The sequence below is a fragment of the Lacihabitans sp. CS3-21 genome (genome assembly GCF_024343675.1).
Classification (GTDB): domain Bacteria; phylum Bacteroidota; class Bacteroidia; order Cytophagales; family Spirosomataceae; genus Leadbetterella.
The window spans coordinates 57,672-115,342 of the sequence record NZ_RJUD01000005.1; the positions used below are offsets into that span (position 1 = coordinate 57,672).

The 57,671-nt window shown below is 37.7% G+C and carries 51 protein-coding genes (2 of these 51 cut by a window edge); 22 read left to right on the forward strand and 29 right to left on the reverse strand.

What is annotated here, in order from left to right:
- The 5 genes from EGI24_RS04915 to EGI24_RS04935 all read left to right on the forward strand — a co-directional run.
- Positions 1 to 380: the end of an ATP-binding protein gene (locus tag EGI24_RS04915; protein ID WP_255047238.1), read on the forward strand. 700 nt of this gene lie to the left of the window's left edge; 380 of the gene's 1,080 nt are visible here — the last part of the coding sequence; the start codon falls outside the window, past its left edge; it ends in the stop codon at positions 378 to 380.
- Positions 373 to 1,050: a response regulator gene (locus EGI24_RS04920; RefSeq protein ID WP_255047239.1), complete on the forward strand. Its 678-nt coding sequence runs from the start codon at positions 373 to 375 to the stop codon at positions 1,048 to 1,050. Before EGI24_RS04915 ends, EGI24_RS04920 begins: the two co-directional genes overlap by 8 nt.
- Positions 1,051 to 1,141: 91 nt before the next feature.
- Positions 1,142 to 1,450, forward strand: coding sequence for a hypothetical protein (locus tag EGI24_RS04925; RefSeq protein ID WP_255047240.1), 309 nt, complete (start codon positions 1,142 to 1,144; stop codon positions 1,448 to 1,450).
- A complete protein-coding gene (locus tag EGI24_RS04930; RefSeq protein ID WP_255047241.1) occupies positions 1,443 to 3,383 on the forward strand; it encodes a KUP/HAK/KT family potassium transporter in 1,941 nt (646 codons plus the stop codon). Before EGI24_RS04925 ends, EGI24_RS04930 begins: the two co-directional genes overlap by 8 nt.
- Positions 3,384 to 3,385: 2 nt before the next feature.
- The gene (locus EGI24_RS04935; protein ID WP_255047242.1) at positions 3,386 to 4,453 is read left to right on the forward strand and encodes a porin; all 1,068 of its coding nucleotides are present in this window, start codon (positions 3,386 to 3,388) and stop codon (positions 4,451 to 4,453) included.
- Between the two features lie 12 nt (positions 4,454 to 4,465).
- On the opposite strand, the gene EGI24_RS04940 is transcribed toward EGI24_RS04935, so the two are convergent.
- Complete coding sequence (locus tag EGI24_RS04940; RefSeq protein WP_255047243.1) at positions 4,466 to 5,074, reverse strand: alpha/beta hydrolase; 609 nt, start codon at positions 5,072 to 5,074, stop codon at positions 4,466 to 4,468.
- A 91-nt stretch (positions 5,075 to 5,165) separates the two neighbouring features.
- Between EGI24_RS04940 and EGI24_RS04945 the strand changes: the two genes are divergently transcribed.
- The 8 genes from EGI24_RS04945 (at position 5,166) to EGI24_RS04980 (ending at position 10,257) form a co-directional block, all read left to right on the forward strand.
- On the forward strand, positions 5,166 to 6,008 hold the full coding sequence (locus EGI24_RS04945; RefSeq protein ID WP_255047245.1) for a methylated-DNA--[protein]-cysteine S-methyltransferase: 843 nt from the start codon (positions 5,166 to 5,168) through the stop codon (positions 6,006 to 6,008).
- A gap of 9 nt (positions 6,009 to 6,017) precedes the next feature.
- Positions 6,018 to 6,263 (forward strand): Ada metal-binding domain-containing protein, encoded by a 246-nt coding sequence (locus tag EGI24_RS04950; RefSeq protein ID WP_255047246.1) that lies wholly within the window; start codon positions 6,018 to 6,020, stop codon positions 6,261 to 6,263.
- Positions 6,250 to 6,858 (forward strand): alpha-ketoglutarate-dependent dioxygenase AlkB, encoded by a 609-nt coding sequence (locus EGI24_RS04955; RefSeq protein WP_255047247.1) that lies wholly within the window; start codon positions 6,250 to 6,252, stop codon positions 6,856 to 6,858. Before EGI24_RS04950 ends, EGI24_RS04955 begins: the two co-directional genes overlap by 14 nt.
- A gap of 143 nt (positions 6,859 to 7,001) precedes the next feature.
- A complete protein-coding gene (locus EGI24_RS04960) occupies positions 7,002 to 7,859 on the forward strand; it encodes a YitT family protein (protein WP_255047248.1) in 858 nt (285 codons plus the stop codon).
- A gap of 56 nt (positions 7,860 to 7,915) precedes the next feature.
- Positions 7,916 to 8,239 carry a DUF2185 domain-containing protein gene (locus EGI24_RS04965; RefSeq protein ID WP_255047249.1) on the forward strand — a complete coding sequence of 108 codons (324 nt, stop codon included), beginning with the start codon at positions 7,916 to 7,918 and terminating at the stop codon, positions 8,237 to 8,239.
- A 62-nt stretch (positions 8,240 to 8,301) separates the two neighbouring features.
- Entirely contained in the window at positions 8,302 to 8,745 is a 444-nt protein-coding gene (locus EGI24_RS04970; RefSeq protein WP_255047250.1) for a GyrI-like domain-containing protein, read from the forward strand.
- A 22-nt stretch (positions 8,746 to 8,767) separates the two neighbouring features.
- Complete coding sequence (locus EGI24_RS04975) at positions 8,768 to 9,181, forward strand: DUF6157 family protein (RefSeq protein WP_255047251.1); 414 nt, start codon at positions 8,768 to 8,770, stop codon at positions 9,179 to 9,181.
- 137 nt (positions 9,182 to 9,318) lie between these two features.
- Positions 9,319 to 10,257: a hydrogen peroxide-inducible genes activator gene (locus EGI24_RS04980; RefSeq protein ID WP_255047252.1), complete on the forward strand. Its 939-nt coding sequence runs from the start codon at positions 9,319 to 9,321 to the stop codon at positions 10,255 to 10,257.
- 207 nt (positions 10,258 to 10,464) lie between these two features.
- On the opposite strand, the gene EGI24_RS04985 is transcribed toward EGI24_RS04980, so the two are convergent.
- The 3 genes from EGI24_RS04985 to EGI24_RS04995 all read right to left on the reverse strand — a co-directional run bounded on the left by EGI24_RS04985 (position 10,465) and on the right by EGI24_RS04995 (position 16,181).
- Positions 10,465 to 13,563 carry a VPS10 domain-containing protein gene (locus tag EGI24_RS04985; protein ID WP_255047253.1) on the reverse strand — a complete coding sequence of 1,033 codons (3,099 nt, stop codon included), beginning with the start codon at positions 13,561 to 13,563 and terminating at the stop codon, positions 10,465 to 10,467.
- 62 nt (positions 13,564 to 13,625) lie between these two features.
- The gene (locus EGI24_RS04990; protein WP_255047254.1) at positions 13,626 to 14,375 is read right to left on the reverse strand and encodes an outer membrane lipoprotein-sorting protein; all 750 of its coding nucleotides are present in this window, start codon (positions 14,373 to 14,375) and stop codon (positions 13,626 to 13,628) included.
- Between the two features lie 99 nt (positions 14,376 to 14,474).
- Complete coding sequence (locus EGI24_RS04995) at positions 14,475 to 16,181, reverse strand: alpha/beta hydrolase-fold protein (protein ID WP_255047255.1); 1,707 nt, start codon at positions 16,179 to 16,181, stop codon at positions 14,475 to 14,477.
- A 287-nt stretch (positions 16,182 to 16,468) separates the two neighbouring features.
- Here EGI24_RS04995 and EGI24_RS05000 point away from each other — a divergent pair, with 287 nt between their 5' ends.
- Complete coding sequence (locus EGI24_RS05000) at positions 16,469 to 19,396, forward strand: PVC-type heme-binding CxxCH protein (RefSeq protein ID WP_255047256.1); 2,928 nt, start codon at positions 16,469 to 16,471, stop codon at positions 19,394 to 19,396.
- A complete protein-coding gene (locus EGI24_RS05005) occupies positions 19,393 to 20,613 on the forward strand; it encodes a neutral/alkaline non-lysosomal ceramidase N-terminal domain-containing protein (protein ID WP_255047257.1) in 1,221 nt (406 codons plus the stop codon). Before EGI24_RS05000 ends, EGI24_RS05005 begins: the two co-directional genes overlap by 4 nt.
- A gap of 195 nt (positions 20,614 to 20,808) precedes the next feature.
- Here EGI24_RS05005 and EGI24_RS05010 read toward each other — a convergent pair whose 3' ends face one another.
- Together EGI24_RS05010 and EGI24_RS05015 are read right to left on the reverse strand one after the other, a co-directional pair.
- Complete coding sequence (locus tag EGI24_RS05010; protein WP_255047258.1) at positions 20,809 to 22,095, reverse strand: hypothetical protein; 1,287 nt, start codon at positions 22,093 to 22,095, stop codon at positions 20,809 to 20,811.
- Positions 22,096 to 22,427: 332 nt separating this feature from the next.
- On the reverse strand, positions 22,428 to 22,577 hold the full coding sequence (locus EGI24_RS05015) for a hypothetical protein (RefSeq protein ID WP_255047259.1): 150 nt from the start codon (positions 22,575 to 22,577) through the stop codon (positions 22,428 to 22,430).
- A gap of 446 nt (positions 22,578 to 23,023) precedes the next feature.
- Here EGI24_RS05015 and EGI24_RS05020 point away from each other — a divergent pair, with 446 nt between their 5' ends.
- Complete coding sequence (locus EGI24_RS05020) at positions 23,024 to 24,418, forward strand: arylsulfatase (protein WP_255047260.1); 1,395 nt, start codon at positions 23,024 to 23,026, stop codon at positions 24,416 to 24,418.
- An 86-nt stretch (positions 24,419 to 24,504) separates the two neighbouring features.
- Positions 24,505 to 24,687 carry a hypothetical protein gene (locus tag EGI24_RS05025; RefSeq protein WP_255047261.1) on the forward strand — a complete coding sequence of 61 codons (183 nt, stop codon included), beginning with the start codon at positions 24,505 to 24,507 and terminating at the stop codon, positions 24,685 to 24,687.
- Here EGI24_RS05025 and EGI24_RS05030 read toward each other — a convergent pair whose 3' ends face one another.
- The 14 genes from EGI24_RS05030 to EGI24_RS05095 all read right to left on the reverse strand — a co-directional run bounded on the left by EGI24_RS05030 (position 24,688) and on the right by EGI24_RS05095 (position 39,125).
- Entirely contained in the window at positions 24,688 to 25,653 is a 966-nt protein-coding gene (locus EGI24_RS05030) for a carbohydrate binding family 9 domain-containing protein (protein ID WP_255047262.1), read from the reverse strand.
- A gap of 13 nt (positions 25,654 to 25,666) precedes the next feature.
- A complete protein-coding gene (locus EGI24_RS05035) occupies positions 25,667 to 26,362 on the reverse strand; it encodes a M15 family metallopeptidase (RefSeq protein WP_255047263.1) in 696 nt (231 codons plus the stop codon).
- Positions 26,359 to 27,729: a DUF3526 domain-containing protein gene (locus EGI24_RS05040; RefSeq protein ID WP_255047264.1), complete on the reverse strand. Its 1,371-nt coding sequence runs from the start codon at positions 27,727 to 27,729 to the stop codon at positions 26,359 to 26,361. The genes EGI24_RS05035 and EGI24_RS05040 overlap by 4 nt, the downstream gene beginning before the upstream one ends.
- A 1-nt stretch (position 27,730) precedes the next feature.
- Entirely contained in the window at positions 27,731 to 29,149 is a 1,419-nt protein-coding gene (locus EGI24_RS05045) for a DUF3526 domain-containing protein (protein ID WP_255047265.1), read from the reverse strand.
- Positions 29,150 to 29,153: 4 nt separating this feature from the next.
- Positions 29,154 to 29,849: an ABC transporter ATP-binding protein gene (locus EGI24_RS05050; RefSeq protein ID WP_255047266.1), complete on the reverse strand. Its 696-nt coding sequence runs from the start codon at positions 29,847 to 29,849 to the stop codon at positions 29,154 to 29,156.
- 24 nt (positions 29,850 to 29,873) lie between these two features.
- Positions 29,874 to 30,482, reverse strand: a complete 609-nt coding sequence (locus tag EGI24_RS05055) for a bifunctional 2-polyprenyl-6-hydroxyphenol methylase/3-demethylubiquinol 3-O-methyltransferase UbiG (RefSeq protein ID WP_255047267.1) — start codon at positions 30,480 to 30,482, stop codon at positions 29,874 to 29,876.
- Between the two features lie 7 nt (positions 30,483 to 30,489).
- A complete protein-coding gene (locus EGI24_RS05060; protein WP_255047268.1) occupies positions 30,490 to 30,738 on the reverse strand; it encodes a hypothetical protein in 249 nt (82 codons plus the stop codon).
- 29 nt (positions 30,739 to 30,767) lie between these two features.
- Entirely contained in the window at positions 30,768 to 32,117 is a 1,350-nt protein-coding gene (locus tag EGI24_RS05065; protein WP_255047269.1) for a DUF3526 domain-containing protein, read from the reverse strand.
- A gap of 1 nt (position 32,118) precedes the next feature.
- Entirely contained in the window at positions 32,119 to 33,567 is a 1,449-nt protein-coding gene (locus EGI24_RS05070) for a DUF3526 domain-containing protein (RefSeq protein ID WP_255047270.1), read from the reverse strand.
- Between the two features lie 5 nt (positions 33,568 to 33,572).
- On the reverse strand, positions 33,573 to 34,478 hold the full coding sequence (locus EGI24_RS05075; RefSeq protein WP_255047271.1) for an NAD(P)/FAD-dependent oxidoreductase: 906 nt from the start codon (positions 34,476 to 34,478) through the stop codon (positions 33,573 to 33,575).
- Positions 34,479 to 34,546: 68 nt separating this feature from the next.
- The gene (locus EGI24_RS05080; protein ID WP_255047272.1) at positions 34,547 to 37,033 is read right to left on the reverse strand and encodes a TonB-dependent receptor; all 2,487 of its coding nucleotides are present in this window, start codon (positions 37,031 to 37,033) and stop codon (positions 34,547 to 34,549) included.
- Between the two features lie 22 nt (positions 37,034 to 37,055).
- Entirely contained in the window at positions 37,056 to 38,267 is a 1,212-nt protein-coding gene (locus tag EGI24_RS05085; protein ID WP_255047273.1) for a GTP-binding protein, read from the reverse strand.
- Positions 38,260 to 38,607: a MerC domain-containing protein gene (locus tag EGI24_RS05090; RefSeq protein WP_255047274.1), complete on the reverse strand. Its 348-nt coding sequence runs from the start codon at positions 38,605 to 38,607 to the stop codon at positions 38,260 to 38,262. The genes EGI24_RS05085 and EGI24_RS05090 overlap by 8 nt, the downstream gene beginning before the upstream one ends.
- Before the next feature lie 74 nt (positions 38,608 to 38,681).
- Entirely contained in the window at positions 38,682 to 39,125 is a 444-nt protein-coding gene (locus tag EGI24_RS05095) for a DUF3299 domain-containing protein (RefSeq protein ID WP_255047275.1), read from the reverse strand.
- Positions 39,126 to 39,172: 47 nt separating this feature from the next.
- On the opposite strand from EGI24_RS05095, the gene EGI24_RS05100 reads away from it, so the two are divergent.
- A complete protein-coding gene (locus tag EGI24_RS05100; protein ID WP_255047276.1) occupies positions 39,173 to 39,553 on the forward strand; it encodes a hypothetical protein in 381 nt (126 codons plus the stop codon).
- A gap of 4 nt (positions 39,554 to 39,557) precedes the next feature.
- Here the strand turns inward: EGI24_RS05100 and EGI24_RS05105 are convergent, their stop codons facing one another.
- The 6 genes from EGI24_RS05105 to EGI24_RS05130 all read right to left on the reverse strand — a co-directional run bounded on the left by EGI24_RS05105 (position 39,558) and on the right by EGI24_RS05130 (position 49,045).
- Positions 39,558 to 40,121: a TetR/AcrR family transcriptional regulator gene (locus tag EGI24_RS05105; RefSeq protein WP_255047277.1), complete on the reverse strand. Its 564-nt coding sequence runs from the start codon at positions 40,119 to 40,121 to the stop codon at positions 39,558 to 39,560.
- 7 nt (positions 40,122 to 40,128) lie between these two features.
- Positions 40,129 to 41,235: an MBL fold metallo-hydrolase gene (locus EGI24_RS05110; RefSeq protein ID WP_255047278.1), complete on the reverse strand. Its 1,107-nt coding sequence runs from the start codon at positions 41,233 to 41,235 to the stop codon at positions 40,129 to 40,131.
- A 117-nt stretch (positions 41,236 to 41,352) separates the two neighbouring features.
- Positions 41,353 to 41,817 carry a GNAT family N-acetyltransferase gene (locus tag EGI24_RS05115; RefSeq protein WP_255047279.1) on the reverse strand — a complete coding sequence of 155 codons (465 nt, stop codon included), beginning with the start codon at positions 41,815 to 41,817 and terminating at the stop codon, positions 41,353 to 41,355.
- Between the two features lie 42 nt (positions 41,818 to 41,859).
- Complete coding sequence (locus tag EGI24_RS05120) at positions 41,860 to 42,753, reverse strand: cyclase family protein (RefSeq protein ID WP_255047280.1); 894 nt, start codon at positions 42,751 to 42,753, stop codon at positions 41,860 to 41,862.
- A gap of 176 nt (positions 42,754 to 42,929) precedes the next feature.
- Positions 42,930 to 44,396: a replicative DNA helicase gene (gene dnaB / locus EGI24_RS05125; protein ID WP_255047281.1), complete on the reverse strand. Its 1,467-nt coding sequence runs from the start codon at positions 44,394 to 44,396 to the stop codon at positions 42,930 to 42,932.
- On the reverse strand, positions 44,393 to 49,045 hold the full coding sequence (locus EGI24_RS05130; RefSeq protein ID WP_255047282.1) for a translocation/assembly module TamB domain-containing protein: 4,653 nt from the start codon (positions 49,043 to 49,045) through the stop codon (positions 44,393 to 44,395). Before EGI24_RS05130 ends, dnaB begins: the two co-directional genes overlap by 4 nt.
- A gap of 212 nt (positions 49,046 to 49,257) precedes the next feature.
- Between EGI24_RS05130 and tsaD the strand changes: the two genes are divergently transcribed.
- The 3 genes from tsaD to EGI24_RS05145 all read left to right on the forward strand — a co-directional run bounded on the left by tsaD (position 49,258) and on the right by EGI24_RS05145 (position 53,819).
- Entirely contained in the window at positions 49,258 to 50,268 is a 1,011-nt protein-coding gene (gene tsaD, locus EGI24_RS05135) for a tRNA (adenosine(37)-N6)-threonylcarbamoyltransferase complex transferase subunit TsaD (protein WP_255047283.1), read from the forward strand.
- 249 nt (positions 50,269 to 50,517) lie between these two features.
- Complete coding sequence (locus EGI24_RS05140) at positions 50,518 to 52,716, forward strand: transglycosylase domain-containing protein (protein ID WP_255047284.1); 2,199 nt, start codon at positions 50,518 to 50,520, stop codon at positions 52,714 to 52,716.
- Between the two features lie 110 nt (positions 52,717 to 52,826).
- A complete protein-coding gene (locus EGI24_RS05145) occupies positions 52,827 to 53,819 on the forward strand; it encodes an FAD:protein FMN transferase (RefSeq protein WP_255047285.1) in 993 nt (330 codons plus the stop codon).
- A 38-nt stretch (positions 53,820 to 53,857) separates the two neighbouring features.
- Here EGI24_RS05145 and EGI24_RS05150 read toward each other — a convergent pair whose 3' ends face one another.
- Complete coding sequence (locus EGI24_RS05150) at positions 53,858 to 54,754, reverse strand: hydroxypyruvate isomerase family protein (RefSeq protein ID WP_255047286.1); 897 nt, start codon at positions 54,752 to 54,754, stop codon at positions 53,858 to 53,860.
- 226 nt (positions 54,755 to 54,980) lie between these two features.
- Between EGI24_RS05150 and EGI24_RS05155 the strand changes: the two genes are divergently transcribed.
- On the forward strand, positions 54,981 to 55,688 hold the full coding sequence (locus tag EGI24_RS05155; RefSeq protein WP_255047287.1) for a hemerythrin: 708 nt from the start codon (positions 54,981 to 54,983) through the stop codon (positions 55,686 to 55,688).
- A 51-nt stretch (positions 55,689 to 55,739) separates the two neighbouring features.
- On the opposite strand, the gene EGI24_RS05160 is transcribed toward EGI24_RS05155, so the two are convergent.
- Both EGI24_RS05160 and EGI24_RS05165 read right to left on the reverse strand, forming a co-directional pair.
- Positions 55,740 to 57,050: a vanadium-dependent haloperoxidase gene (locus EGI24_RS05160; protein WP_255047288.1), complete on the reverse strand. Its 1,311-nt coding sequence runs from the start codon at positions 57,048 to 57,050 to the stop codon at positions 55,740 to 55,742.
- A gap of 44 nt (positions 57,051 to 57,094) precedes the next feature.
- On the reverse strand, positions 57,095 to 57,671 hold the 3' portion of the coding sequence (locus tag EGI24_RS05165) for a vanadium-dependent haloperoxidase (protein ID WP_255047289.1). The gene runs 755 nt beyond the window's last position; only the last 577 of its 1,332 coding nucleotides appear in the window; the start codon falls outside the window, past its right edge; its stop codon occupies positions 57,095 to 57,097.

The following is a 57,671-nucleotide window of genomic DNA, read 5'->3' on the forward strand; positions in this document are numbered from 1 at the left end:
AAAAACTCCCACTCTGCAACATCGATACTGGAATAATAGAGCAAGTTGTCTACAATATTTTACAAAATGCGGTCCAATATTCACCTCAAAATAGCCTAATTTTAATAGAGAATGAAATTAAAAACCGAGAACTAAGAATCACTATTCAAGATCAAGGCAACGGTATTTCTGAAGAATTTTTAAAAAAAATATTTGAAAAATTTTACCGTTTGCCTAATTCAAAAGCGGGCGGAATCGGCCTTGGCTTGTCTATAGTAAAAGGATTTTTGGAGGCACACAATGGTTCTATTGTGGCTGAAAATTGTACGCCTCAGGGGTTAAAATTCATCATAAATATTCCGGTGGAGGTTTCATATATCAACAATCTAAAAAATGAATAAAGCAGAAATATTGATCATTGACGACGAACCACAAATAAGAAAATTGCTCGAAATCAATCTGGAAAGTAATAATTATAAGGTATGGCAAGCAGAAAACGCAAAAGAAGGAATTCTTATGGCAGCCAATCATCCACCAGAATTGATTTTGCTGGACTTGGGATTACCAGACAAAAGCGGCCATGAGGTTTTGAAGGAACTCAGAACTTGGTACAATAAATCCATCATAATTCTTTCGGTCATCAACAACGAAAAAGACATAGTACAGGCCTTAGACAATGGAGCCACCGATTATCTCACCAAACCATTCCGCAATGCCGAACTTCTGGCAAGGATTCGCTCAGCCATTCGTAGAAACCAAACCGACAACACAGAAAGTAAAAAAGTTTGCGGCGATTTAGAAATTGATTTTGTTTCCAGAACCGTAAAAAGAAACCAAGAAATACTAAAATTGACCGCAACAGAGTACAATTTATTGCTATTATTTGCCAAGAACGAGGGACGTGTTCTGACACATCAATACATCTTAAAGGAGATTTGGGGCATTGGAGCACAACTTGAAACCCAATATTTGAGGGTATTTGTAGGTACTTTACGCAAAAAAATAGAGCAAAATCAGAACCAACCACTTCATATTATCACCGAAAGTGGCGTTGGGTATCGGTTTGAATAGACCAGCACTTTTCTTTTTATATTTTCTTTATATTCTCATTCATTTCTTTACTTTTTCATGATGCTCTGAGATATTCCTTTGCAGCATGAATTTGAACAAAGAAATTGCTTCTCGACTCATCGTTTTGTTTGAGAGCTGCAACCAACTCAAACTTCTGGCAGAGGAAGCTCCTTCTAATCAGCATCTAAAGCCCTTTGCTGAACAGCTCTATTGTGGTCTAAATGACCTGTTCTTATTTCAAGAGCTTCACAAATTCGCAGCCCCTTTAGAAAAACTTACAGCCAAGGTTATTGAATTTCAAGGCAATATCTCAGCTGAAATTCCCACTTTGGCAAAGGATCAAATTGAAAATATCAAGAAAAATTTAATAGAAATTCAAAATTTAATTGGAAATGAATAAATCAAACATTACAAACAAAGTAACGGCCGCCTCGCTCTTGGTGGCACTAGGCATCATCTATGGTGACATTGGCACGAGTCCGCTATATGTACTCAAAGCCATCATTGGCACGAAAGCTATAACCGAGAATCTTATATTCGGGGGTATCTCTTGTATATTCTGGACCTTGATGATTCAGACCACCATAAAATATATTTGGCTGACTTTACAAGCCGACAATCATGGGGAGGGCGGAATTTTTTCATTATATGCTTTGGTAAAACGTTACGGCAAAAAACTGGTCATTCCCACTATTTTAGGTGCCACGACTCTTCTTGCCGACGGTATCATTACTCCGCCCATCTCAGTAGCTTCAGCAGTAGAGGGTATTCAGAACATTAAAGGATTAGAAAATATCCAAACAGTGCCAATTGTTATGGTTATTTTATCATTTTTGTTCTTTTTCCAACGCTTTGGTACACAGAAGGTTGGCGGTACTTTTGGCCCGATTATGGTGCTTTGGTTTTCTATGCTTTTTGTGTTGGGTTTAAGTCAAATCATGCATTTTCCAAGTGTGCTAAAAGCCTTGAATCCCTATTATGCCTATCAATTATTAACGCAGTATCCCAAAGGTTTTTGGTTATTAGGAGCTGTATTTTTGGCAACAACTGGTGCAGAAGCTCTGTACTCAGACTTGGGACATTGTGGCCGACAAAACATCAGAATTACTTGGTTATTTGTAAAAATTGCCCTCGTGACCAATTATTTGGGCCAATCTGCCTGGGCATTGCATCAAGGCCAAGAGTTTTTAAATGGCCGAAATCCATTCTACGAAATAATGCCTGAGTGGTTCTTGATTCCAGGAATAATTATTGCAACATTGGCCACCATTATTGCCTCACAAGCCCTCATCAGCGGTAGCTATACGCTTATTAGTGAGGCTATTAACCTTAATTTTTGGCCTAGAGTGGCGGTGCGTCAGCCAACAGAAACCAAAGGGCAAATTTACATACCGAGTGTCAATAACCTATTGTGGGTGGGTTGTATTATGATGATTCTTTACTTCCGTTCATCAGAACACATGGAGGCTGCCTATGGATTCTCGATTACTGTAGCCATGATGATGACCACCATACTTTTGAGTTATTTTCTTCTTTACAAAAAACATTGGAACAAGTATCTGGTATTCGGTATTCTGACAATTTTTGCTACTGTGGAAATCTCTTTTTTCATAGCCAATGTATCCAAAATCAAAGAGAGATGGATGTTCCTTTTCTTCGAATTGTTCATATTTATGGTAATGTATGTTTGGTATTATGCCCGAAAAATCAATAATCGATTTACCAAATTTGAGGAATTGGGTAAGCATATCCACCGCCTCAACGAACTCAGTGAAGACGATGCCGTACCCAAATTTGCAACACACCTCATCTATCTCACCAAAGCCGACCGCAGGCACGAAATAGAGGAGAAAATCATTAAGTCTATTTTTTCTAAAAAACCAAAAAGAGCAGATGTCTACTGGTTTGTGCATATTCATCGCACCACCGAGCCTTATACACTTTCTTATAATGTAACCGAACTGCTCGACGACAAAGTCATAAAAGTGAACATCCATGTGGGATTCAGAATTCAACCAAAAACTGAGTTATATTTCAAAAAAATAGTAAGAGAATTGGTGGCAAACAAGGAACTGAACCTCCATATTAGGCCTGACGGTTCTTCAAAGTACAACAGTGAGCCAGATTTTAAATTTGTGGTCATAGAAAAGTTCTTATCTGTGGAAAATGAATTTACTTTGCGAGATGGACTTTTGCTCAACGCTTACTTCAAACTAAAACACCTAGGTCAGAGCGACGAAAAAGCCTTTGGTTTGGATAAAAGCGATGTGATTGTAGAAGATATTCCACTGGTTTATCAGCCGCAAAACAATGTGAATTTATTGAGAGAATAGGTATGAAATTTTGTTTAGGCTTAATGCTTTCATTCTTGGCAAGTGCAGTTTGTGCTCAAAATGATAGTACTAAAATATTGACATTCAGTGGATATGCTGAGTTGTATTATAGCCAAGATTTTGATCAATTTGTAGATGAAGAAAAACCAAACTTCATCTACAATCATAAAAAATTAGGAGCCATAAACATGAATCTGGCATTTATAAAAGCCAACTATTCGACTAAAGGGCTTCGAGGAAACTTTGCTCTAATGGCAGGAAATTATGCCCGATATAATTTGAGCAGCGAACCAGCTTGGGCAAGGATAATTTATGAGGCCAATTTTGGTGTGAGCTTATCCGAAAGTTATAATTTGTGGCTTGATGCTGGAGTTTTACCGTCGCACATCGGTTTTGAAAGTGCCATTGGGGCAGATTGTTGGACCTTAACCAGAAGTTTGCTTGCCGAAAATTCACCGTATTTTGAAAATGGCATCAAACTTTCGTCAGTTTCGAAAAACGAAAAATGGAATACCGCCTTTCTGGTGTTGAATGGTTGGCAAAAAATAAAAATGCCAGAGGGAATAAATAAACCGTCGTTTGGTTTACAGATAAATTTCAAACCCAATTCAAATATCACTTTAAATTACAGTAATTTCCTTGGATCAGATAAACCCGATTCATTGAATTCAGTTAGGATATTTCATAATTTTTTTGCTCAAGTTCAGGCGTCTAAAAATCTCGGATTCATAATGGGTTTTGATTTAGGTTCAGAGAAAAATAAATCTTCAAAGGGAAAAATTTGGTATTCCCCCGTGGTAATTTCAAGGTTAAAAATAAACGAGAAAAACTTCTTTGCGGCCAGAATAGAATATTATTATGACCGCGAAGAAACTATAGTTTCTACAAATACCATGAATGGATTTCAAACTTTTGGTTATTCTTTAAACTATGATTACCAGTTTGCAGAAAAAATGCTTTTCAGAATGGAGGCAAAAAAATATCATTCAAAAGACGCTATATTTCATTCAAGAGAAACTTCCTCCAATCAAAATTTCTCCATCACCACTGCTGTGACTTTAAAATTGTAAATCAATATTTGACTACTCAAACTGCTTCAAAAGCTCTAGTCCAGCAAGCCATTCTCCATAACCACCAGCTACATTGATATGACCAGCTTCGCCGATACAAATGAACTCACTTCCCCAAACATTTGCAAAAAAAAGGGCTCGCTCCTCGGATACCCAAATGTCATTTGAACTTGCTACAACAATACTCTTGAAAGGTAATTTTTCTAAAGGAATCGGCGTAAAGCCATTCATCGGAAAAGTATACACAGGGTTGTCAATATCGCTAGGAGCAACCAGCAATGCACCTTTGATAGTCTTCGGAAAACGTTTGGCCCAATGAGCCACAGCCGTGCAACCCAAACTATGAGCAACCAAAACAACTTCAGAAGGTTTATACGCCGAAATTGCATTTTCAATGTTCAAAATCCAATCTTCACAAGCGGGTTCGTCCCAACTTTTTTGGTTGATTCTGATGAAATTTTCGCCCGAATTCTCAAAGTGTGTTTGCCAATGGTTTTCGTCAGAATTGCCAAGGCCTGGGATAATGAAATAGCTTGTCATTGAAAGATTGTTTATTTTTGAAACAGTATTTTCAGATAAAATGGTTTCTTCTTTTTCAATAATTGAAATACTTGGATACATATCTCAAAATCACATTTCTACAAATCTTAGCAAGAATCGGATTTTTTGAAAAGAAAACTATATCGACATTTGTAACATCAAAATTGACGAAATGGAAACCCAAGACCAACTTAACTATGATAGAATTGCTGAGGCTATAGATTTTATCAAAACCAATTTTAAGACCCAACCGAATCTTGACGAAGTGGCCGAAAAAGTGCATCTGAGCCCTTTCCATTTTCAGAGGTTGTTTAGCGATTGGGCAGGAACAAGCCCGAAAAAGTTTTTGCAATATATAACCGTTGAACACGCCAAGAAACTTCTCAAAGATAATCAAACTTCACTCTTTGAGACGGCTCATGAAACAGGACTTTCTGGCACCAGTCGTTTGCATGATTTGTTTGTAAATATTGAAGGAATGAGCCCAGCAGAGTACAAAAATGGAGGCAAGAACTTGGAAATAAATTTTAGTTTTGCCGAAAGTCCTTTTGGCAATCTCTTGGTGGCATCGACAGCAAAAGGCATCTGTCACATGGCGTTTTATGACCACGAACAAACCGCCTTCGATATACTCAAAGGCCACTTTCCAGCGGCCATTTTCCAAAGAAAGCTAGATATTTTACAACAAAATGCCTTGTTTATTTTTCAAAATGACTGGAGTAAACTCCATCAAATAAAACTGCATTTGAAAGGCACAGACTTTCAGCTCAAAGTCTGGGAAACACTCCTGAAAATTCCCATGGGACAATTGACCACTTATGGGGCAGTAGCACAACATATAGAAAAACCCAATGCCTCACGGGCGGTTGGAACTGCTATTGGTAGCAACCCTGTAGCTTTTTTGATTCCCTGCCATCGAATTATTCAGTCTACAGGAAACTTGGGCGGATATATGTGGGGAAATACACGCAAAACGGCTATTATTGGTTGGGAAAGTGCTAAAATACGAGTTTGAAATTTATAAATGTTAAGCCATTTAGAAATAGGCCCTGAAGATTTACACCAAAAAATCCATCAAAAACGAATTAGTTTGGGTGGAAATTTAAAACTCAAAATCTACGGAAAACTCAATTGCAAATCAGGAAAAAGAATGAAAAAACAGAACAGGGTGTTCTTTAGTTCTGAAGAAGAGGCCATTGAGCATAATTTTAGACCCTGTGGACATTGTATGAAAAGTAAATATAAAACCTGGAAAAATGGACTTGTTTGATTATAAACCCGAAGCATCAAAAAACTGGCTGCCTTATGAAGGAACTGTATATTATTATGGAAAATTGCTGAATCAAGAACAGTCAAACCATTATTTGAAGGCATTGTTAGAAAATATCGAATGGCGGAACGACGAAGCCATTATTTTTGGAAAGAAAATTATCACGAAACGTAAAGTGGCATGGTATGGCGAAAAACCGTTTGAATATACCTATTCCAACACCACCAAGCATGCACTTCTATGGACCAAAGAGCTTTTGGAGCTGAAAGAATTGATAGAGAAGGAAACAGGTGAAACTTTCAATTCATGTCTCCTAAACCTCTACCATACTGGCGATGAAGGCATGGCTTGGCACAGCGATGGCGAAAAAGATCTAAAAAAAGATGGAGCAATAGGTTCGCTGAGTTTTGGAGCAGAACGAAAATTTGCTTTTAAACATAAACAAACCATGGAAAAAGTTGAGCTCATACTCGAACATGGCAGCTTGCTTGTAATGAAAGACACCACGCAAACACATTGGTTGCACAGACTACCGCCTACCAAGCGTGTTTCCACTCCGCGTGTCAATCTCACTTTTAGAACCATTGTGGAGTAAGATTTACTTCAACTTTCTACCTAAACTAATAAACCCAAAACACCCAAAAAACAAGATTTTAATATTTCTGTCGTTGATTTGCTGTGACCAAAGGGAATTTTTATCACTTTAAATTCATTACCTATACACAAGCCAATTAGTAAATGTCAGCATCAAAAAGATTTGTAAAAGATACTATTTTAATCATAGTCGGAATTTTCTCGGCTGCTTTTGGCTTTAAAGGATTTCTGTTAACCAACCATTTTATTGATGGCGGGGCCACAGGTATTTCGTTATTGATTTCGGCATTGACGAAAATTCCACTTTCCTATCTAATCGTAGGTATAAATCTGCCCTTCATCGTATTGGGTCACCGCATAGTGGGTAGGCAATTTGCCATAAAAACAGCTTTAGCCATTTCTGGTTTGGCATTGGTATTGGCTACAGTTACATTTCCGAATATTACGAATGACAATCTCCTAGTGGCCATTTTTGGAGGGTTTTTTCTGGGTGCGGGCATAGGTTTTGCCATTCGAGGAGGAGCGGTCATAGACGGAACGGAGGTTTTGGCCATCTATCTCAGTCGTAAATTCGGCACGACCATTGGAGATGTTATCATCGTTATCAATGTCATGATTTTCGGTGCTGCCGCCTATTTTTTAGGCATTGAAGTCGCCCTTTATTCAATGATTACTTATTTGGCAGCCTCCAAAACCTTAGATTTTATAGTTGAAGGACTGGAAGAATACATCGGCGTAACGGTGGTTTCGGATAAAAATGAGGAAATCAGACAAATGATTATTGACAAAATGGGAAGAGGTGTAACGGTTTACAGTGGCAAAAGTGGCTACGGGAAGCGTGGTGAAATGAAAGAAACTGATATTATTTATACCGTTATAACTCGTTTGGAGCTAAATAAACTCAATTCCGAAATTGAGAGAATTGAACCCAATGCTTTTGTAGTCATGAATAGTGTAAAAGACACAAAGGGAGGACTGATCAAAAAACGCCCTTTGCACTGAAAATTAACCAAATCGAAACATAATTTCAATATCTTTACTTTTCAAAAAACAAATATATGCAAGCAAAAATAGAGGAATTTCAAGACATTATACCCACCGGCGGAACTTGTATGGCTAGTGGAAAAATCACTGAAGAGGGCTTGAAAGTAGGCTTTATGTACCGCGAAGAACCTGAAGATGAGTTTGATACAGGGTGGAGGTTTTACTCGGGTACCGAAGACGATGAATATGTGGAGAACCCAGATAATATATCTATTTATGATGTAAACACGATTGCTAACTACGATCGAGCCATAGTAGCCATGCTCAAAAAACCGATAGGGTCGGAGTGGGAACGTGTGGAAGGAACTAACAGATTTCAGCTGTTGGAGGAAGAATAAAAAGAAGACTGCTGACATAGGGTTGTCAGGCAGTGGTGGTAAACTTGCATAAAAAAACAAATATGCAAAAGATTGACATTCTTGGAATTTCGGTAAGAACGAGTAACAACAACGGAGAAGCTGCAAGGGATATTCCTGCCCTATGGAACAGATTTATTATCGAAGATTTTGCCAGAAAAATTCCAAATAAAGTGGACGAAACTATTTACTGCCTTTATACCGACTACGAAAAAGATCATACTACGCCTTACACCACTATTTTGGGTTGTGCGGTAAGTACACTGGCTGCTATTCCCGAAGGTATGGTTGCTAAATCCATAGAAGTGGCTAATTATCAAAAATATACTGCAAAAGGAAACCTAAACGATGGCATTGTATTCAATGAATGGGTGAAAATCTGGAACAGTGACTTGGATAGAGCTTATACCACCGACTATGAAGTTTATGGAGTAAAGTCAGGAAATAGGGAAAATGCGGAAGTAGATATTTTTATAGCTTTAAAATAGCGTTTTTGGATATAACAAATTTATGAAAGAGCATACCACAAATTATTTTAATACTTTTATTGAAATAGCAGAAGATTGCCCAATCGACCAGGCCGAAATACCGCCATTAAAAGGCGATGCAAAATCTGTGGCTAACCTTCAGTTTGAAATGATCAACAAGAATCCCTACAAATTCAGTTCTGACGATGTGCTATTCCAGGTTTTTGTAGATAGAAAAGAAATTTTGAAGGAGGAAATAGCCACAGCTCGCAAGGCGTTTTTCTCCAAGGGGCAAGCCTGTTTTAGGGCTTCGCCTCTTACCAAACGTTACGCATGGGGTATTCATAGCAACTCAGAAGGCAAAATTGCTTTGATAGCAGCTGGAACTGACGAATACGAAAAACTCATAAATGACCCAAGCTTAAAGAAGTATAAAGCTATGAAGTCAAAAAGGTAAGATTGACTGCTTTTTACTTTCATTAACTGTTGAAATATATTTTCGGGATTGCCTAAAAAATCGTTCCAAAATGCTTTCGATGTTCTTATAATTAAAACATATTTATTTTATTTGTAAATAAGAAATAATTATAAGGCATGACAATCACTCAGTTACAGTATATTCTGGCAGTTGAAAAACACCTCAATTTTGTGGAAGCCGCCGAAGCGTGTAATATCTCCCAGCCTGCACTAAGTATGCAAATAAAAAAGCTAGAGGAGCACCTTAATGTTAAAATTTTTGATCGAAGCCAGTCTCCTGTAATGATTACTCCTGTTGGACAGTTGATATTGGATCAAGCCAAAATAACCTTGAAAGATTTCAACCAAATTTATAATCTTGTTATCAATGAGTTCGATGGTTTGCAAGGTGAAATCAGATTAGGCGTAATCCCCACTGTATCACCCTATTTGCTGCCTTTATTTCTTAAGAACTTTCATGAGCAATATCCACTTTTGCAATTACAAATAGAAGAACTCACCACTGAGAAAATTCTAGAAGGTATTGAAAATGGAACACTCGACTTGGGGATTTTAGCTACACCCTTAGGCAGTATAAAACTTAGAGAAATTCCGTTATTTTATGAAGAATTGATGGCTTATGTTTCTCCCGAAAACGAACTTTTTGAGAAAAAATATATCTTGAGTAACGAGATTGACTTGAATAGCTTATGGCTGTTGGAAGAGGGACATTGTTTAAGAAGCCAAATAGAGAATTTTTGTGAACTAAAACAAAAACAAAACATAATAAGTCAGCTCAATTTCAAGACTGGTAGCCTAGAAACCATTGTTAGGTTGGTTGACAAATACAAAGGCATTACGCTATTGCCTGAGCTTGCAATTTTAGATCTCAATGAAGACCAAAAGCACAAAATTAGACGTTTTGAGGGAGAAAAACCTTTAAGAGAAATAAGTTTGGTGTTGGACAAAAACTACCCGCGTTATGCAGTGGTGGAGGCTTTCAAAAATTCTATCAAACAAAGTCTTCCGACAAACATTCTCACTGCAAAGCCTAAGACTATTTTGAGCTTAAATTAAATCAATTTGTAGTTTAAGTGGTTGTATTTGTCGTTTTGAAGCAGGCTGTTTTTAACTAAAATTCAATTCTGATTATTAAATTGTAACCCGATTTTTTTTATCAACTTTTTGCAATTTGATAAATAGTATTTCATATGGGGCGTATAAAAAAAACACCCCGATCAATTACTCAATCAGGGTGAATTTTATCAAAAAAACAAAATATTCTTAATTCTCTGCTGCTTTGTATTCCTCAAAACTTCTGACTTTCAGTTCAGGCATTTTGGCTTTTAACATTGCAGGTGCCAATTTGTCAAGACTAGCTTTGAAACCTTTCATTTGGCTTTTTGCCGCATTAAGCTTCTCTTCTAAAACTTTCATGCTGGCCAATTGTGCATTGGTTGGGCGTCCTGTATAGCTCAACACTTCACCGTATAGTCCAGAGATTTTCTCTCTCAACTGTGGCTCAGCAGCACCCACGTAGTTGTCGCCTTTTAATACCACCAAAGTTTCTTTTAAGGTTTGCATTTTACCTGCTATGTCTGTTAAAGGAAACTGTTTCTTCAATTTGGCAGTAGTCAATTTTGGAGAGATTGAGTCTATTTTTATCTTGTAAGTGTCAATTTGGTCTACCACATAACCCAATTCTTCACTCATATTGAAGAGCTTCATGGCGGTTTCAAATTGCACTTTGCGGTCCTCAGCCGTATGAATAGACTTTGGATTCGCTATCAAATTCAGATTACTTTCATAGATTTTCGCTCCTTTGGTAACCTTAATTTTGTAGGTGCCAGGCAAAACTGTAGGGCCTTGAAAGCCTCCAAACACCAAGGTTTTTCCTTTGGCCACTTTTGGTGGTTTTAGGCTATAATTCCAATCCACGTAGTTGATTCCTTTTGATTTTCCTGGAGCCAAGTCTGCTATTTTCTTGTCATTTTGGTCGAAAATTTCTAGAGACATTTTGCCAAAAGTATGTCTACTTTTTAAGAAATATACGATTTGAGCCATTGAGCTAGGATTTTCTCCAACAAATTCTCCCATTCGGGAATATCCGCCAAAAGCACCAGATTCAGCCATTTTGGTTGGTTTTGTGGTGAAGAAATGCAGGTCTTTTGCAATAATCTCTTTGGTCAATTGACGTAACGGCGAGATATCATCCACGATGATTACACCACGACCGTGTGTAGCCATTACCAAAGCATCCTCTGTAGGGTGAAGGGCAATCCAGTGTACTGCCACAGGCGGCATATTGTTTTTGAATTGCGACCAATTTTGTCCTCCATCAATGGTTACATATAAACCACCTTCAGTTCCTAAAAACAACAAATTAGGGTTTTTGTAATCTTCTTTGATGTTTCTTGCGAAAGACTTGACATCAGTTGAAACAATGGATTTCCAAGTCTTTCCAGCATCAGTTGTTTTATATACATAAGGTTTAAAATCCCCACTTGTATAACCTGTAAATACCGCATAAGCTGTATTCTTATCAAAACTACTTGGTTCAATAAAATATGCCCAAGTGTTTTTCGGTAGGTTAGGAATATTGGCCGTAACGTTGGTCCATGTTTTTCCGCCATCTTGCGTTAATTGAACGTTTCCATCGTCTGTTCCGATCCAAATGATGTTTTGGTCTAAAGGAGACTCGTTTATGGCAAATATGGTACAGTGATTCTCAGCACCTGAATTGTCCATGCTCAATCCACCCGAATTTTCTTGTTGTTGTTTGGCTGGATCATTGGTGGTCAAATCCGGTGAAATTTTTACCCAAGTTTCTCCTCGATCATCAGATTTGTGTAAAAATTGGCTACCCACGTACAGTCTATCTGGATTGTGCGGACTGGTTGTGATTGGGGTGTTCCAGTTAAATCTAAACTTCGGATCATTGGCTTCAGGAAAAGGCTTAATGGTTTTTGCTGAGTTTTTTTCGAGATTAATTCTCCAAATATTCTCTGCACCTTGCATTTCAGAATACACAATGTTAGGGTCTTTAGGATGAGGAAAAGTACGGAAACCGTCGCCAGCACCTACCGATATCCAATCACGGTTTTCTATGCCACCTGGCTTTGACGATGGTCCTATCCACGAGCCGTTGTCTTGTAAGCCACCATAAACTTTAAATGGCGTTTGATTGTCAACCGCTACTTGGTAAAATTGCGAAATAGGCAAGCCTTTTGACATATCCCAAATACTACCGCCATCATAAGAACGATAAAATCCGCCGTCATCACACAAATAAATCCGGTTGGAATCATGTAAATCAAACCAAAAGTCATGTACATCGGCATGAATTCCGCCTCCAATGTCTTTGAATGTCTTTCCGCCATCTCTACTCAATGAGCCATTGAGGCCAGCTTTGAGTACGATATCAGGGTTTTTCGGGTCAACTACGATTCTTGAGAAATAGAAAGGACGAACCACCAAACCAAAGTCACCATTCGTTCTCTTCCAGCTAGCTCCTGCATCGTCAGATCTGTAAAGACCTTTGTCAGTGTCTTTTTCTGATTCAATTACCGAATAAAGTATATTTGGGTTTGAAGGTGCAGCAGCTATCGCTATCCTACCCAACTTTCCTGCTGGAAATCCATTATGAATTTTGTTCCAAGTTTTGCCACCGTCAGTGGTTTTATACAATGCACTGTTTTCACCGCCAGAGCTAAATGAATAAGCTGTTCTGCGGAATTCCCAAAAAGAAGCATACATAATGCTTGGATTTTTTGGATCCATGACTAAGTCGGAACAGCCTGTGGTAGCATTGATATAAAATACTTTCTCCCATGTTTTCCCTCCGTCACTAGTTTTATAAACTCCACGGTCTTGGCTATCGCTCCACAAAGCTCCCAATACACCCACAAATACTTCGTTTGTATTATTTGGATTGACTTTAATAGAACTTATTCTTTCAGAATTGGCAAGTCCCATGTTGGTCCAGTTTTGGCCACCGTCGGTAGTTTTGTAAATGCCGTCGCCTATAGTTACGGAGTTACGAGTCCAAATTTCTCCAGTACCCACCCATACCACTTGGTCAGGATTTTTAGGGTCCACCGTTATTGCTCCAATAGATTGTGTGTGTTTTTCGAAAATGGGATTGAAAGTAACTCCCCCATCTCCAGTTTTCCAAACACCACCACCCGCTGCACCTACATACAATACTTTGTTGTTGGTAGGGTGACCTTCAATGTCTGTAATACGGCCACTCATCAATGCAGGACCAATGTGTCTGGCTCGCATAGAGCCGAATATTTCGTCGCCTTTTATAGGCAATGCTTCTTGGGCATAAACACCCAAGTTTAAACAGAGTAGAAGACCTAATAATGTAGATATTTTCATAGTATAAGGTATAAAAAAAGCCTCATTTAAGGGTTTAAATGAGGCTAAGTTTGTAATAAATATTAATCTATTGGGAACGCAAATTCTTTGTTGTCGATAGCCACGTTCATTTCAAGTTTTTCCATAGCCATCGTAAAAGCAACTTGACCATTTATTTTTTGGCTAACTGTAAAAGGGAAAAATAGACCATTTACTTCTTGATAATCACTCATAAGAGTTTCAACAGCTACGTCTTTCATTTGACCTTTCTTACCTACTGAACGGTTCATTATAATTACACCATTTTCTTTGTCGAAGAAATAATAGCTAAAATCTTCCTCTTCTTTTCCATCTACTTTGATTGGCTTTTTTGTCAATTTAACTTTGTAGCAGTCTGTACCTTCTACTTTCTCCTCACCTTCCAAAGCTACACTGTAGCCTTTTGCTTTATAGTCAAGAAATGGGTCAGGAAAATCTAAAGACTTGGCTGCATTTTCGCTATCTTCTGCCTCTCCTTTTTCAGCTTTCATGGTCATAAAGCTTGTTTTCCACATTTCTTTTCCATCAAATGCAGTAATTGTAATGTCTTTACCTTGAAAATTGATGGTTTGCTTCATAAGATTGGGAGCTTTTTGAAGGCTTGTAATCGGAAATTCCATACCACCTTGTTTGCCTTTTGCAATCATTTTTACAGATTTTACTTCAGCCCATTTAGCTGCTCCACCTGTAGCCTCAAAATACTTGTTGATAATGTCGTCGGCAGTTTGTGCCTGTGCGATTGTAGCTGCGAAAACCAATGCTGACGCAAATAATAGTTTAATCGTTTTTTTCATTTATATAGATTTTAAATTATGCTGTAAAAGTAAAATGTTCATTAAACTCTTAACCTTAAAATAGTATAAATGGTTTTTTTTCTATTTAGACATAACCTTTTAGTATCTCCAGCTTGTTAGGTCCTTATTTTTTGGTGTAGTTTTCTTCATATCTTCCACCCATTTTGGAATAAACATTCTGTGATATCGCAGTCTACTAATATAGTTGGGCTGGGTGTGATCGCCATTCCAGCAATGTTCTGCTCTATCGCCATAGTCCACTTCACCTTCGTAAGCTGGGTTATTTAGGTTTTTGAGTTCTTCCTCGGCCAGATATACGGCATTGTTGAGATAGTAGTTGTCCATATCTCCACAGTAAATTCTGATTTTCCCTCGCCATTTATCACCATATTTTGGCCAATCACGCTTAAGTATGTAGCTTAAGTCATAGTTTTCTTTCCAATATTCAGCTACTTTTTTGTTTAATTCCCCAGTCTTTTTATCCCAAATGGGCTCTGGATAACCATCTTTCCCTATTGGTGAGTAAACGGCCTCCCAAATATCCCATTGTTGCCCTCCACGAGATTTTGTCCCTAAGGCCAATTCCCTCATATTCATGTCTTTTAGAGAAGCTGAAATTTGACCGAGATAGTTGCGGTGGCCGGGCTTTAAGGTAGGTTTGAATTCGCTTTCGTAATAATATGCGTTTTTGTCTTCATAAATATTTACAGTTGTAAAGGCCCTAAAATCTATTGGGTCAGGACAAGCCGCATAGCAACCATTGTATTGGTCGGGGTATTTGACCTGCACGGCCAAGGCCTCCCAACCACCAGTAGAACCACCATAAGTAAAACGAGCCCAACCTTCGCCAATGCCTCTAAATTGCTTTTCAATAAATGGTATCAATTCATATGTGATAGCATCGCCATATGGGCCAATGCTTTCTGAATTTACGGCATAAGAGTCGTCATAGTAAGGGCAAGCATGTTGAATTTCAATGGCTAAAACCCTCGGGAAATTTGGCCCAGTCCACATTTTATAGAAATCATAAGCTTCCTGTTGGACAATTTTTTCATATCCAAAAATGTTAAATCTCGAATTGTAATCATTGGGTAAATTTTCATCTGGTGGGGTGGTTCTGAAACCATCAAAATCACTCGGAAAATGTCCGTGAAATATTGCCAGTGGGTATTTTACTTCTTTTTTCTCTTCAAAACCTTCAGGCAAAAGCACATGAGCTCCTAAGTACATAGGCCTTCCCCAAAATTCGGTCAAAAGTTTGCTTTGAATTTTGATATGCTTGATATACTTGGTGTCTTTGGGCTCTTCTATAGGGGGAATGGTTTGATCTAAACTGACTTTAAACGATTGAGGACTTTTAGGATTAATAGATATCTTTACCGGCTTGGAGTAAATATTTCCCGGAGCCAAATTCCACTGCTGGCCTTCTCCACGATCCATCGGCAATTTTACGATTTTGCCATCTTTGCGGTGGAAGGTTTCGTATTTATGGAGTAATACTTGCACATAATAGTCTCCGGCTGGTATGTTTTTTAAGGCTTCAATAGGATAACCAAAGGTATTTCCCGTGGTCATTATTTGGGATTTGGTACTTGGCCAATTATCTAATGTTAAGCCAAAGACCAATTGTGTATCATGGCCATCAAGTACCTGAAAACGTGGCTCAGCCTTGTCGTTTTTGGATAAAAGAAGTAGCAATCGTCCATCAAGAAGGCCTTTTTGGTTTGGAAACGAAACTTGAAATTGCGTTTGGGCAAAAGCATTCGAAAATAGGATCAAAAATATTACGGTGAGAATCTTATTCATAGTTTAAAGGTCTTTAAACCTAAAGTTATAAAAAAAGCCATTATTAAGAATGGTTGAAGTCTGAAAAAATAATTTTTTCTCAATGTTTCCTTATAGTCAAGTTGGATGATCATCAATCTGAGGTTTGATTAGGATTGAAATTTAGTTAGTATATAAAATGTGCTGACCCAATTAAAATTTGTTGAAGTTTTAAAAATTAAATTCATTTTGAAAATATATTTTTCTTTCAAAAAATGTTTCTCATTTCACCCAATTGATTATTTTTGTTTACAACCTTAAATAGTAAAATGCATAGATATTTTGTAATTTTTATTATACCAGTTCTTTTTGTTATTTCTTGCAAAAAGACCCATCAAAATCCCGAAGGTTTCGAGATTCAAGATGGTTTCAAATTAGAATTGGTAGCTTCAGAACCACTCATAAAAGACCCCGTAGATTTGGAATTTAATGAAAATGGTGACGCATTGGTACTCGAAATGCCGGGTTACCCTATGGAAGATAAGCAAAGCCGTTTGTTGGTTTTGAAAGATAAAAACAACGATGGCGTGTATGATAGCACCATTGTTTTTGCCGAAAATTTAGGATTATCCGATTCGTTTATGCCTTATAAAAAAGGCGTTTTGGTAGCAGCTCCTCCATATCTACTTCAATTGCATGATGACAATGAAGATTATAAAGTAGAAAAGATTGACACACTTATGGGTGGATTTGCAAAAGAAAATCTGCAACACAATTATAATGGACTTACTTACGGCATCGACAATTGGATTTATGCTGCCAATGGCGGAAACAGTGGTAAACCATTTTGGTGGGGCGATACCACCACTGCCTTGGACTTACGCGGACAAGATTTGAGATTTAACCTTGAAACCCGTCAAATGGAACGCCTCGGTGAATCTTCGGGGGGCTTTGGACTGGGAATGGATGGATATGGACGCATTTTTGAGACGCACAACCTCACGCATATTTCGCATTCAGTTTTCCCGGACAGGTATCTTAAGGACAAGCCCATTTTACCCGAAAATACGCTTCAAAACATATCAGACCATGAGGAAAATGGTCTTGCTCGGATTTTTCCAATCGGCGAGCAGGAAGATCGCGTGAATCATCCCGAGCAATCGGGTTATTTCTCGGGTTCTTGTGGCGTAACATATTATGGTGGAGGTGCGTTTGGCGAAAAATATGAAAATACCGTTTGGGTAGCGGACGTGGTGCTGAATCTGATACATGTCGATAAAATAAAACCCAACGGAGCATCATTTACGGCTTCAAGGATTTTTGAAAATAAAGACTTTTTGGCGAGTTCTGACAGGGCGTTTCGGCCAGTGAATATGAGCGTTGGACCAGATGGCTCCATGTATGTGATAGATATTCACCGCAAGGTGATTGAGCATCCCGAGTGGATTCCTGACGATATCGAAAAAACATTAGACCTCAATGCAGGTAAAAATCAAGGTAGAGTGTATAGGATTTCTTTGGCCGAGGGGTATGAGGAGTTTGATTTTCAGCAATTTAGGAATACAGAAGGCTTACTAAAGTCGCTCGAAAGCTCTAATCAATGGGTCAGAAATACGGCTCACAGGCTCTTGATGGAGAATTCAATAAGCAACGATGTTTTTGCGGGATTGAAAAAACTGCTCAATTCAGAAAATCAACTTTCTCGCTTGCACGCACTTTGGATTTTGAGTCATTCGGGTAAGTTGACAGCCAATGAAGTGGTAGAAGCATTACAAAATAGTGAGGGTTCGCTCAGAGAAAGTATTTTGAAAATTGCAGAAAATTATATTAGTGAAAATGAAAGTATTTTGATAAAAATTGTGGAATTACTGCAAGATTCAGACGCCCGTGTGCGTATGCAAGCGGCTTTGAGTTTAAGCACCTTGCCTGAAACTCATCCTACCTTTCAAAAAAATCAGGCAAAACTGTTTCATGCCTTGGTTCAATCGACACAACTATCTACTGATGCGTGGAATGTAGCGGCAGTGACTTTGGCGGCTCAAAGTAAAACAGCTCAACTTTTCTCGCAAATTGCACAAGAAAAACGTCCTAATTCGAGTTTACTTGCTTCTTTGGCTTTGAATACTTCGGGTTCGGTTGATAAAGTTGTTTCAGTGTTATCGAGTCTTCAATCATCCAATATTTCAGATAAAGATCGAGCATTTGTAATGAAACAGTTAGCTCAAAATATGGATAAAATTGCGGGAAAAGCTATTGAAAAACAATTAGAATCTCTAGAGAAAAATGCACAATTAGATTTATTGACTCAATTGGCATCAGTAAGGCAAAAACTAAAATTAAAGCCTGCTCCCCAATTTTTGAAGTACAGCAATGAGGCCTCAAAAAATGTATTGAATACCAAGTTGCCAGATTCAGTTCGGGTGCAATATCTATCTTTGCTTGATTTTGTGCCTTATTCTCAAAAATCAACAATTTTATTTGAATGTCTGAAAAATAGCCAACCGCTCAAGTTGCAAGAAAATGCTCTGCGACAGCTTTCTAATTACAGAGAAAAAGAAATTGGAAATAGGGTTGTGTCAATGTGGAAAGACCTTAGTCCACAGACCCGCCGCTACGCCAGTGACTTATTGTTATATATTGAATCTAACCACGATGCCTTGCTCACTGGCCTTGAAAAAGGCATAATTAACATTGGTGAAATGAATTTTGACCTCGAAAGAAGACGTACTTTACTTTGGTGGACAGATAATGAAAGCACCAAAATCAGAGCCAAAAAACTTTTCAGTGACTCGGGTGTGAGTAATCGTCAGGCTGCTATGGACAAAATGAAACCGGCCTTAACCTTAAAAGGAAATAATATAAAAGGTGAAAAAGTATTCAGCAATACCTGTGCTACTTGCCACAAATACGGCAGTATTGGCAAAGAAGTTGGCCCTGTTTTGACAGAAATCAGCCGAAAAAGTAAAGCTACCATGTTACACGATATTCTTGACCCCAATGCTGCCGTTGATCCTAAATATGTGAATCACAGTATTGAAACAAAAAGCGGTGTTATACATATGGGAATTGTAGCCAATGAAACCGATAAGTCTGTAACCTTTCATAAAATAGGTGGCGAAAAAGTATTAATTAATAAAAGTGACATTAAGAAGTTTCGGTCTTTAGGTACTTCTTTGATGATGGAAGGTTTCGAAAATGCACTTTCTAACCAAGAAATGGCAGATTTATTAGAGTTTTTACAAAAAGGAATAAGATGAAAAAAATCGTTTTTGGTTTCATTATGCAGCTGTTTATTCAGGAGACCATTGCTCAAAATTTGACGGTAGGTGCTTCTTCAGCCATCATAAATCCCCAAATTGGGGCATATATAGCTGGCGACAAACAAGATAGAAAGTTTACTGGAATTCATGACAACCTTTACGCCAAAGCAGTAGTTATCAGCCACAACAACTCACATCTGGCGATTGTCACTATCGATTGTATAGGTTTGCTCTATACCGATGTTTTGAAAATAAGAAAAAAGACGTCTGAAATATGCAAAATACCAGCCGATAGAATAGTGATAAGTTCTACCCACACACATGCTGGGCCTGATGTAGTGGGTATTTGGGGCAAAGACTATTCAGCAAGTGGTGTAGACGATTCCTATATGCAGTTTTTGATTGGGACTACTGCTGGTCAAATTAAAAAAGCATTCGAAAATCAAAAGCGTGCGAAAGCCTATACCGCTGAAACTACTTACGGAGAGCCTTGGGTGCAAAATATTTGTAATGAAGAATTGGATAGAAGTTTAAATATTATCCAATTTCGAAATTCCAAAAATAAGAATATTGCCACATTAACCAACTTTGCATGCCACCCTACATTTATGGATGCCGTGGCATCAGAAGTTTCTGCCGATTATATTCATGGGTATTATGAAGAACTAAAAAAGACTACTGGTGGCGAGGTGCTTTTTCTGCAGGGAGCCATAGGTGGCTGGGTGCAACCTGAAAATGAGCCAAAAACGTTTGAAAATGCTTATAAAAGAGGTAAAGAATTGGCTGAAAAAGTGAATGAGGTTGTAAAAACGGCAATTCCACTAAAAAGTTCAGAGCTGATTTTTAGAAGCAAAAAAATAAAAATTCCCGTAGAAAACGAGGCTTGGCAACAATTGGCGGCTATAGGTACCATCAAAAGGAATTTTACAGAAACCGTAGAAACCGAGATTTCATATTTTAGAATCGGAGAAGCTCAGTTTGTTACACATCCAGGAGAAACTGCCCCTTTTTATTCTTTGGAGTCAAAAAAAATGATGAAAAATGGCCCTAAGTTCATTTTGGGTCTTGGAAACGACGCCTTGGGGTATATCTTAAAACCTGCATATTTTGAAAACCCTAGCCTACTCCATGCCGAATACCTCACCCGAATGTCGGTAGGTAAACAAACTGGCCCCATGATTTTGGAAACTGTGAAAGAATTGGTTCAAGATTAGATTCTATTTACAAGTTTTTGAAATAGACAAATGCATAGTGATTGCACTGGCTTTAAATTGCTATTAATCAGTTTTTAGCATTTATTTTTTAATTTATAATTCTCCAAATCTGTTAATTTTTAATATTTTTGGAGAGTTATAACAATTTATAATTCTCCGAATCCGGTATTTTTTATTGTTGTAACCTTGAAAACTTTATCGCTCAAACTCCACAAAATGTTCTGAGGCATATTCGTCGTCGCCTGGCTTAATTCGTTTTACAAAAAATCGTGCCTTTTTGCCTAAAATCAAACAGGTATATTTGTTTTTGATGTCCTCCTCGATGTTTAAGGGTTGTAAAGATGGATACCAAAGTGTATAGCTCGGCTTATGGAAAAACAATTCGGGCTTTGTCCAATCCTGACTATTTGAGCCCGATGAAAGGTCTTTATTTTTATTAAATGAGATGTAGATTTTATCCCCAACCCATGATTTGCCCTCTACTTTTCCCATCATCATTACCCAGCAGTCCAAATATGTATTCCAACTTACCGATGGCCCCCAATGAAAGCCACCCGTGGGAGAAGAAGACGGCCCACCGCCTTCTTCCAATGGAATTTGTAAAGAGCTAATTGGTTTGCCAATACCATTATATGGTACAGTAAAAGCCTTTCCGTCCCATCTTTTGGCCTTTCCAACGGGGTTTTCGAGGTCTTTCAAGGCAATCCGAGCCACACTAATGCACTGCCCCGACCATTCGGTTTTTGGGTCATACGTTTTTTCGTTATAAATACCAGGATATCCATATTCACCATAAAATAAATAGAGGTATTCTCCGCTAGGTACAGCGGAAGGATCTCCCACACCTCCTGCAAAAGTATTAGAGGTGTTAAATGGCTTTAAAATCATTCGGGGATCTAGGTCTTCAATGAAAATACCTTTGTTTTTCCAACTTTTACCACCGTCAGTCGATTTCATGATGCCTATTCTACATACTGCTGCCGCACTTTTTGGGCCTCTCAGACCCTGAGGCCATTTGTTGTTTTTATACCCTTCTCCAGTTTTTGGATTGTAAGGAAGGGTTTGGGGGTAATTTTCATTGTGATAAATACCATAAAGTGTCTTCCCTGATTTATCTTTTGAGTCTTGGTAAACCGTTTCAAACCAAACAGCACCATGCAAACCAGGTTTGCCAACTGGGGCATTTTCGGGCATTATGGGTTCAAAGAAGTTTTCAGAGAGGCTTTTAAACACCTCATCTGCATTTTTTCCATCGGCATAGCGATTATCCACACCAAGTCCCCACACAGGGTCTTCGCCATATTTGCCAGGGAAAATCCTAAAAGTATCACCTACCCAAGCCTCTGCCATATTGCAGTCAACAAAAGAGTTAAACTTAACTTTTTCAGCTGGTAAGAGTTTAAACTTGGGTTTAAAGGTTTGGGCTACTCCAAATAGATTAGAGAACAACACAATTGCCCCAATAAAAAAGACTTTTTTCATTTTTAGCTTTAGGTTAAATAGATAGTTTTTTGATTGAATCAAAACATATTACACAATCATCAAATCAAATATAAATGAATATTTTTAGAGGAAAAATCATAATCTGATTAGAATATTTGATGTTATGAAAAAACTATATAATTAAGCTTTAAGTAGTCAAACTTTTTTCTAACATTATATTTGAAAAAAATCAGCATAAGCAAATTTTAATACTCAAAACCTATTTTTAGGTGTTTGATTTTAAAAATGATATATTTTTTGATTGATACTACTAAAAGCCCAGTAGCTCAAAAAGAATTTCAAGTAATTCAAATACCTTATCGATTACATAGTTATAATGTCACTATTCCATCAGTTCTACTATGAAGCCGTGTTTTTTCATGCTTGGTTTTTAGTAAATCTCGATTTATGATAACCTCATCAGGCAATTTCGTAAATCCGGGATGAGCCCCATATACCAAGGCATTAAATAGTTTGGGCAAATTGAGTTCTTTTTTGTTTTGAAGTTAATCAAGGTTAAATCAAAGCAATGCCGCTAGTGTGTTTGCTACCCATCTACGTCAATCCCATGAATATAGTATAAGGCAGCCTTACAAAGATTTGACAGGAAACAGAATTCTTACGATAGGTACCATAGATTTTCAGCCCATAAACTTGTACATTCAAATCTTTTTGAAGTACTGCCGGTGATTTTGCAACGGGAAGCCTTACTAAATCGCATGGTTTTTTATAGAGTTGCGGATTAAAAATATTTTGAGTGATTGCATATTTTATAGATAAACAAATTTCAAAAAGTTTCAATAACCAAATCAAAAGAACCTCAGGGGAATTAATTAATAGACCAAAAAATAATTGAACATATTAACGCCAATTGACTATTTTCGTAAAATAAGTAGCATTAAAAGCCAATATTTAAATTTAGAAAACAATGAAAATCAAACAACTGATCCTTTTTAGCATATTGATTTTTATAACATCGTTTGTCCCAAAGAAACAAAAGCCAAATATCATTTTCATTTTGACAGACGACTTGGGTTATGGAGATTTGGGGTGTTTTGGTTCGAAAATCATCAAAACACCCAATTTAGATCAAATGGCCGCTGAAGGTATAAAATTAACGAATTTTTACAGTGGAAGTACCGTTTGTGCACCCTCAAGATGTACCCTCATGACGGGGAAACATACAGGTAACGCATATATTCGCGGTAATGGTGAAGTGCCATTGCGGCCATCAGATATTATTTTACCGCAATTATTGCAAAAAGAGGGATACAAAACTGGGCTTTTTGGCAAATGGGGACTTGGTGATATCAATACCACCGGTAGCCCTGAGTTTAAAGGTTGGGATTATTTCACAGGTTTTTTGCACCATGTGGAGGCACATTTTCAGTACCCTGGTACTGCTTGGAAATCGACGCCTGAAATTCCTAAACCTCAAAGAATTGGTGGCAATATTTTCCAGGGTTATGCTGCTGACTTTTTCGCAAAAGAGGCAACCGATTTTATAAAAAACAATGCTTCTACTCCCTTTTTTATGATGCTTTCCTTACCTATTCCACATGCCGAATTACAAGTGCCAAAAGGAAATTTGGCTGCCTATTTGGATGATAAAGGAAATAGCATTTTCACAGAAAAGCCGTTTAGTAGCAATCATTATGGAGGTCAGAATATGCCAAAAGCTACCTACGCGGCTATGGTTAGCAAAGCCGATGAGTATGTGGGTAAAGTAATGAAGGCCTTGAAAGACAATGGTTTATCGGAGAATACTATGGTGGTTTTTAGCTCAGACAACGGAACGCATATTGAAGGTGGCCGCAGCATGGATGATGTAAAACTGATGAATAGTTCAGGGAGCTTAAGGGGAGTTAAAAGAGATTTGTATGAAGGGGGCATACGTGTGCCAACCATTGTTTGTGGAGCAGCCTTGCCGAAAGGAATTATTCTTGACCAGCCTGCTGCATTTTGGGATTTTTTACCTAGCTTTTTAGAATTGGCTGAATCCTCACAAGAAATTACAACCAGTGGTATTTCGCAACTTTCATATTGGAAGTCGGGCCAAAAAATATCTGAAAGGCCGCTTTATTGGGAGTTTTATGAAGGCGGCTATTCGCATGCTGTGCGATATGGCAAATGGAAATACATTTTTTTACATAAAAAAGACCAAGGCCCTAAAAAAGAGCTTTTCGACCTCTCTGTAGATTTATCTGAGACTAATAATCTAGCCGAAGACAACCCGAAACAATTGGCCATTATGGAAAAATTTGCTAAGGATATGCATGTAAAATCGGAGCATACACTTTTTCGCAGGGCTGAGGAGAAGTAGTTACTAATTATTGAAAATTTGGAAAGTATAGGGAAAATGAGAATCACTTTTAAGCTTTTAATACACATACCCAGTCGCCCATTTCGATGGCCTCGTGTTTTTTCTGCGGTGCTTCTGGCCCAGAATCGTTGATTGATTTAAATTTCAAGAAAAAAGGACTGCATTTTAATTCCGACGATGTCTGTACCATCAAAATGATTTTCAAAATCAACTGGTCCGACACAGATAACCTCAACTATAGCATGGAGCAAGCTGAGTTGGTGAGGTAATCAAAACTGCCTTCTTTCGGGGAAAAATATATTAAATCGGGTGGTATTGTTTACGGCTCTATCCACATCGGCCTGAGCAAAGTCGGTATTGAAAGTGAAATCCAAAACAGAATGAGAATTAACAGCCCATTTGATATCTCCACCCAGTTTAGGGTTAGAAACAATGCTTTTTTTGCCATCTGCTGTAGTGATTCGGTCGTTTTGGTATAAAATGTAGGGATTTGCCCTAATATTTACAGAAGGTTTGGGCAATTCTAAACCTTTGAGTTGTGCAGCATAGGTCATTCGATAAGGCGAAAATGACTGCGGTATGGCAGGGAATGAAGTCAGCTCATAATCTCGACGAGCCAAGCGAGAAAAAGTTATCCCCCAAGAAACTTCGCCACTTTTTTTCTCATATCTGAGCGATTTGAAGGGAATTGCAAATTCAGCAAAGTAGCCCTTTTCGGTTTGGAAAGTTCTCACTCGCCAAAGTGCATCCCAGTCATTGTCTCTGAAAGTATCGTCAAAAGCTTGTAAGTCACGTTGATTGCCGTAGGGCGTGGTCTGAAAACTCACACAAAAACGTTGCAGATTCATAGGGTCGAGCTGCACATAGAAAATGTCATTTTCACCAAACAAAAAATCACGTCGTAAATCCTGCACTCTGATTCCTTTTTTGCCCAAACTATCGGCACAAAATACTCCGAAATACAAATTTTTATCATCAAACAACACTTTTACTTCGGTTTTGTGTTTTATTGTTCCCGCTTGGCGGGGTTCCATCATAAAAAAATCGGAGGTGATTGGGGCATTTTGCCAGTCGGTTTCATCGAGTTTTCCGTCAATACTGAGCGGTTCTTTCGCACGAATGGCCTGCACAATAGCTGCTTTGGCATTTGGTGCAAAATTACCCGTTGCGAAAGAATCTTGAGCTTGGCTTTTAAAGTATAGTATAGTTAATGAGAGTAGTAATAGTTTTTTCATAAAAAGTATAAAATTACAATTCCAGTTTTTCAAGGGGAATATCAAGCAGTTCAAAAATTGTGTCGCTCACATAATTAAAATGCCACCATTCCATCGGGTCCACTTTGAAACCGTGTTTTTTCATGACGGTTTTTAGTAGCTCTCGATTCTTAATGACTTCTTCTGGTAATTTCTGGAATTCAGGGTGTGCCGCATATACCAAGGCATCAAATGGCGTTGGCATTTTGAGTTCTTTTTTAGTTTTGAGGTCAATCAATGTCAAATCTAAAGCAATGCCTCGATTGTGCTTACTGCCTGTCCACGGCAAACCCATATACAAGGTATCGGGCAGCATCTCAAACATCTGACAAGTAACCGAATACGGTCGATAAGCATCATAGATTTTCAGTCCATAACCTTGAGTATTCAAATCTTTCTGCACCGCAGCCAATGCCTTTGCCACAGGTAACCTCACCAAAGCCGCAGGTTTTTTGTACAATTGGATGTAGAAAACATTTTGGGTAGTGGCATATTTGATGTCCAAGGTAATATTGGGTACATAATCTTTGATTTGTACCAATGCCTTATTGGGGTCTTTTTTGATGGTTTCTTTCAGGATTTTGGAGTCTGAGATGATATTTAAACCGTAAATATTAGCTTTTTGAGCATTTGCAAAACCAAAAAAACAAAGCGTAATTACAAAAGTTTCTACTAGAATTTTTCTCATCATTTTTTCATCATTAGCCCAATTCCCCAAACCACAATCACACTAAACAGCAATAATAAAATACCATTACTGGCTTCTTTGCTGATAGGTTTTTTCTTGAATTCATATTTCGGAATTTGCTCAAAATCAGCCAGTTTGAAGGTTTTGTTTTGGAATATTTTGGTATAAAATAAGACTTTCATTTCAGCATGAAAACGACCCACTTCATCCAAAAAACTGTAATGATTTTGGGTATCGGTTTGGGCTAAAGCATTGAATATCTGCTGTGTAAGTGCCGCACTTGACAAAATGCCCAATTTCTGTCCTACCGATTCTTTTTGCAGGTTGAGATTTTGGTATTTGGAAAATAACGGAGCTAAACGTTCATCATAGAAATGATATTCGGCAAGCATATATTTGTCTTCCCAGTTGTAGCTCGTGTCCGACTTGTAAGTAGGATACTTAGCCGCCAGTTTTTGAGCTGTTTGATAGCGATGGTCTTTGTCGTCATATTTGGCCCAAATTTCTTCAAACTCGTGTCTGATGGCTTGGGTGAGGTCGTTTCGGGGCGGAGCAGCATAAGCACTCGCCAAGTATAGATTGATAAGTGTTGGAACTACAATTACAATCACAATCCACGCCCCCAATAAACTAAAGGCATTGAAAGAAGAATTTCGTTTTAAATTATTGATTATCAAAACTATACCCATCCAAAAAGCAAAATACAAAGCCGTAGCCAACAACCACCAAAGCAGTGTACTGTCTATTTTTATACCACAAATGACTACGGCCAAAACAATCAAAAACAGAGCAATTCCAAAACTCAGCAACCACCTGAAAGCTATTTTGATGTACGTAATCTGGCTTTCTGAAATAGGATTTGATAAGAGCAAAGAAAGTGTGCCGCCTTCTCGTTCGCCCGAAATAAGATTATAGCTAAGGGCAATAATGAACAAGGGAAAAATGTAAATCAGCACAAAGGCCAAATCAAAATTACCCGTTAGCAGTTTCTCGGGATTGGCAATCTCGGCAGTCATAATCTGACGGCTGAGAGAATAGTATCGCACGTAAAGATGATAAGGGAATATATCTCGCTGACCAATGGAAAGACTGGCCAAGTCGGAAGGAGGATTTTCAACCAAGCGAAAAGTACGATTACCAATGACGTTAGGCAGGGTATCGGTAGAAATTTTACTCCTAAGTGATTCCATTTTTTTTGCTTCATCGGCTCTAATTTCTTTCAAAACCGCCCTTTGATGGTCTATTTCTGATTTTCCGTAATAAATCGCATACAATCCAACCAACATCAACAAACCTATCGCTACTTGAAACAAGCGACTGCGAACCAAGCCAATGGCTTCGTATTTGAACAATAATCGTATATTTTTCATCTTAGCTTAGGCTTATGTTTTTAAGATTAGACACCATTCTTACACATAGAATAATCCAAATCAAGAGAGCCAACAGAGCAACCCAATTTTGTCTTAAAACCGAGATAATGGAAGGGTTTTTGAAATCAAAATCAGGAATTTTGGCATAAATGCTGGCATCGGCTTTTTTCTCCCAGTCTCCTGTTTTTGAGAAATCCCTCATGTGCGTATTGAGTGTTTCAACCATTTCGTAACGGTATTTTTCGGCATATTTCTGAAAAGCCAAAGCCGTTTTATAATCGCTTCCAGCCATGCCCATCGAAAGGTTTCTGACCGCCATAAATGGATTCAAAATTGCCGAATAAGCCGCCACCGAGTTTTGATTTTGATAAATGTTTTCCATCCTATCAAAATGCTTGTTATACACCATCGTAGAGTATTTTTCGCCTTCTTGCATGGCTATGGCATCAAAATTTACTGGGAGTTGCTCCACAGAATCGACCTTATATTGTGTCAACACTTGTTTTTTTAGTGCCTCAAAACGTTTATCCGAAGGGTTATGGCCGTCAATGCCGTTTTCTTCGTCTTTGTGAATGGCCTCTCTAAACTCAAAATTGGAGGGTGCTTTGAAAATACTCGCTCCTATATTGGTGGTTGCTTTGGGCAAAATCACACAGGCCAGCACCCAAATTCCTAATAATGAAAGGAGTGCATTGCGAGAAGAACCCGCACGTGCCGAAATAACCACCGAAAGACTAATAAAAACAAAGAAATAGATTGCGTAAGCCAGTAAAGTTAAGGCAAATCGGAGCAATAAATCGGCTGAGAGTGAGCCTTCTGTACCGATTAAAATCAATACAAAAGTGAGTAACAAAGCAGGTACTATAATCCACGCCAATGCTTTTGAAAAACCTTGAATCTTGCCCCAAGCAATCTGGCTCATACTTACGCCCTGACTGAGCATAAGTTTGAGTGTATTGTCTTCTTTTTCCTGCGAAATGCTATTGAAACACAAGAAAATAATGAGCAAAGGCATCAGAAGTTGAAGAACAAAGGCAACAGTCATTTCGCCAAAACGAATCAAGGACGAACTATCTTGAGCTGCCGAAAACTTGGGGTTGTTTTGTCGGTGAGCTTCCAAATATACATTTGTCCCCGTGAATGAATCTACACCGAAATCGAAGAAACTCATTTCGGACTTGGGTCTGAATGCAAACGAGCCGTAGTGAGCGGCCGAATGCGGATTTTTTTCTCCTTGATTAAGCCAAGTTTCACGGGCTTCTTTTTGTGCTAAATCTCGTTCTTTTTTGAGCGAACGATACGAAGCAAAACCGCCCAAAAGTGCCACCAAAAGTAAAGAGGCAATCAAACCACCCATTATTTTGAAGCGTTTGTCACGCAGTAGGGTAGTATATTCTTTGTTTGCGATTATTTTTTTCATGTTTTTACACCGTTTGTAAATACAACTTCTCTAACTCATTGGCCGAAATTTCTTTGGCGTCAATCACCGAAACTAAGTTTCCTTCTTTCATAATTCCGATGCGGTTGGCTACTTCTTTTGCTCTGAAAATATCGTGGGTAGCCATTAAAACAGCCGTTCCGTTTTGAGCCAATTCACGTAAAATCTCCGAAAATTCGTTCGAAGCTTTGGGATCAAGTCCCGAGGTAGGCTCATCGAGCAATAGGGCTTTGGCTTTTTTAGCAATGGCAATAGCAATGCCTACTTTTTGTCGCATACCTTTTGAATAGCCACCAACTCGTTGATTGTGAGCATTTTTTTGCAAACCTGCTGTGCTCAAAAACGAGCTTAATTCTTCTTTTCCGTAAGAAAAACCTGCCAAAGATGAGAAAAACTCCAAGTTTTCGATACCTGTTAGATTAGGATAAAGCATCACCGTTTCGGGAATATAAGCGAGGTACTTTTTGGTTTCGAGGGCATTTTCTGCCACCGAAACGCCGTTAATGCTTGCCGAGCCACCCGAAGGCTGGATAAAGCCCAAAAAGCAGTTGATGGTGGTGGTTTTACCCGCACCATTTTGCCCCAACAAGGCAAATATTTCGCCCTCATTGATGGTCAAATTCAGACTGTTGAGAGCTGTTTGCTCTCCATAAGTTTTGGTTAAATTCTTTGCTTGTAACATATTCAGTTTTTTATTAAATCGTTTCTAATTCATTACTTTCTGGCACTTTATCAAATAAAATGGGTAATTTTCTTGCACTTCGGTCACTTCGAGAAGCCCGACGTTGATGAATTCTCTCTTAATACTTTCATCGTCATAAAAGTATATTTTTACACCACCAAACATCTCGAATCTGTCTTTACTGATTAGCTCTCCTTGTCCATAGATTTGAGCCTCTTTGGTAATAGCTGTGAATACCATAAAACCACCCTCTTTTAACTGTTTATAACAGTCATGAATTAATTTTAGGCGTTCCATTTCGTCCAACAGATAAATAAGGCCATAGCAAAATACCCCATCATAGATTTTATCATCAAAAGGCATCTCTGTTACGGAGCCATGAAATATTGTCAATTTTTCACCAAAGTGTTTTTTAGCAATTTCAATAGCAGTCTCAGAAATTTCAATACCAGTTACTTTTATCTCGTTGTCGATGAATATTTTGGCATTTCTACCATAGCCAATACCTGGAATTAATACATCCTTTATGCGATGCTCGATAAAAAAATCTTTTGTCAATTCGGCAGAGTTTGCAGGTGCATGACCCCACATTTCTTGTTTTTCTTTAAAGGCTTCTTCCCAAAATTCCGACATTTCTAACTTATTTTTTACAGATTTTGTCTTCCAAAATCTCAATATTGACTTTTAAATTTCTTATGGAACTCATAACTTTTTTGGTGTTTACAGTTGCTCCTTCTACCCTAAAAATTGTATGTCCACATGGATAAGCCAAACCTGTTTCGTTGAGGTCGTAATTGGCCTTCAGTTCGGTATTTTCGGCTTTTAGCTGGCTCAAAATATAGTCTGCCTGAGTTTTTGTTTGAATATCGGTTATGAATATTTCTGTCATATTTTTTGTGATTGAATTTTCAAATCATCTTAAATTCCATTTTTACGAAATTTCAATTTCGCCCAAAACACACACAAAGTGCTGATTATCAATAATGGCAAAAGCATTTTTAGCCAATTGAGACTCGGTTTTTCTTGATAAAACTCTAAGCCAAATTTCTTCCAGTTTTCTTCGCTTACTGCCGCTTCGGTAAAGATTTTTGGATAGAAATAGAGTCGTTTTTGCTCATGAAAATTTTCCAGTTTTTCGATAAAATTCAGGTAATTATCCATATCCGAAAGACTCAAAGCATTGAGACTTAACTGAGCATGAATACTGGGAAAAAACATGCCCGCCGTACTGCTAAAGGCATTGCGTTTTTTTAGTTTTTCTTTGAATGCCAAAGCTTCTTTTGCCGCCTCATCGTCGCCCATTTGTTGCATGGCATAGTACCACAACCAACTATAATCTTTGCCTTCGGGGTGCTTAAATTGACTAAACTGTGGATAATGCTGATGAAATTTTGCCACAGTAGGTTCTTTAGGCACATCCCACTTGTTATGGTAGCCATCCCGACTTTCCAGCAAGGTGCTGAATGCTTCGGGAACAGGATAGAGATTGACCGTAATTGCATTGATTCCAGCAGGAACTACGATGGTAAGCGTTACCCAAGAAAGCAATAAAATCAAGGCATTTTGGCTTGAATTTTTATGAAAACTGGCCACTAACCAAGCTAACGCAAACCAAAAAACAACATATAAAATGGCAGTAAGAATAAATGCCCAAAATGCGGCACCAAACGAAATGGCTAAGTAGAATTTAGCAATGATCAGCAACAATACTAAAACCAAAAGCACACTCACGAACCGAATTAAAATCTTTATTCGCAGCATTTTTAGCGGATTTCCCGACTGACTCAATACCAAACTCCAAGTACCTTCTTCTTTTTCTTCTGAAATCAGATTGAAACAAAACGCAATAATGATAAGTGGAAAAAAGTAAATCAACACGAAACTAAAATCCATATTTCCGAGCATCTGATACATGGGGTTCATTAAATCGGTGGCGTATTTTTGTTCTTCCAAATTGCGAATCGTTACACTTTGCAGCGATGGATTGATGTCTCGCTGACCAATGGCCAAACCCGCTAAATTAGGTATATCATTTACCAATCCAAAACGCACATAATAAAGCAACAAACCAATTTCTTTTGGGTGAAATTCTACGTTTTTTGCAATGCTTTCTTGCTGATAATGAGCAGTTTTTTCAATGATTTCCTTGTTTTTATCTAAAAAATGTTTGCCAATATTGAGGCTAATCAAGCCCGCCACAAACAGTATCAAAAGACCCGTCATCAAGCCTTTTGAACGAAGAAAGTTTTTTAATAATAGTGCTTCCATGTCAAAATGCTTTTAGGTTTTTAATCGAATATTTAACTAAGAAAACTAACCCTAAACTCCATAAAATCAGTGAGATAATAGAAATTATTTCGTTTTTAAAGACTTCTACTAAGCCCAAAAACTGATGATGAAAATCGGGAAGGTCAGACCAGTGTTTTTTGCTGATGATAGCTTTTTTATCGGCCGAAGTTTTTACTTTATTGCCGATGTATTTTATCTGTAATTCGTTCATGGTTTGAGCCAGTTTGTATCTAAAATCTTCGGCTTGATTCTGAAAATCGTTGTAAGCCGAGTAGTCAGTTCCCGAAAGTGCCATCGAAAGGTTTTTGATAGCCATGTAAGGATTCAGAAATGCCGTAAAACGTACCACATTTTGTTGTTTTTGGTAAGTTTCAACCAAAGTTGCTTGATGTTTTTTGTAGGTTTCGGCACTGAGTTTTTCGCCTTCACGCATCACATAACCGCTGTAATTGAAAGGTAGTTTATGCGTAGAATCTACTTTGTAAGTGCTTAGTAATGAGTATTTTAATGCTTTGTAATGCGGGTCGTTAGGATTGTGGCTATCGCCCTGCTTGATGAGTTCTTGTTCTACGGTGGTGTCAAACTCAATTTTTGAAGGTGAAGGAAAAAGATTCTGTCCAACTACTTGCGAAACTTTAGGCAACATTAGGGTAAAAAACAACCAAAATCCAATGAGCGAAGTTAGTGCCGACTTGGAAGATTTTGCCTTGGCCGAAACCAAAATAGCTAGTACAGAAAGTATGAAAAAGTAAGCTAAATAACTGATAATGAGAAAGAAAAATCGTAAAAAGCTTTGCAGATTTTCGGAAGTAAATTTATTGAAAATCAACAAAATAAGGCCAGTAATGACCGATGGAACAAAAATACTCAGAGCCAAGGCAAACAAACCGAGCGATTTGCCTAAAATGAGTTCTTGCCAACTTACACCCTGCGTGAGTAAAATTCGCAGCGTGCCATGTTCTCTTTCACGAGCCACCAAATCGAATCCCCAAAAGAAAATGAGTAGGGGCAGTAAAAGTTGCAGAATCATTCCTGCCGAAATTTCACCAAAACGCAGCAATCCATTCGACAGACTGGCTTCTGAAAAGTTGACGGTATTTTGTTTGTGAGCTTCTAAAAAAACGGCATTTCCTACGTAGCTATCCATGCCAAAATCGAAGAAACTCAGCGGAAAACGATTTCGGAATGCCACATAACCATAATGTGCCATGCGGTGCGGATGTTTATCAGGTCGGTTTTCCCAACGTTCACGCACTTCGTGACTGTAATGTTCTACAGTTTCTTGTTGATTTACAAGGTTTTTGTACCCAGAAAACAAAGCAAAAAGCAATAAAACATTAAAAATCCCAATCAGCCAAAGCGTACTGGAATTCTTGATTTTACTACTCCAAACCTGTTTTGAATTGAGTTTTAGTATGTTGATTCGCATTTTTCTTAATTTAAAAAAGACTCTTCAATAAGTTCTCTATTGGCCATAACTCCTGCCAGTGAACCTTTGGCCACGGCATTGGCCACTTGGCGAAGTGGCGTAGCATTATCGCCAGCAGCAAAAACACCTTTTACATTTGTTTGCTGAAAATCATTGACTTTTATTAGGCCCATCTCGTCAAATTCACAGCCAAGTTGAGCCGCAATGTCTGATTTTTGTGCAAATTGGGCCCGATGATAAATCACAGAAATGGGGAAATCATCAGCATCATTTAAGCCAATTGATTCTACTTTTCCATCCTGATGATTGATTTTTGTAAGCTGATTCTCAATAATTTGGATGCCTTTCGATTGGATTTTTTGAGATTGCTCTTCGGTTAAGGTTGAGCTACCATTTGTCAAAAGCGTGAGGTTTTTCGTCCAATGATTTATCATTTTTTTGTACTCAAAAGCCTCATTTCCATTGGCTATGATTGCCGTTGGCTGATTTTTTACCTCATAACCGTGGCAATATGGGCAATGAATAACCGAAATTCCCCAACATGCTGCCAAACCTTCTATTTTTGAAGTATTGTCTTTCAAGCCCCATGCTAAAACCAGTTTTGGAGCTTTTACCTCGCCATTTTCTTTGAGTTTAATTTCAAACAAATCCTCTGATTTGCGGACACTTATAGCTGTATCATTTATAAACTCTACGGTTGGGTATGCCTCCAATTGTCTGCGAGCTTCTGCCAAAATTTCAAGTGGTGGTTTCCCATCTTGGGTCAAAAAGTTGTGTGAATGTGGTGTCTGTATATTGCAAGGTTGCTGATTGTCAATGATTAATACCTTTCTCATCGAACGTCCCAAACTCATGGCAGCCGACAGCCCCGCAAAACTTCCACCAATGATGACTACTTCGTAATTTTCCATATTTTGTTTTAAGCCACGAATTCACGAATTATTTATTTTCAATTAGTGAATTCGTGGCAAAATTTATTTTAAAATTTATAGGTAGCCGTCAGCATGAAATTTCTTGGTGCTCCTGGAAACAAACGGGTATAATTTTGAGCTCCAATCCAATACGTTTTATGGAAAATATTGTTCATGTTGAGAGCCATTTGTACGTTGCTTTTGCTTGGCGTGTAATAAATAGCCGCATCGAAAGTGGTAAAGGCTGGTACTTCAAATGCTCTGCTAAACCACGGGATTCTACTACCTTGGGCGTTCATTCCTGCTCCAACTCCCAAATCTTTTAGTTTAGAATTTGCCCCGAAATTGTAGCGAGTCCAGATATTACCACTGTGTTTGGCCACATTCTCTTTGCGTTGTCCCACCAAAGTTTCGTTGGCATCGGCCATGATTTTAGCATCAATAAAGCTGTATGAAGCATTGATTTGCCAGTTTGGCAAGATATATCCCGCCAAATCGGTCTCGAAACCACGACTACGGTCTGCTCCACGTTGTACCAATAAATCGGGTTTGGTAGGGTCATTGGCATTCATCAATATATTTTTTTGATTGATTTCGTACACAGCGGCATTTAAAGTGAATCGCTTTTCGAAAAGTTCAGTTTTTACACCCAATTCTTTCAAATCGCTGATGAGTGGCTTGAAGGTAGCAGCCGAAGTTGGTGTCCAAAAATATGCCCCAGTACTTGGCAAAAGTGTTACGGTGTTTGATTGTGGCTGATAGCCTTCTAAATAAGTACCGTAAACATTGATGTTTTTAGTTACTTCGTAAGTCAAGCCAATTCTTGGAATCAAAGCTGTGTTTTTGAATGATGCCTCGTTTGGAGCGTTGTAGTTGGTTATATCTTCAAACCATTCGTTTCTTAAACTCAACAAAGCCGAGAATTTGCCAATTTTAAGCTGCTCTTGAATATAAATAGCGTCAGTCGTAGTCAATGCCGATGGCACTGCAATTCGACTGTTGAGTGTATAATCATTAATATTTCTAACCGTATAAACTGGATTACTCAAATCAAAATAATTAGTATTAGGTCTTGGTAAAGTTTTTCCACCAATCGAAACAGTCTGATAATTAGTTGCGTTGGCCAAAACAAAACTTCCTGCCACCGAGCCATCTTTCAACAAAAATCCACGGGCTGCGTTCTGTCCCCCACCTTTGAGTTTATTCCAGCTCTGTAAGTCATAGCCTACCAAAAGTTTATGCAAAGTTTTGCCTGCATTAAAATTGAAATTGAAGTAAGCGTTTAGGTTATCAGTATTCCATAATTGCTTGCGTTGTACCATTTGCATTCCTACCAAACTCGTCACTTCGGCACCTGTGATGTCTCTCGCAAAGGCGTTGGTGGTGCGGTGTTCCTGCAAATCTTCAGACCAGGTTTGTTTCATGTAAGAGGCATTAAAACTGATTTTCTCGCTGAATTTGTGCGAAAGATTTGCCGTAAGAATCAATTCTTTCGATTTGAAAAAATCGTTGGCTGCTCCTAAATTCAAGCTGATAGGCGTACTATTCAAATTTGTTTTACCAGCCACTGCCCCAAAAATAGGCTGACCACGGTCGAGGTTGCCCACCATATTTGAGTAAATCAATTCTGTATTGATGGCTGTTTTATCGTTTGGCAAATAGGTGATAGATGGAGAAATCAAAACCGAATTATTTTTCACCAAATCACGGTAAGATTGTGCCTCTTGATAAGCTCCGTTGATGCGATAAAGCAAGGTTTTTGATTCATTCAATGGGCCAGTAAAATCCAAAGCCCCACGAACTGTACTGAAACTTCCTGCACTTAAACTCACCTCTCGACGAGTTTCGGATAAAGGTTTTTTGGTTACCATGTTGATACTTCCACCTGGGTCAACACTGCTAAAAGTAACTGAAGCGGGGCCTTTCAACACCTCGACACGCTCCACATTGGTAGTAAGCGGTTGTAAGAAATAAAACTGGCGGGTACGCATTCCGTTGATTATTTGCCCTTCCTCGTTTTGACTTATTCCTCTGATATTGAATTGATTATAAAAACTCGAAGGCGAAACTCCAGAGGCTATTTTTACTGCATCGGCCAATTGAAACGCTCCACGGTCAGCAATCAATTCTTTGGTAACGGTGCTGAGTGCTTGCGGCAACTCTTTGTTTTTGATGGCAATTTTGGTAGCCGAAAAACTATAATCGGAGTTATAATCTTTACGGGCTCTACCCAGTACTTCTACGTCCTGAAGCATGGTTTCCGATGGTTTCAGACTAATTTCAAGCGTTTGATTGGCCTTAACTTCCTGTGAAAAAGCTTCAAAGCCTATTGAGCTGATAGTCAGCTTGTAATTTTGGTCTAAAAGGTTTGTAAACTCAAAATTTCCATTGATATCACTTAAAGTATTTTTGGTTTCTGAGTTGGAATTTAGTTTAACTGTTGCTCCAATAACAGGTATTTTCCCATTTTCTTTTATGGTACCTTTTAAGGTATTTTGAGCAAATGAAAAAGTTGAAATTAAAAGTAAGAGCGTGAGTAGTTTTTTGAAATTCATAATATTTGTTTTGGTTAATTATTTAAATTTTGGGGAAAGGGTCTGTAAATTGGCCACCGGATTCCATACTTAATATTTCTTCCTCGGTGCAAAGGCATTTTTCAAGCTCTGAACAGATTATCTCTTCGTTGAGGTCTTGGCCAATGATGACCAATTCATTTTGTCTGTCGCCAAAGCGTTTGTCCCATCGGCTTTCTATTTGCTCCTGATTGTTTAGAAATGAGGCGTATTGTGATCTTTCTCTAAAAGTCATGCTTGCCCACCAAACTCCAGCACTTTCGGCTCGTAAAGAACCTCCTGCCTGACTCCAGTTTAGAGCATCGTCAGAACGTGATGCCATCCAGAATAATCCTTTTGAGCGTATGATACCTACATGCCATTCTTCTCCAATATAATTCCAAAATCTTTCAGGATGAAAAGGTCGTTTGTCCCGGAAAACAAAACTACTTATACCGTATTCCTCCGTTTCGGGTGTATGCGTTATGCCTTTGTTTCGGTTTTCAAGCTCCTGAATCCAACCTGCGGAGTTTTCGGCTTTTTCGTAATCGAATAGTCCAGTGTTTAAAATTGAGCTACTTGGCACTTTCCCAAAACTTGAGTCAATTATTTGAGCCACAGGGTTGAGCGATTTTAAAATGGCCTTGAGCTCACCCAGCTGATGGGGCGTCACCAAATCTGTTTTATTCAGTATTATTATATCGGCAAACTCGATTTGGTCTGTTAACAGATTTACGATGGTTCTGGTATCATTCGGGTCATTGTTGAGATTTCGTTGCCAAATATTATCGGCCGAACCAAAGTCTTTTCCAAAATTATAGGCATCCACTACGGTCACCATGCAGTCAATTTGGGCATATTTAGAAAGGTCAATACCATTTTCTTCGTCCACAAAACTAAAAGTTTGAGCCACTGGTACGGGTTCCGAAATGCCTGTGGATTCGATAAGTAGGTAATCAAAACGCTTTTCTTTGGCCAGTTTTTCTACCTCAATCATCAGATCTTCACGAAGCGTGCAGCAGATACAGCCATTGCTCATTTCTACCAGTTTTTCCTCAGTTCTTGATAACGTATTTTCTTTTTCGACCAGGGCTGCATCTATGTTCACCTCGCTCATGTCGTTTACTATCACGGCCACTTTTAGGCCTTCTTTGTTGTGTAGAACGTGGTTGAGCAAAGTCGTTTTTCCAGCTCCGAGAAAACCCGAGAGCACGGTAACGGGGAGTTTTTTATTCATGATGGCATTTTTTGCAATAACGCAGGTTATAAATATGACCAATTATTAAGCCTAAGCTGGCTAAGTAGCTAATTTCGTGAAGGATGTGAAATTCGTCTTCGAACAAAATACAAACAGTGAGTAAGAAAAAGCTTGACCAGATTATGCCTAGTGCAACCTTACTTTCTGTGTCTTTGGAAGCTTCATAAGCAGCAAAAAAACTGATGATTAGAAACAAATAGGAAACCTCATGCCACCAAGAAAAGTTAGTGGCTATGAAGATGAGAAAAGGTGTAAATAGGCAATGCACCACACAAAGTGATGCACTTGCGATTCCTAACCAATCTGATTTAAAATTCATATGTTATATAAATGCAACAATGTTGCAAATATAAAAACGCAAATGAAATAAATGCAACAATGTTGCATAAATATTTAATTGAATTGAATTAGGCTAGCATCGTCCAAGATATAGTTAAGATCATCGACATTGTCAGAATTGAGCCTGAACTTGCCTTTAACGGTGATGATTTGGTCTGTTTTAAATCGATTTTTCGTGGCGAAATTGAGCTGAATGATAGATTCTGGCCCCGAACCGCCACAAAAGAAACAAGCTGCCATAGGTTTGGCAGAAAGCACATAGAGATTTTGACTGACTGGAATTACATAGCCTTTTATCTCTACATACTTCCCTTCTAGTTTTAAAAGAGAGGCTCCGAAGGAAGGGTAGAGGAAGTCTAACTCATATTCCTTATTGAATTTCTTTGTGAATTTGACGTCTCTCAGTGTAACCCAATTAATTTTTTGGGTAAGTGTTTCTTGAGCGTAGCCCTGGATTGCGAAAATTATAAGAATTAGAACAAATTTTATTTTTGGCATAAAAGAATTTGTATTTTTGCACCAACGTTGCAAAAATAAATATTTTTATGAAAATCAGCAGACTATTCTATCTTTTTGTTGTGCCGCTTGGATGCTCAAGTCCGAAAGTCGAATTGACCAAGGCCAACAAAATTCACTTGGAAAATGCCGCCATCTTTGAAGTTTTAGAAAACAAATTGGATAGTTTACAGAAAATCCGCACAAACGAAACCCAAAATGCTGACCTTCAAAACCTTAATCACGAATTAAAAGAACTAGAAGAAAATATGGTAGAAGTGCCTGGTTTTGAACACGAACACCATCATGAGGGCCATAACCACAGTCATGCGGCACCTATTAACTATACTGATGATCAGATTTTGGCCATTCAAAAAGAAGTAAAATCGGAACTTTTAAAGATAAAAGCCAAAGTAGAAAATTTTAAGTAGGTTTCTAGGTTGAAATCATCTGCCAAAGTAAATCAAAAGTTTCGGAGATAATATGTCCTCTTTTGCTTTCCTTCGGTTCCGAAATTATCAGATACTGATTGATGCTGAATGTATGACCACTTATTAGTGTAAACAGTATTTCTAAATCCATATTTTTCAAAACACCCTCATCTATAGCGTTTTGTAAAAGTTCTTTTAGGGGTTTTACATATTTTTGGATTTCGTCTTCTGCTATTTTTTTTAAGTATGGAGAAGAATTAAATTGCTCCATGAACTTGAATTCGGCTATATGTTCTTTGGCCCAATCCAGTGTGGTGGTGTAGTATTTTTTTAGAATATCTTTGAAGGAGGTTTCCTGAGAAATGCTTTCTGTTATTTCACAGCCCAGTTTGCCTTTAATATCTAGATAAAGAGCTACCACCAACTCATCTTTGGTGGGGAAAAAATAGAACAAAGTACCGCTAGAAATACCTGCTTCTTTGGCAATTTTGCTAGTAGGTGTATTGTGAAAACCAAATTCCACAAAAAGCTTCAAAGCTGCGTCTAATACTTTTGCTTTTTTGTCCATGATTATTCTATTTTACGCTTTTCCACCATTCCGTAAACTTTTGGTTGGGGTCATTTAAATCCACTTTTTCACCAATCATGGGAGTTATGAGGTTTAGATTTTCGGTTTTATTGTTCTCTACGATTTTGTTCAATGGCTCGTCCCATCTGTGGTTGGCTAAGGCAAATTTAGCAGAATGAACCGGAAACAAACGCTTGGTTTTTAAATCTTTAGCCGCTTGCAGAATTTCGTGTGGCATGAGGTGAATGTGTTTCCAGCTTTTGTTATATTGGCCGTTTTCGAGTATGGCCAAATCAAAAGGTCCAAATTTTGCACCGATTTCGGCAAAGTGTTTGTCGTAACCACTGTCGCCTCCAAGGAATAGATTCTGACTTGGTGTTTTCAGTACAAATGAAGTCCACAATGCTTGGTTTCTCTTTATTGATCTTCCAGAAAAATGACGTGCAGGGGTAGTATTTACCCAAAAACCACCGCCTAAATCTATGGTTTCATTCCAGTCTTTTTCTATGATGATATTGGGGTCATATCCCCAGTACTCGAGGTGTTCGCCAGTCCCTAAGCCTGTTATTACGGTTTTAACTTTAGACTTTAGCTTTAAAATTGTTTTGAAATCAAGGTGGTCGTAGTGGTCGTGAGAAATGAATAAATAATCGATTTCTGGAAAATCATCTACTGTATACTGGTCAGTGCCTTCAAATGCTTTGGTGGTAAAAGACAGAGGCGATGCATTACCACTCAAAACTGGGTCCATTAATATTTTTTTGCCGTCGATTTGTATAAAATAAGAGGAATGACCGAACCACACCAATACGTTTTCTTTAGGGTCAAGCTGAAGTAAGTCGGTTTTGTGAGAGGGAATTCTCGTTTCAGGCTTTTGACCTTTTTTGTCGCCCAAAGCAAATTCTTTCATTACGGTGTAATATGTTGCACCTTCTGTTAAATCAGGCGTAAAGCTTTGGTTTTGAAAGGCCCCATCTCTATAATTTGGTGATTTTTTTATACGTTTTAATCTGGCTCCAGATGGCATTCTTCCGAAAACGGACATTCTAAAAAAGGCATTTACGCTCATTACTGCTCCTATAATTAATATTAATATTACTGTTCTTTTTTTCATATAACTGACTAATCAGTCAGTAAAAGTAGTATATTGTTTTTACAATTGCAGTTTTATTTTTTATGAGAGGTTTTAGTGAAGGATGAAATGCTAAATTTAAGATTTTTATGTTTTTGGTTAGAGAAGTTTTAGTTTCATTCCTTGATGACTTGCTATATAGCCTAAAGATTCATAAAATCTTAAAGCTTCTGGTCTTTGCTTATCGGTGGTTAGCTGGATCATGTTACAACCTTTTTGCATTGCCTGTTCTTTGATATATTCAAACATTTTGCTGCCAATTCCTTGTCCTCTATAATCCGAATGGATTCTAACAGCCTCTACTTGTGCTCTTAAACCACCTTTATGGGTTAAATATTGAATAAATGTCAGTTGAAAAGTTCCAACTTTTTTACCATCCAATTCGACTATAATAAGCTCTTGGTTTGGGTCTTTCGCAATATTTTCAAATGCCATTTTATAGTTTTCTAAAATATTTTCATCAAACTGTTCTCTTTTAGAACCTAGCTTATCATCAGAAAGCATTTTTATTATATCCAAAAGATCATCATGCATCGCAAGTCTAAAATGAAGTTGATTTTCCATAATTAATAGTGCAAATATCAAAAAATTAATTAGTTAGTTATTTTAGCTGACGTTTAGCTTTGCCATAGCTCTAACGGGGAAAGTGCCTACTCCTTTGAATTTCGGTGGAATCGCACTAAACCTAAAGCCCTCTTGTGGTAGTAAATAAAGATTGCAAAGGTGTTCTACAATCAGTATTTCGGCACCTAAAAGCGTGGTATGAACTGGTCTGCTATTGGTAAGCGTGTTATCTATATTGTGTGAATCTATACCCACCAATTTCACTTGGCCGGCTCTTAGATATTCAGCGGCTTCTTGTGTTAAATATGGATGGTTTTCGTAATATTTTTCGGTATTCCAGTGATTTGACCAATCGGTGTGAATCAATACAGCCCGGTTTCTAATTTCAAAACCTTCTAGATGTTGTTTGGTGATGGCCAAGGTTTCAGTAAATGAAACTGAAATTTTGATGCCTTCTAAATCCGTAAAGGCTTCCAAACCGACCTCTGAAAGGTCTTTTCCGTCAGAAAATCTATGGAATGGGCAGTCGAGATAGGTACCGGTGTTGGTTACCATCTCTATTTTACCAATCTGAAACTCTGTACCTTCTTCATAGAATTTTTTAGAATCTTTTCTACTCAGATAATCACAAACAATAGGAGCGGGAAGACCTTTGTAAGTGACCAAACCGTGTTCTATCGTATGACTGAGGTCTATCAATAACGAATTTTCTGTTTTTTGAGTAATTGGTTTTCTTTTGTGTTGTTCAGCAAAAACTATTTTATTCAGAATTTTAATCTGGCCGACCATCAGTAGCCGCAGGTCTGCCACTAAATATTCTGCTAATTCTTTATCAGAAATAGAATCCTTATCAATATCTAGTCTAAAATCTTCCCCTTTCAGGCTTCCCCCATTGGTGAAATATATCTCAAAATCAAATTTTACTCTTTTGTCCATATTTATTTATGAAATTAGAAATAAATCCAAATTAGGTTAGAAAACTATTTTTGGTGAAAGAAAAAGTGAATTTTAGTTAAAGTATTTATGCCAAGTCAGAAAATAAATACTGCGAGAATCTCAAAGAATCTCGCAGTTTCTCGCAATTTTATTCTATAGAAGACTTCCGATATTCCTTACAAATCATTGGCCTTGCTTCCCAATATTTTTGTACCACTTATTTCCTCGTATTTGTCCTGCGACACTGTGAAGCCATCGAATTCTGTAAAGCGGGTGTATTTGCCCACAAATCGGAGGTTTACACTATCCACAGAGCCGCTTCGGTTTTTGGCTATGATAACCTCGGCCATGCCTTTGGTACTTTCACCCGTTTCGGTTTCTGTAATCTGGTAATATTCAGGACGATAGAGAAACATTACCACGTCCGCGTCTTGTTCAATGGAGCCAGATTCTCTCAAGTCCGAAAGTTGCGGGCGTTTGTCTCCTGCCCGCGTTTCTACCGAGCGACTTAGTTGAGAGAGAGCTATGACTGGTATGTTTAGTTCTTTGGCAATTGTTTTGAGAGACCTAGAAATAGCCGCAATCTCTTGTTCTCGGTTCATGCCACCTTTACCATTGCCAGCAGTCATAAGTTGCAGATAGTCAACTATCAATAGACGAATGTTATGAAAAGCTTTCAGTCTTCGGGCCTTGGTTCTAAGTTCCAGCACCGATAAGGCAGGGGTATCGTCAATGTAAATAGGTGCGGTAGCCAAATTGTTTAGTCTAGAATGCAAGGCATGCCAGTCCTCAGTTTCCAAGTCGCCTTTTCTAAGTTTTTGTGAGTCTATTTCTGCTTCAGCAGAAATCAAACGGAGCATTACCTGCTGGCTGCTCATTTCAAGTGAAAATAAAGCAACGGGTAATTTAAAATCTATGGCTGCGTTTCGAAGTGCTGATACCACAAAAGCCGTTTTACCCATACCTGGTCTGGCTGCAATGATGATAAGCTCAGTGTTGTGCCATCCACCCGTAACTCTGTCTAGCGACGGAAACCCTGATGGAACACTGGCAGATCCTCCATCTTGTTCAGCTTTATTTTTGAGCTCTTGGATGGTTTTCTGAACTACCATCTGGAGATCGGGTATATTTTTGTTGAGGTTACCTTCTTGTATTTCTCTAAGATTTTGTTCGGTATTGTCGAGCAAATTAAAGACGTCAGTGGTGTCTTCGTAGGCTTTGGTTACTACGTCACCCATTATCTTCACGATATTCCTCCGGATTGCATATTGTACAATTATCCGGGCATCATGCTCAATGTGGCTGGAAATTGATTTGGCACTTATACGTGCCAAATAAGCCGCTCCGCCAATAAATTCCAGCTCACCTGAAAGCCTTAGTTGATTCGTTACTGTCAACAAATCCACTGGCTCAGATTTTCCAAAAAGGAGTAAAATTGCTTGGTAGATGGCTTCGTGTTTCTCTGAAATGAAGCTATCTGGTTTTAAGACATCTATCACCGTAGTGAGGGCATCTTTTTCTTTTATGACTCCGCCCAGCACGGCAGCTTCCAATTCAATGATGTGCGAAGACTGCTGAAAATCAAAGATTTGTTCAGGGTTTCGTTTAGGTTTTTCAGGAAATCTTCTTCTTTGTTGTTTCATTTTATGAAATTACTACCTGTTGAGTCTAATTTTAGCATAGACACCTCTTCTTTTTTACCCACACCCAATGGAAAAGGCTTTGCTTTTTTGTTGTTGAGCAAAGAATTGAAGTTTCGAGAAATAATAAAGTTTCCACCTGATACTATCACATTGCCAGTAGAAGAGAAAGTATAATAATTGGTAGGAACACTTCTGGAATACAGTCTAAATTTATATTCACCATCTTGGGAAAGGTTATACTCTAACTCACCACCCACTGAAAGCTGCCCAGTAGTGGTGGCATTTATATTGTTTTCAAGACTATTGATAAATGAACTTTTCCCGCTGAGTTTTATGCGGTTATTTAGAAATCTGTAACTAAAATTCAGCTGCATATTATTCAAAATATTTTCACGAAAATCGCCAAATTGTACGCCCAGTTCTAGGTTTGGATTGAGTTTGTTAGCCAGATTTCCGATTTGGTTTGAAAGCAGATTGCTCACATTATCGATTAAAAACTCTTGTGCCATAGCAGCGGCAATATTGTCAGGGAATATCTCATTGAAAACCAAGATGCTAGATACATTTCTACTCAATAACTGTTCATCATTTCGAAGTTTTTGTTCAAAACCTAATAGTGCAGTTTGCCCAGTAATCGGAATTTGTTTGAGGTCAAAATTTACATCATATTTGATGGTTGGCGTAAGTAGTCTATCAGATAAAAGTACCGTCACATTTACTGGAAATCGGGAGGAAGTATTTGCTAATTCAGGAGAAATGGAGGACGGAATTGGGATGTTGGCTGTGTAGTTCGCTCTAAGATCTAAGTTGGCCTCATATGGGTCTCCAGACCATGAGATACGGCTACCATCTACAATGTTAAATTTGCGGAGGGAAGCTAAGTTCTGAAAACTGAAATTGTATTTGCCGCTTCTGACCACATATGGGCCACTGATGGTGAAATCGCCACGTGTATCATACAATATACTTAATCGGCCTTCGCCAAAAACATTAAGTACGTCATTATTGGTTCGGTCAAATATGATTTCGCACTCGGCATCTTGGGTAAAGCTTAAATTAAAAGCGATTTTAACTCCACCGGTTTTTATTTTAGGTTTTTTGGTTTTAGCAATCAATGTAGAATCAATTTTTTCAGCTTTTTTCAAGAATGGAATACCTTCTTGTTTGAGGTCAATTTTTTTTCCACTGTCCATTGGAATCGTAATCTTTGTACCTTTTTTACTGTTTAAATTACCCGTTACCACAATATTTTCAAAGTCTCCAGTCATCTGCAAATCTCCACCCGCAAATGCAGTTCCATAGAAAACATCGCTCTCGAAAGATTTCAAGTTCAATACCTTAAAGCCATCTTTTCCTTTTATCGAAGCATTGAGGCCAACCATGAATTTGCCAGAACCGCCATTAAAAACACCCCCTTGTATGGTGGCTAAATTGCCTCCAATAGGTGCATCTCTTACCGTTACGCCCTCAGGCCCAGCAACAAAACCTTCTTCGTTGAGCAAAATTTTATCATCAAAATAAATTGTCGTTCCTGAGGAAATGACTTTCAGCGAGCCTTTGCTTATATTTATTTGCCCTTTGAATATGGGGTCTAAGGGAGTTCCAAAAATCTCTACATCACCTTCTGCAAGGCCAGTCATATTGGTCATTACACCGGTCAACATTCCCTCAAACATCTGTAAATTTAGATTCCTGACTTTGGCTTTTAAATTGAGCGAATTATTTTTTATTTCAGGATCATAGTAGCCACTCATCCTGAATATTTCTTCAAACTGCCTAAATACGCTTCCGTTAATCTTTAATTTATTGGCCAAATTATCCCAGTTGGCTTCAGTAGTAACTGTTCCAATTAAACTGTTTCGATATTCAAGGTTTTCTATATGAAGGTTGCTGGTAAAAAGTGGATTTTTATAATAATCACGCAAACGAAGTTCCCCATTTGCAATTCCTTTGGTTTCTACGTTTGTAAATGGTTTAAGCGTAAGTAAATCAAAATCTTGTACAGATAAAATTGATTCCTGTTGAGGATCGCTTGAAACTATCCCATTAAACCTTACAATTTGATTATTATTTGAGAGTTTTAAGTCGTTAAAAACTACCTTATTCTCTAAAACATTGATGAGGTTGTTTTCTGAAAACGTCCATTTTTTGTCTATCAAAAATACTTTGCTATTTTTTGGGTTAAATCTAATATCAAATCCTTCTGGTGTGAATTTTACTGACCCGAAAAGCTCAATATTACTGTTGCTATTTTGTTGATCTATTGAAGCATCAAAATTAATGGTATTGCCTTGGCCCCAATAAGCATTTGCATTGAGATTTTCGGCAAGAATGCCATTACTAATTTTTTGATTTTTTGAAAAAAGAATCAAGGAAGTCAATACTTCGGGCGATTTAAAGAATTTGGAAGTATTAAAGTCTATCGTTGAACTATAAAATTCGTTTCCTTTAAAACGCATGGTGTCAATTTCGGCCTCTAAAGAAAACTCTGAAGTTGCTCTGGAGGAGAACTTTCCCTTTAAATTTGAGCCTGAAGAAACATAAATGTTAGGATCAAAAAAGCCGAAGAAGCGTCTGCTATCTTTGAAATAGAGTTGATAGTTGGCATCATAAAAATCAGTTTGAGCGTTTTTCTTGACATTTTTGGCCCGATAATAACTTAGTCGGTCTTCTTCTGTTTCTTCAAAATAGAGTTTGTATTCTTTTACCAAAATGCTGACATCAGAAATTATTTTACTGGGTACAAAATCTCCATTGATATAGATATTAAAAAACTCCGAAACCATCGAAAAACGTCTTTGATTTTCATTAATACCCGAGTTAAAATAAAGAGAATCAATAGCCAAAGAGTGATTGTCATCCTCTAAAACTGTGTTTGAAAATCTCGCTCTACCAATCCAGTCGTCCAATTTATTTCCTATAAAATCGAAGTTGATGGTTGATTTTATCTTCAGATTTTCTTTAGAAATTCCAAGAGGTTTAAGATTGGCGTTTTCCAATAAACCCTTAATTTTAAAAGTGTTGAGTTCTTTATTTAAGTCGGCTCGGCCTTCTACTTGTGCGGTAATATTCGGGTCTTTGATATCTATGTAACCATCAAAAATTGATTGACCAAGGTTGCCATCAACTATTATATTTTTGTAGGTGTAGCCGTTATAGCCAATCTCAGAAACTTGACCATCCAGCTGTAATAAAGCACTTTTTACTTCAAAACCTGTTCCACCTATTTTTCCCTGAAAAGAGAGTTTATCTAAGGATGGTTCATCAAAAAGTTTACCCAAATCAAGCTGTTGAATATTAAGGTCGCCTTTGTAAGTAGCTTCATTGGCAATCTGGACTTCCATTTCACCATTAATTTTGCCCAAACCCAAAGCATTCAACTCTGACTTGGTCTTGAAATTATTATAAACGCCAGCATAGGTGCCAGAAAAATCAAGTTTTTCAATCTTCTTTATATATTTTTGAAATCCAGGGTTTTTACTGTATTGGCTTACGTCTTTAGCCAGCATCGTCGAAGGTTTTAATGCCAGTGTCGTATTGGTTTTTTTAAGATTTGGAAATCCCTTGAAGTTCACGTCACCTTTTAGGTTAGAGCCAGAACCAAACTTTAAGTCGAAGTCTTTAAAATTTAAATCAACATACAACCCATCCATTTTTGCTGAAAGCATGTAACGTTCTTTGTAATTGTACATTTCAGAAGCAAACCTGCCCAAATCTTGGCTATCCAGAATGCTATTTTTAAGATTTGCATTCATTTTTACCTTTCTAAAAAAATCATTAAAAGCAGAGGGTCTTTCGTAAAGGAAATGAATTTTATTGCCCAAATAAGAATCATTTATGTAGGCCGAAAGGTTGTCTAGGAGCATAGCGGTCTTGCAATAAAGAAAATTAGTTTTGATATCTTTTATTTTCAAGTCGCTTCTATAATCCACAGCAGAAAGATTCCTAGTTTTAAATGCTACAGTATCGCCTAGAATCAGTACGTTTTCAATATTGGCATTAATTTTATCAAACCTAAAATTGTAATAATCAAAGGTTTTCTCGGGAAAACGATCTTTTCTGTTATCACTGAGGCTAATGTTTCCATTGGTGACATAGGCGTTGTCTATAGTGAATGGTTTATTCTGGTTTGGAACAGATTTCTTTGTAGAATCTTTTCCGATTTTTTCGATGGCTGCAATCCAATAGTCAATATTGAGCTTTCCTGTTTTGTCTTTTCTGAGTTTAACTTCCGGGTTTTTGAGCAAAACATAGTCGAGATTGTTATCAAATTTAAAGATTTTATCGGTGTTGAAAGTAATGGAAGGAATATGGTTTTTGTCGAATCCAATCTTAAGATTGTTGGCAAGGTCAAAAGTGAAGTTAGTTTTACAATTTATGTATAGCTCTCTTACAAAAATCATGTCTCTACCATCAAGATCTTTTATGTTAATGTCTTCAAAAGTTATTTCATCGAGCCACGAAATTCTGGCTTGCGAAATAGTTACATTTCCACCAACTTTTTCACTAAGCCATTCTGTGGCCTTTTGGGTGATATTTGTTTGTACTTCAGGTAGTTGTAAGGAATAATATGCCAAAACAGACAACGATACAATCAACAAGAATATGATTCCTGTGATATTTATTAGTATGTTGAATATGCGTTTCAAATTCCTTGGTTTTATAAAAATGTTAAGGCCTAAAATGCTTAATGTAAAGATAGAATAACCCGTCTTGAGACATTTTTTGAGAATTCACTGTCAAATTCCAAATTCTATCCGACTATCAAACTATGCTCCTTGGCTTCTTATGCTCTTCTACGTATCTTTGTTGTTCGAATTAACCCACAAAATTTCTTAAAAATAATGATAATAAAAACTAAATGCCTCTAAATACTCAAAATATAGTCATTTTGGCCATAGAGTCCTCTTGTGATGAAACTTCGGCTGCGGTTATTTACAACGGCAAAATGTTGTCTAACATTGTGGCTTCCCAAATCATTCATGAGCAACATGGTGGAGTAGTGCCCGAATTGGCTTCGAGGGCTCATCAACAAGACATTGTTAGGGTAGTAAATGCCGCAATTGTGGAGGCTAAAATTCAAAAAAACGAGCTTTCGGCCATTGCCTTTACCCGTGGACCTGGTCTTTTAGGTTCACTACTGGTTGGGACTTCTTTCGCCAAGGCATTCGCTTTAGGATTAGACATTCCACTGATTGAAATCAACCACATGCAAGCTCATGTATTGGCACATTTCATAGATGAACCTAAGCCTAATTTTCCATTTCTATGCTTGACAGTTAGTGGAGGACATACGCAGATAGTGCTGGTAAAGAGCCCTTTGGATATGGAAGTATTGGGCGAAACTGCTGATGACGCTGTTGGAGAAGCCTTTGACAAAGCAGCGAAGATGTTGGGTTTGGGATATCCCGGGGGACCCAAAATTGACCAGCACGCCACTTTGGGTAATCCAGCAGCATTTGAATTTCCTATTTCTGAGATGCCTGGGTATAGTTTTTCTTTCAGTGGAGTGAAAACTTCCTTGCTGTATTTTATTCAGAAACACGGGCAAGAATTTGTAACTGAAAGATTGAATGACATTTGTGCCTCCTATCAACAGACATTAATCACTACTTTGGTACGCAAAATCAGAAAAGCCGCCAAAGAATTGAAAATAAAAGAATTAGCAATAGCCGGAGGTGTTTCTGCCAATAAAGGTCTAAGAAAGGCTCTTCAAATAGAAGCAGAAAAGCAAAGGTGGTCTTTGTATATTCCTGATTTTCAGTATTGTACTGACAATGCAGGTATGATAGCAATGGCGGCACATTTTAAATATATAGAGAAGGAATTTTCGCATCAGCAAGTGAGTCCTATGCCAAGGTTTCAGATTTGACTTTTCATTTTCTGTAATTTTTTGGTAATTAATTGTTAACTGGTGCGTTCAATCATTTAAAATATTAATTTTGGGTTCTAAAATCAATCTTGCCTTTAAAATATGAATCTTCCAATTCTCAAAAATTTGGCCCCCGGCAAATTCAGTTTTCTCTTAAAATTATTCTATAGATTTTTTTATTTGGGACTGGCGGGATTCCTTTTTTTTATAATTGCTCTTAATTTTAACCTATTCTGGCTTTTTGGTAAAATGCCATCGGTTGACGACTTGGACAACCCGAAAAGCGACGTGGCTTCAGAGATTATCTCTTCCGACAATAAGATTTTAGGGAAGTTTTTTTTATATGAAAATCGTAGCAATATGACTTTTGAGGAAATTCCTGAAAGTTTTATCAATGCACTTATTGCTACTGAAGACGTGAGATTTACCAAGCATTCTGGTATTGATGCAAGAAGTATGTTGAGAGTTTTTGGAGGCTTAATTACTTTCAATAAAAAGGGTGGTGGTAGTACGATTTCTCAACAGCTCGCCAAAAATCTTTTTAAACTTAGGCAGGATGAATCCTATGAAGGATTTCTTTATAATATACCAGTTTTGAGAACTTTAACTATTAAAGCCAAAGAATGGGTGACAGCCATAAAACTCGAACGCATATATACCAAGAGTGAGATAATGACCATGTATCTCAACACCATAGAATTTAGTAGCAATGCTTACGGTTTAAAGTCAGCTTCTAAAACCTATTTTAAAAAACTCCCCAAGGATTTGGAACCAGAAGAGTCAGCACTTTTGGTGGGCATGATTCAAAATCCATCGAAATATAACCCTAAGTTTTTTCCTAAAAATTCGAAATCAAGAAGAGATGTAGTAATATCTCAAATGGTTAAGTTTAATAAACTTACACCTGAAGAGGGCGAATCCATGACTGAAATGCCTATAATCCTCAATTATGCTCCAGAAAGTCATAATTATGGGGTTGCTCAATACTTTAGAGAATATTTGAAAGACATTGTGAAAAAGGATCTCAAGAAACTGGGTTACGAAGAATCAGATTTGTATACCAAAGGCTTTAAGATTTACACCACCATAGACTCGCGTATGCAAAATTACGCAGAGGAGGCTATGAAAACCCACATGAAGGATCAACAGACAAAGTTTAATAATGTCTATAAATACAAAAATCCTTGGGTGCAGCGGAAAAGTGAGAATTCTTCTCAATATGTAGAAATTCCAAACTTTATTGAGAATAATGCAAAAAGAACGGATGTTTATAGAATGTTAAAGGAAACTTATGGCAATGATGATAAGGCGATTTTGGCACGAATGAGAGAGAAAGTACCCATGAGAATCTTTACTTGGAATGGCGAGCGAGATACGGTAATGTCTCACATTGACTCTATAAAACATTATAAGCGATTTCTTAACATAGGCCTATTGGCCATGGATCCTCGTAACGGTAATATCAAAGCTTGGGTAGGCGGAATAAATTTTAAGCATTTTAAATTTGATAACGTTTATCAAAGTCGTAGACAACCTGGCTCTACTTTCAAACCATTTGTGTACGTTACTGCTATCGATAACGGCTTCTCAACCTGTGAAAAAGTGGTCGATGAACCCATCACTTTTGGGTCTGAAGATGGGCTTTCTAGGTCATATACGCCAAAAAACTCCGATGGAAAATATTCTTATGCTTCGCTTACTTTGAGACAAGCTTTGGGGCAATCCATAAATTCAGTAAGTGCCAGATTAATCAAAGAATTTAAACCCTCCAAAGTTATAGAATATGCCCATCAATTGGGAATAAAAAGCGAATTGCCCAATTCACCTTCACTTTGTTTAGGGGTAGGCGAGGTTTCTTTGTTCGAACTTTTGGCTGGTTATGCCGTATTTGCTAATCAAGGTAAATACACTGAACCCATGGTTTTGGTAAGGATTGAAGATAAAAATGGACAAGTAGTAAAAGAATATCTTCCTGATCAAAAAGAGGTATTGAGTAAAGAAACAGCCTATAAAATGATACATTTGATGCGTGGAGCTACTGCTGGCGGAGGAACTGCTGTAGGATTGGGCCGGTTTGGCGTGCTAGACGGCAACGAAGTGGCGGCAAAAACTGGTACAACTTCTAACTTCTCTGATGGTTGGTTTATGGGTATGACCCAAGATCTGATCGGTGGAGTGTGGGTTGGGGGCGAGGACAGAGCCATCCACTTTCAAAGTATTGAACTAGGACAAGGAGCACGCATAGCCATGCCAGCTTGGGGATTATTCATGCAAAAGGTATATGCTGATAAAGATTTAGAGTACAAGAAAACCAAATTTTTGGTACCAGAAGGTATTCGGATAGCAGGAGATTGTGTACTCAGTCCAAATGAAGGGTTTCCAGTGCCACAAGGTGACTTAAGTACGCAGCCAGCCTTAAAACCCGCCGATGATGATGAGTTGCTTTAATGAGGGAAAAGTTTTAAATGTCTGTGCATATATTCTCTGAATTTGCTGCTCATTTTCCTTAGTTAAATTATTGAAAGTCAAATTTTTGCATAATTGTTTTTAGAAATACTATGTCCATATTTGTAACAAAAGTTGCTTTCATTTTTTTATATTTGGGATCACTTCAAATTCAAAGAGGATCATACAAAACCCTCCAAGGCCAAGCCCAAGGAAGTACATACAGAATTGTGTATGAAGACAAAAAAGGAATAGATTTCTCTAAATCTGTAGATAGCTTATTTTCCTTGGTTGACCAGAGTATGTCCTTATGGAACAATACTTCTTTAATATCTAAAATAAATGATAATCATCCTTATGGAGTGGTCGACGAACATTTTGAGAAGGTATTTCGAGCCACTGAAGTAGTATCAAAAAAAACCAAAGGTTATTTTGATGTCACTGTTGGTCCACTTGTAAAAGCTTGGGGATTTGGCAAAGAAAAAACTAGGCGTGTTCCCAATATGGAGTCTTTGGACAGTTTAAAGCGACTTGTCAACTATAAAAACATAAGATTAAATAAAGGAAAAGTAATAAAAAAATACCCTGAATGTCAGCTAGATTTCAACGCCATAGCACAAGGTTATACGGTAGATATAATCTCACAGTTTTTGATAAATAATGGTGTTTTGAATTTTTTAGTAGAAGTTGGAGGCGAAGTGAGAGCAAGCGGGATAAATGCGAAATTAGAAACTTGGAAAGTAGGAATAGAAAATCCAAAAAATGAAAATAATCTCCAGGCAATAGTTTCGCTTGGTAATAAATCTTTGGCTACATCAGGGAGTTATCGTAAATTCTTTATTCAAAATGGGCAAAAATACGCTCATGCTATAGATCCTCATCTGGGCAAACCAGTTGCTCACAATGTGTTAAGCATGACAGTTTTAGCCAATACTTGTGCAGAAGCAGACGCATTTGCAACAGCGTTTTTAGTCATGGGTTTAGAAAAAGCAAAGCGTATTGCTAAAAAGGAGAAAATTGATTTTTTCGCTTTATTCGAACAAGATAACGAAATAAACACATTCGTAACAGAAGGAATGAAAAGCGTAATTATAGAAAATAATTAAAAAGAGTTTCAGTAAATGACTGAAACTCTTTCAAAACATTAAATATCACAAATCTCGACGCATCTTTTTAATGAAGCCAGCATTCCGTCTTTATCTTTTGGCGTAGGCACAAACTCCTGACCAAGGTATCCTTTATATCCTGAATCAATGATGGCTTTTATTACTGCGGGATAATAGATTTCTTGGGTATTGTCAATCTCTTTTCTGCCAGGCATGCCACCTGTGTGATAGTGACTGATGTATTTACCATATCTTCTTACATTACGAATATGATCTCCATGCATACTTTGCATGTGGAATATGTCATATAACATCTTAAAACTTTCAGAATTGACCATTTCACACAGTGCAGCTCCCCATTCTATCGTATCGCACATGTAATCTGGGTGGCTGTCTTTTGAACTTAAAAGCTCCATGGACAATATCACGCCGTTTTTCTCACAAACTGGAATCAGTTTTCTGATGATTTTGGCACAATTCATCATCCCTGTCAAATCGGTCATGCCATTTCTGTTCCCTGAAAAACAGATTAGATTTTTTATGCCATTAGCCGCTGCTTGAGGGATGAGTTCTTCATACAGTTTTATCAGTTCTTCGTGATTTTTCGGGTTGTTAAAAAAGTTATTCAATCCCATGCCTTTAGGCCATTCGCCCCAACCTATGGCACATGTCAATCCATATTGCTTCAGAATTGGCCATTCTTTCGGACCAGTAAGTTCAATGGAAGCCATACCAATGTCCTTTACTCCTTGGCAAAGCTCTTCAAACGGAATGGAACCATAGCACCATCTGCAAACTGAATGCTTGATGTTGCTTTTAAGCGGTAAATTTCTGGCTGAACTTGCAGCATTTACTGCTGAAATTCCGGTAAACGATATTGCAGACGCTGTTCCAAGCGACATCAACATTTTCCTTCTTGAGGTTTTATTTTTCATTTTAAGATTGATTGAATAGGTTGCTTACATTTCGAATTATAGATAAAATTCGATTTTCGAAATTTATCTAGATGTTCATTCTGACAGGCATTCTGTTTTTTTTCTAAAAATAAGCTTCTTTGTGTCTTTCTACAAATTAAATAAATAATTTATCTATGATTTATGTCATTTTTAATTTATTTTTGAAATAGAACCTTTGTGAAGGAATACTAAAATAATAATTGATATGGACGCTAAAACACTTGAAAACCTTGTTGAAACCAACAAAATGTATCAGCTAGTAACTGAGAGGCTAGAGGTTGTGGATCCCGCTGCTCAGGATATTTATGCAAGGTTCAATATGGAATCTGAATTGATGGAGCTTATCTTAGAATTGTATCACAATAACGAAGAGGATTTTCAATATCAGAACCTCAATAAATTTTCGATAGAACAAGTTTTATCTTATTTACAGGCATCTCATAAGTTTTATTTGTCTAAGAAATTGCCCGAAATTGAGCAAACAATGATGCATATTTTTAATAAATATGGTCATACGCATTCAATATTGACAAGTCTGACATCTTTTTTTAACAATTATAAAAATCGATTGATTGAACATATTAGAATGGAAGAGAAAACTTTCTTCCCCTATATTAAGAGTTTGATTTCTGCTTCAAAAGGAGATATGTCAGCCCAAGAAGTTGAACTTTTGTTAAGTAATTGTTCTATAGCCTCTTTTGACGAAAATCATGACCCCATAGAAGATGACCTAAAGTCTGTATCTTCTATTATTCATAGTTATTCTGCCAATGAAGAAACTCCGCTGCCTTATCGTGTATTTTTGAATCAAGTGGAGTTGTTTGAAATGGAACTTCGTAAACACGCCATCATTGAAGACCACGTTTTGGTACCAATGGCCCGTGAAATAGAGTCAAAGTTGAGACAAGTTTAAATATTTCTTAAGAATAGTTTTTGATTAGTTAGAAAGAAGGGTTTTTGAATTTCAAGAATCCTTCATCTTTAATTTCAGTTCACATGCACTTTTACCAATTCGTTTGCCATTTTTTAAGCCTTCCTCATTAGACATCCGGTAGTGAATGCCTCCATAAAGTCTAGATAGTGCGGCTTCTTGGGCAAATTCAAAGAAAGAATCAAATGAGCGTGGTTTTAAACCTCGAGCTTCGTGAGAATAGTCGGTGAAGTGATAGTTGTAACCAAACATGTCTGACAACACTGCCGCAATGGCTCCTGAAACCGTACCATGACCTGAAGTGTATTCTGGAAACGGTGGATTATCCAGCAGTGATTTCCAATTTGGGTCTATTGTAGTTTGAATAAAACTTGTGGGACGCAGGATATTGTATTTGAATTTACACTTCCAGCAAGAAACAAAAGCGTCGTTAACGGCTATTCCTATTCTACAAAGCGTTTCAGCGGTTTTTTCTAAATCAAAGTTTTCCTTTTTTATCAATTGTAAAGCGATTGAAATGCCATGACCTGGCGGTGTAAAGGTCTTTCCGGCATCGTCCGCCCAGAAAAAAGCAATTTCTTTTTGTTCTTCAGTAATGTTTTTACCTACACTATAAACCTCAAGAGCTTGCGAAAACATTAAAGATGAGTTGCCAATTTCACATTTTGGAGGTATAGGCAAATCAAAATCTGCATTGCCTTTGATAAAAGTTCGATTGTTTCCCCAGTAAGGTTGTAAAGCTATTTGATTTCCTATTGGAGTCCACATACATGATCCTGGAGAACCTTTAAAGTCTTTTGGGAAATTATTTTTTTCGGCATGGTGGCCGCCATCGGTTTTGGAGTATTTATAAATGGCTTCGGCAATTTCTTCGCCAAATTTTACAGATAACTTGAATGTTTTTTCATTTACGCCTTTTTGGAGTTTAATATTAATAGCATCTCTAAGCTCAATTATTTTGGACGTGTTTTCCTTGTGATTGGTAGCATAAAGTTCTCTAGTGATTATATATTGAGCGTTATTCGCCACAATTTCCCAATCATAGTTTTGACCTTTTAAAGGCAATGGCAATTTGTCTAATTCTTGAAGTTCGCCTGCCAGAGATTTGTAATTGGGCATGCCATGTACCAGAGACTCATAGAGTGTCAATCCTGAATAACCCAGGGCTCTTGAAACAACAGGAGGAGTAAATCCGGGAGTTTTAGGAATTAACTGCAATTGAAGTTCAAACCATTTTGTCGCAACTTCGTGGCTAAGTTGCGGTACTTTATTTTGACAAAATCCGTTTTGGAAGTTGACCAAAAGCACTAAAAGGCTCAATATTTTAATGATATTTTTTTTCAAAACCTCCTAAAGATTTGCTAAGTAGTAAAATTACAAAAAGAAATCTACTGTTTTTTAAACTTTAAATTCAAAATATTCTGAGCTATTATTTTACCGTTGTCGTAACCGTTGGTGCAAGAAAATTCATATTGATTTCCACCATAAAGGCTTGATTTTGAAGTTTCTTCTCCATATTTAGTAAAAGTTTCATATTTTCTATTTGGCCATAGGCTTTCATAAGTGTTGTCTTCAAAAGCATAGTTGACACCTAAAATGCTTTCGAGAAGCGTTACGATTGCACCTGCGGCGGTGCTGTGTCCAGATGCATATTCTGGAAATGGAGGATTACTTAATAATGGATTCCAGTTTTTATCAATGGTTTGGTTGATGTAAGTGCTGGGTCTCATTAAATAATAATTGTATTTGCCTTTCCAACAGCTTATAAAGGCATCATTCAGAGCCAAGCCCACTTTTACATAAGCCAAAGCGACCTCGTCGAGCTTAGATTTTTTCTTTTGGAAAATTATTCTAACTACATTGAAATGATGTCCAGGTGCTGTAACAGTGCCTGTGCCATCTGCAAAGAAGTTTGAAATGGCTTTTTGATCGGAAGTTAGGTTTTTTGAAGTATCATAAACCTTT

Excerpts from the sequence above, each read along its gene's own strand:
- EGI24_RS04920 (WP_255047239.1), top strand. The coding sequence starts at position 373 with ATGAATAAAGCAGAAATATTGATCATTGACGACGAACCACAAATAAGA.
- EGI24_RS04930 (WP_255047241.1), top strand. The coding sequence starts at position 1,443 with ATGAATAAATCAAACATTACAAACAAAGTAACGGCCGCCTCGCTCTTG.
- EGI24_RS04935 (WP_255047242.1), top strand. The coding sequence starts at position 3,386 with ATGAAATTTTGTTTAGGCTTAATGCTTTCATTCTTGGCAAGTGCAGTT.
- EGI24_RS04940 (WP_255047243.1), bottom strand. The coding sequence starts at position 5,074 with ATGTATCCAAGTATTTCAATTATTGAAAAAGAAGAAACCATTTTATCT.
- EGI24_RS04945 (WP_255047245.1), top strand. The coding sequence starts at position 5,166 with ATGGAAACCCAAGACCAACTTAACTATGATAGAATTGCTGAGGCTATA.
- EGI24_RS04950 (WP_255047246.1), top strand. The coding sequence starts at position 6,018 with ATGTTAAGCCATTTAGAAATAGGCCCTGAAGATTTACACCAAAAAATC.
- EGI24_RS04955 (WP_255047247.1), top strand. The coding sequence starts at position 6,250 with ATGGACTTGTTTGATTATAAACCCGAAGCATCAAAAAACTGGCTGCCT.
- EGI24_RS04960 (WP_255047248.1), top strand. The coding sequence starts at position 7,002 with ATGTCAGCATCAAAAAGATTTGTAAAAGATACTATTTTAATCATAGTC.
- EGI24_RS04965 (WP_255047249.1), top strand. The coding sequence starts at position 7,916 with ATGCAAGCAAAAATAGAGGAATTTCAAGACATTATACCCACCGGCGGA.
- EGI24_RS04970 (WP_255047250.1), top strand. The coding sequence starts at position 8,302 with ATGCAAAAGATTGACATTCTTGGAATTTCGGTAAGAACGAGTAACAAC.
- EGI24_RS04975 (WP_255047251.1), top strand. The coding sequence starts at position 8,768 with ATGAAAGAGCATACCACAAATTATTTTAATACTTTTATTGAAATAGCA.
- EGI24_RS04980 (WP_255047252.1), top strand. The coding sequence starts at position 9,319 with ATGACAATCACTCAGTTACAGTATATTCTGGCAGTTGAAAAACACCTC.
- EGI24_RS04985 (WP_255047253.1), bottom strand. The coding sequence starts at position 13,563 with ATGAAAATATCTACATTATTAGGTCTTCTACTCTGTTTAAACTTGGGT.
- EGI24_RS04990 (WP_255047254.1), bottom strand. The coding sequence starts at position 14,375 with ATGAAAAAAACGATTAAACTATTATTTGCGTCAGCATTGGTTTTCGCA.
- EGI24_RS04995 (WP_255047255.1), bottom strand. The coding sequence starts at position 16,181 with ATGAATAAGATTCTCACCGTAATATTTTTGATCCTATTTTCGAATGCT.
- EGI24_RS05000 (WP_255047256.1), top strand. The coding sequence starts at position 16,469 with ATGCATAGATATTTTGTAATTTTTATTATACCAGTTCTTTTTGTTATT.
- EGI24_RS05005 (WP_255047257.1), top strand. The coding sequence starts at position 19,393 with ATGAAAAAAATCGTTTTTGGTTTCATTATGCAGCTGTTTATTCAGGAG.
- EGI24_RS05010 (WP_255047258.1), bottom strand. The coding sequence starts at position 22,095 with ATGAAAAAAGTCTTTTTTATTGGGGCAATTGTGTTGTTCTCTAATCTA.
- EGI24_RS05020 (WP_255047260.1), top strand. The coding sequence starts at position 23,024 with ATGAAAATCAAACAACTGATCCTTTTTAGCATATTGATTTTTATAACA.
- EGI24_RS05025 (WP_255047261.1), top strand. The coding sequence starts at position 24,505 with ATGGCCTCGTGTTTTTTCTGCGGTGCTTCTGGCCCAGAATCGTTGATT.
- EGI24_RS05030 (WP_255047262.1), bottom strand. The coding sequence starts at position 25,653 with ATGAAAAAACTATTACTACTCTCATTAACTATACTATACTTTAAAAGC.
- EGI24_RS05035 (WP_255047263.1), bottom strand. The coding sequence starts at position 26,362 with ATGATGAGAAAAATTCTAGTAGAAACTTTTGTAATTACGCTTTGTTTT.
- EGI24_RS05040 (WP_255047264.1), bottom strand. The coding sequence starts at position 27,729 with ATGAAAAATATACGATTATTGTTCAAATACGAAGCCATTGGCTTGGTT.
- EGI24_RS05045 (WP_255047265.1), bottom strand. The coding sequence starts at position 29,149 with ATGAAAAAAATAATCGCAAACAAAGAATATACTACCCTACTGCGTGAC.
- EGI24_RS05050 (WP_255047266.1), bottom strand. The coding sequence starts at position 29,849 with ATGTTACAAGCAAAGAATTTAACCAAAACTTATGGAGAGCAAACAGCT.
- EGI24_RS05055 (WP_255047267.1), bottom strand. The coding sequence starts at position 30,482 with ATGTCGGAATTTTGGGAAGAAGCCTTTAAAGAAAAACAAGAAATGTGG.
- EGI24_RS05060 (WP_255047268.1), bottom strand. The coding sequence starts at position 30,738 with ATGACAGAAATATTCATAACCGATATTCAAACAAAAACTCAGGCAGAC.
- EGI24_RS05065 (WP_255047269.1), bottom strand. The coding sequence starts at position 32,117 with ATGGAAGCACTATTATTAAAAAACTTTCTTCGTTCAAAAGGCTTGATG.
- EGI24_RS05070 (WP_255047270.1), bottom strand. The coding sequence starts at position 33,567 with ATGCGAATCAACATACTAAAACTCAATTCAAAACAGGTTTGGAGTAGT.
- EGI24_RS05075 (WP_255047271.1), bottom strand. The coding sequence starts at position 34,478 with ATGGAAAATTACGAAGTAGTCATCATTGGTGGAAGTTTTGCGGGGCTG.
- EGI24_RS05080 (WP_255047272.1), bottom strand. The coding sequence starts at position 37,033 with ATGAATTTCAAAAAACTACTCACGCTCTTACTTTTAATTTCAACTTTT.
- EGI24_RS05085 (WP_255047273.1), bottom strand. The coding sequence starts at position 38,267 with ATGAATAAAAAACTCCCCGTTACCGTGCTCTCGGGTTTTCTCGGAGCT.
- EGI24_RS05090 (WP_255047274.1), bottom strand. The coding sequence starts at position 38,607 with ATGAATTTTAAATCAGATTGGTTAGGAATCGCAAGTGCATCACTTTGT.
- EGI24_RS05095 (WP_255047275.1), bottom strand. The coding sequence starts at position 39,125 with ATGCCAAAAATAAAATTTGTTCTAATTCTTATAATTTTCGCAATCCAG.
- EGI24_RS05100 (WP_255047276.1), top strand. The coding sequence starts at position 39,173 with ATGAAAATCAGCAGACTATTCTATCTTTTTGTTGTGCCGCTTGGATGC.
- EGI24_RS05105 (WP_255047277.1), bottom strand. The coding sequence starts at position 40,121 with ATGGACAAAAAAGCAAAAGTATTAGACGCAGCTTTGAAGCTTTTTGTG.
- EGI24_RS05110 (WP_255047278.1), bottom strand. The coding sequence starts at position 41,235 with ATGAAAAAAAGAACAGTAATATTAATATTAATTATAGGAGCAGTAATG.
- EGI24_RS05115 (WP_255047279.1), bottom strand. The coding sequence starts at position 41,817 with ATGGAAAATCAACTTCATTTTAGACTTGCGATGCATGATGATCTTTTG.
- EGI24_RS05120 (WP_255047280.1), bottom strand. The coding sequence starts at position 42,753 with ATGGACAAAAGAGTAAAATTTGATTTTGAGATATATTTCACCAATGGG.
- dnaB (WP_255047281.1), bottom strand. The coding sequence starts at position 44,396 with ATGAAACAACAAAGAAGAAGATTTCCTGAAAAACCTAAACGAAACCCT.
- tsaD (WP_255047283.1), top strand. The coding sequence starts at position 49,258 with ATGCCTCTAAATACTCAAAATATAGTCATTTTGGCCATAGAGTCCTCT.
- EGI24_RS05140 (WP_255047284.1), top strand. The coding sequence starts at position 50,518 with ATGCCATCGGTTGACGACTTGGACAACCCGAAAAGCGACGTGGCTTCA.
- EGI24_RS05145 (WP_255047285.1), top strand. The coding sequence starts at position 52,827 with ATGTCCATATTTGTAACAAAAGTTGCTTTCATTTTTTTATATTTGGGA.
- EGI24_RS05150 (WP_255047286.1), bottom strand. The coding sequence starts at position 54,754 with ATGAAAAATAAAACCTCAAGAAGGAAAATGTTGATGTCGCTTGGAACA.
- EGI24_RS05155 (WP_255047287.1), top strand. The coding sequence starts at position 54,981 with ATGGACGCTAAAACACTTGAAAACCTTGTTGAAACCAACAAAATGTAT.